General features: G+C 72.9%; 51 protein-coding genes and 1 tRNA gene (1 of these 52 cut by a window edge). 22 read left to right on the top strand and 30 right to left on the bottom strand.

Annotated elements, in window-relative coordinates:
• From ACIBK9_RS21335 to ACIBK9_RS21345, 3 genes are all read left to right on the top strand, one after another.
• On the top strand, nt 1-123 hold the 3' end of the coding sequence (locus ACIBK9_RS21335; protein ID WP_397160498.1) for a cytochrome P450. It extends 1,167 nt beyond the left edge of the window; 123 of the gene's 1,290 nt are visible here — the last part of the coding sequence; its start codon lies off the left edge, out of view; the stop codon is at nt 121-123.
• A 56-nt stretch (nt 124-179) separates the two neighbouring features.
• The gene (locus ACIBK9_RS21340) at nt 180-872 is read left to right on the top strand and encodes a TetR/AcrR family transcriptional regulator (protein WP_397160500.1); all 693 of its coding nucleotides are present in this window, start codon (nt 180-182) and stop codon (nt 870-872) included.
• A gap of 161 nt (nt 873-1,033) precedes the next feature.
• Nucleotides 1,034-1,522: a S26 family signal peptidase gene (locus ACIBK9_RS21345; RefSeq protein WP_397160502.1), complete on the top strand. Its 489-nt coding sequence runs from the start codon at nt 1,034-1,036 to the stop codon at nt 1,520-1,522.
• On the opposite strand, the gene ACIBK9_RS21350 is transcribed toward ACIBK9_RS21345, so the two are convergent.
• From ACIBK9_RS21350 to ACIBK9_RS21375, 6 genes are all read right to left on the bottom strand, one after another.
• Nucleotides 1,438-3,330, bottom strand: coding sequence for an ABC transporter ATP-binding protein (locus ACIBK9_RS21350; RefSeq protein ID WP_397160504.1), 1,893 nt, complete (start codon nt 3,328-3,330; stop codon nt 1,438-1,440). The genes ACIBK9_RS21345 and ACIBK9_RS21350 overlap by 85 nt on opposite strands.
• Nucleotides 3,327-3,854, bottom strand: a complete 528-nt coding sequence (locus ACIBK9_RS21355) for a TlpA disulfide reductase family protein (RefSeq protein WP_358292282.1) — start codon at nt 3,852-3,854, stop codon at nt 3,327-3,329. The genes ACIBK9_RS21350 and ACIBK9_RS21355 overlap by 4 nt, the downstream gene beginning before the upstream one ends.
• A gap of 9 nt (nt 3,855-3,863) precedes the next feature.
• Nucleotides 3,864-4,388: a MauE/DoxX family redox-associated membrane protein gene (locus ACIBK9_RS21360; protein WP_397160507.1), complete on the bottom strand. Its 525-nt coding sequence runs from the start codon at nt 4,386-4,388 to the stop codon at nt 3,864-3,866.
• Between the two features lie 28 nt (nt 4,389-4,416).
• On the bottom strand, nt 4,417-4,590 hold the full coding sequence (locus ACIBK9_RS21365; protein ID WP_352318817.1) for a hypothetical protein: 174 nt from the start codon (nt 4,588-4,590) through the stop codon (nt 4,417-4,419).
• Nucleotides 4,591-4,748: 158 nt separating this feature from the next.
• Complete coding sequence (locus ACIBK9_RS21370) at nt 4,749-6,521, bottom strand: protein kinase (protein ID WP_397160509.1); 1,773 nt, start codon at nt 6,519-6,521, stop codon at nt 4,749-4,751.
• A gap of 964 nt (nt 6,522-7,485) precedes the next feature.
• Nucleotides 7,486-7,806, bottom strand: coding sequence for a hypothetical protein (locus tag ACIBK9_RS21375; protein WP_358292272.1), 321 nt, complete (start codon nt 7,804-7,806; stop codon nt 7,486-7,488).
• 195 nt (nt 7,807-8,001) lie between these two features.
• Between ACIBK9_RS21375 and ACIBK9_RS21380 the strand changes: the two genes are divergently transcribed.
• Nucleotides 8,002-8,562 (top strand): GNAT family N-acetyltransferase, encoded by a 561-nt coding sequence (locus ACIBK9_RS21380; RefSeq protein WP_397160511.1) that lies wholly within the window; start codon nt 8,002-8,004, stop codon nt 8,560-8,562.
• Between the two features lie 64 nt (nt 8,563-8,626).
• On the opposite strand, the gene ACIBK9_RS21385 is transcribed toward ACIBK9_RS21380, so the two are convergent.
• A complete protein-coding gene (locus ACIBK9_RS21385) occupies nt 8,627-9,760 on the bottom strand; it encodes an acyl-CoA dehydrogenase family protein (protein WP_352352574.1) in 1,134 nt (377 codons plus the stop codon).
• Nucleotides 9,757-13,239 (bottom strand): indolepyruvate ferredoxin oxidoreductase family protein, encoded by a 3,483-nt coding sequence (locus ACIBK9_RS21390; protein ID WP_397160514.1) that lies wholly within the window; start codon nt 13,237-13,239, stop codon nt 9,757-9,759. The genes ACIBK9_RS21385 and ACIBK9_RS21390 overlap by 4 nt, the downstream gene beginning before the upstream one ends.
• A 93-nt stretch (nt 13,240-13,332) precedes the next feature.
• Here ACIBK9_RS21390 and ACIBK9_RS21395 point away from each other — a divergent pair, with 93 nt between their 5' ends.
• Nucleotides 13,333-13,779, top strand: a complete 447-nt coding sequence (locus ACIBK9_RS21395; RefSeq protein WP_357979480.1) for an Lrp/AsnC family transcriptional regulator — start codon at nt 13,333-13,335, stop codon at nt 13,777-13,779.
• A gap of 39 nt (nt 13,780-13,818) precedes the next feature.
• Here ACIBK9_RS21395 and ACIBK9_RS21400 read toward each other — a convergent pair whose 3' ends face one another.
• Complete coding sequence (locus ACIBK9_RS21400; RefSeq protein ID WP_397160516.1) at nt 13,819-14,277, bottom strand: GNAT family N-acetyltransferase; 459 nt, start codon at nt 14,275-14,277, stop codon at nt 13,819-13,821.
• Between the two features lie 72 nt (nt 14,278-14,349).
• On the bottom strand, nt 14,350-15,336 hold the full coding sequence (locus ACIBK9_RS21405; protein ID WP_397160518.1) for a polysaccharide deacetylase family protein: 987 nt from the start codon (nt 15,334-15,336) through the stop codon (nt 14,350-14,352).
• 254 nt (nt 15,337-15,590) lie between these two features.
• On the opposite strand from ACIBK9_RS21405, the gene ACIBK9_RS21410 reads away from it, so the two are divergent.
• Complete coding sequence (locus ACIBK9_RS21410; RefSeq protein ID WP_397160520.1) at nt 15,591-16,865, top strand: C39 family peptidase; 1,275 nt, start codon at nt 15,591-15,593, stop codon at nt 16,863-16,865.
• On the opposite strand, the gene ACIBK9_RS21415 is transcribed toward ACIBK9_RS21410, so the two are convergent.
• Nucleotides 16,866-18,188, bottom strand: a complete 1,323-nt coding sequence (locus ACIBK9_RS21415; RefSeq protein WP_397160522.1) for an FAD-binding oxidoreductase — start codon at nt 18,186-18,188, stop codon at nt 16,866-16,868.
• 204 nt (nt 18,189-18,392) lie between these two features.
• On the opposite strand from ACIBK9_RS21415, the gene ACIBK9_RS21420 reads away from it, so the two are divergent.
• Nucleotides 18,393-19,295: a sigma-70 family RNA polymerase sigma factor gene (locus ACIBK9_RS21420; RefSeq protein ID WP_397160524.1), complete on the top strand. Its 903-nt coding sequence runs from the start codon at nt 18,393-18,395 to the stop codon at nt 19,293-19,295.
• Between the two features lie 4 nt (nt 19,296-19,299).
• On the opposite strand, the gene ACIBK9_RS21425 is transcribed toward ACIBK9_RS21420, so the two are convergent.
• The 5 genes from ACIBK9_RS21425 to ACIBK9_RS21445 all read right to left on the bottom strand — a co-directional run bounded on the left by ACIBK9_RS21425 (nt 19,300) and on the right by ACIBK9_RS21445 (nt 26,307).
• Complete coding sequence (locus tag ACIBK9_RS21425; protein WP_397160526.1) at nt 19,300-20,361, bottom strand: amidohydrolase family protein; 1,062 nt, start codon at nt 20,359-20,361, stop codon at nt 19,300-19,302.
• On the bottom strand, nt 20,358-21,650 hold the full coding sequence (gene melA / locus ACIBK9_RS21430) for an alpha-galactosidase (protein WP_358292236.1): 1,293 nt from the start codon (nt 21,648-21,650) through the stop codon (nt 20,358-20,360). The genes ACIBK9_RS21425 and melA overlap by 4 nt, the downstream gene beginning before the upstream one ends.
• Before the next feature lie 3 nt (nt 21,651-21,653).
• On the bottom strand, nt 21,654-22,598 hold the full coding sequence (locus ACIBK9_RS21435; RefSeq protein ID WP_397160528.1) for an alcohol dehydrogenase catalytic domain-containing protein: 945 nt from the start codon (nt 22,596-22,598) through the stop codon (nt 21,654-21,656).
• A 245-nt stretch (nt 22,599-22,843) separates the two neighbouring features.
• Nucleotides 22,844-24,058: a cytochrome P450 gene (locus tag ACIBK9_RS21440; protein WP_397160530.1), complete on the bottom strand. Its 1,215-nt coding sequence runs from the start codon at nt 24,056-24,058 to the stop codon at nt 22,844-22,846.
• Between the two features lie 131 nt (nt 24,059-24,189).
• On the bottom strand, nt 24,190-26,307 hold the full coding sequence (locus tag ACIBK9_RS21445) for an ATP-binding protein (protein WP_397160532.1): 2,118 nt from the start codon (nt 26,305-26,307) through the stop codon (nt 24,190-24,192).
• Between the two features lie 126 nt (nt 26,308-26,433).
• Here ACIBK9_RS21445 and ACIBK9_RS21450 point away from each other — a divergent pair, with 126 nt between their 5' ends.
• Nucleotides 26,434-27,405 (top strand): PP2C family protein-serine/threonine phosphatase, encoded by a 972-nt coding sequence (locus ACIBK9_RS21450; protein WP_397160534.1) that lies wholly within the window; start codon nt 26,434-26,436, stop codon nt 27,403-27,405.
• 82 nt (nt 27,406-27,487) lie between these two features.
• Nucleotides 27,488-29,470, top strand: coding sequence for an amino acid transporter (locus ACIBK9_RS21455; protein ID WP_397160536.1), 1,983 nt, complete (start codon nt 27,488-27,490; stop codon nt 29,468-29,470).
• A gap of 61 nt (nt 29,471-29,531) precedes the next feature.
• Here ACIBK9_RS21455 and ACIBK9_RS21460 read toward each other — a convergent pair whose 3' ends face one another.
• From ACIBK9_RS21460 to ACIBK9_RS21475, 4 genes are read right to left on the bottom strand one after another with little or no spacing between them, the layout of a single operon-like run.
• Nucleotides 29,532-30,542, bottom strand: coding sequence for a phosphotransferase (locus ACIBK9_RS21460; protein ID WP_397160538.1), 1,011 nt, complete (start codon nt 30,540-30,542; stop codon nt 29,532-29,534).
• The gene (locus tag ACIBK9_RS21465; RefSeq protein ID WP_397160540.1) at nt 30,529-30,675 is read right to left on the bottom strand and encodes a hypothetical protein; all 147 of its coding nucleotides are present in this window, start codon (nt 30,673-30,675) and stop codon (nt 30,529-30,531) included. The genes ACIBK9_RS21460 and ACIBK9_RS21465 overlap by 14 nt, the downstream gene beginning before the upstream one ends.
• Before the next feature lie 49 nt (nt 30,676-30,724).
• Nucleotides 30,725-33,202, bottom strand: a complete 2,478-nt coding sequence (locus ACIBK9_RS21470) for a PEP/pyruvate-binding domain-containing protein (RefSeq protein ID WP_397160542.1) — start codon at nt 33,200-33,202, stop codon at nt 30,725-30,727.
• Nucleotides 33,199-33,930, bottom strand: coding sequence for a TetR/AcrR family transcriptional regulator (locus ACIBK9_RS21475; RefSeq protein ID WP_397160544.1), 732 nt, complete (start codon nt 33,928-33,930; stop codon nt 33,199-33,201). The genes ACIBK9_RS21470 and ACIBK9_RS21475 overlap by 4 nt, the downstream gene beginning before the upstream one ends.
• A gap of 114 nt (nt 33,931-34,044) precedes the next feature.
• On the opposite strand from ACIBK9_RS21475, the gene ACIBK9_RS21480 reads away from it, so the two are divergent.
• From ACIBK9_RS21480 to ACIBK9_RS21490, 3 genes are all read left to right on the top strand, one after another.
• Nucleotides 34,045-34,590 (top strand): hypothetical protein, encoded by a 546-nt coding sequence (locus tag ACIBK9_RS21480; protein ID WP_357979448.1) that lies wholly within the window; start codon nt 34,045-34,047, stop codon nt 34,588-34,590.
• A gap of 46 nt (nt 34,591-34,636) precedes the next feature.
• Nucleotides 34,637-35,017 (top strand): hypothetical protein, encoded by a 381-nt coding sequence (locus tag ACIBK9_RS21485; RefSeq protein ID WP_397160546.1) that lies wholly within the window; start codon nt 34,637-34,639, stop codon nt 35,015-35,017.
• A gap of 79 nt (nt 35,018-35,096) precedes the next feature.
• On the top strand, nt 35,097-35,768 hold the full coding sequence (locus ACIBK9_RS21490; protein ID WP_397160548.1) for a DUF6766 family protein: 672 nt from the start codon (nt 35,097-35,099) through the stop codon (nt 35,766-35,768).
• Here the strand turns inward: ACIBK9_RS21490 and ACIBK9_RS21495 are convergent.
• Entirely contained in the window at nt 35,702-36,538 is an 837-nt protein-coding gene (locus ACIBK9_RS21495; protein WP_397160550.1) for a 1-aminocyclopropane-1-carboxylate deaminase/D-cysteine desulfhydrase, read from the bottom strand. The two genes, ACIBK9_RS21490 and ACIBK9_RS21495, sit on opposite strands and share 67 nt — an antisense overlap.
• Before the next feature lie 43 nt (nt 36,539-36,581).
• Between ACIBK9_RS21495 and galK the strand changes: the two genes are divergently transcribed.
• Nucleotides 36,582-37,694: a galactokinase gene (gene galK / locus ACIBK9_RS21500; protein WP_397160552.1), complete on the top strand. Its 1,113-nt coding sequence runs from the start codon at nt 36,582-36,584 to the stop codon at nt 37,692-37,694.
• A gap of 5 nt (nt 37,695-37,699) precedes the next feature.
• On the opposite strand, the gene ACIBK9_RS21505 is transcribed toward galK, so the two are convergent.
• The 4 genes from ACIBK9_RS21505 to ACIBK9_RS21520 all read right to left on the bottom strand — a co-directional run bounded on the left by ACIBK9_RS21505 (nt 37,700) and on the right by ACIBK9_RS21520 (nt 42,706).
• Entirely contained in the window at nt 37,700-39,529 is a 1,830-nt protein-coding gene (locus tag ACIBK9_RS21505; protein WP_397160553.1) for a glycoside hydrolase family 15 protein, read from the bottom strand.
• 24 nt (nt 39,530-39,553) lie between these two features.
• The gene (locus tag ACIBK9_RS21510; protein ID WP_397160555.1) at nt 39,554-40,591 is read right to left on the bottom strand and encodes an NAD(P)-dependent alcohol dehydrogenase; all 1,038 of its coding nucleotides are present in this window, start codon (nt 40,589-40,591) and stop codon (nt 39,554-39,556) included.
• Between the two features lie 157 nt (nt 40,592-40,748).
• Nucleotides 40,749-41,522, bottom strand: coding sequence for an enoyl-CoA hydratase-related protein (locus ACIBK9_RS21515; RefSeq protein WP_397160557.1), 774 nt, complete (start codon nt 41,520-41,522; stop codon nt 40,749-40,751).
• Nucleotides 41,523-41,563: 41 nt separating this feature from the next.
• Entirely contained in the window at nt 41,564-42,706 is a 1,143-nt protein-coding gene (locus tag ACIBK9_RS21520; protein ID WP_397160559.1) for a nitric oxide synthase oxygenase, read from the bottom strand.
• Between the two features lie 400 nt (nt 42,707-43,106).
• On the opposite strand from ACIBK9_RS21520, the gene ACIBK9_RS21525 reads away from it, so the two are divergent.
• Complete coding sequence (locus tag ACIBK9_RS21525; protein ID WP_397160561.1) at nt 43,107-43,640, top strand: hypothetical protein; 534 nt, start codon at nt 43,107-43,109, stop codon at nt 43,638-43,640.
• 478 nt (nt 43,641-44,118) lie between these two features.
• Here the strand turns inward: ACIBK9_RS21525 and ACIBK9_RS21530 are convergent.
• Nucleotides 44,119-44,190 (bottom strand) — tRNA-Asn (locus tag ACIBK9_RS21530).
• A gap of 126 nt (nt 44,191-44,316) precedes the next feature.
• On the opposite strand from ACIBK9_RS21530, the gene ACIBK9_RS21535 reads away from it, so the two are divergent.
• On the top strand, nt 44,317-44,634 hold the full coding sequence (locus tag ACIBK9_RS21535; RefSeq protein WP_352318894.1) for a YtxH domain-containing protein: 318 nt from the start codon (nt 44,317-44,319) through the stop codon (nt 44,632-44,634).
• Nucleotides 44,635-44,689: 55 nt separating this feature from the next.
• Here ACIBK9_RS21535 and ACIBK9_RS21540 read toward each other — a convergent pair whose 3' ends face one another.
• Genes ACIBK9_RS21540 through ACIBK9_RS21550 form a run of 3 tightly spaced genes read right to left on the bottom strand, consistent with a single transcriptional unit; the run spans nt 44,690 to nt 46,625 of the window.
• Nucleotides 44,690-45,163, bottom strand: a complete 474-nt coding sequence (locus ACIBK9_RS21540) for a hypothetical protein (protein ID WP_387672656.1) — start codon at nt 45,161-45,163, stop codon at nt 44,690-44,692.
• The gene (locus ACIBK9_RS21545; protein WP_387672653.1) at nt 45,160-46,434 is read right to left on the bottom strand and encodes an amylo-alpha-1,6-glucosidase; all 1,275 of its coding nucleotides are present in this window, start codon (nt 46,432-46,434) and stop codon (nt 45,160-45,162) included. Before ACIBK9_RS21545 ends, ACIBK9_RS21540 begins: the two co-directional genes overlap by 4 nt.
• A 32-nt stretch (nt 46,435-46,466) precedes the next feature.
• The gene (locus ACIBK9_RS21550) at nt 46,467-46,625 is read right to left on the bottom strand and encodes a hypothetical protein (RefSeq protein WP_352318900.1); all 159 of its coding nucleotides are present in this window, start codon (nt 46,623-46,625) and stop codon (nt 46,467-46,469) included.
• 176 nt (nt 46,626-46,801) lie between these two features.
• Here ACIBK9_RS21550 and ACIBK9_RS21555 point away from each other — a divergent pair, with 176 nt between their 5' ends.
• The 7 genes from ACIBK9_RS21555 to ACIBK9_RS21585 are packed head-to-tail and all read left to right on the top strand — an operon-like array spanning nt 46,802 to nt 55,089.
• Nucleotides 46,802-47,968 (top strand): hypothetical protein, encoded by a 1,167-nt coding sequence (locus ACIBK9_RS21555; protein WP_397160564.1) that lies wholly within the window; start codon nt 46,802-46,804, stop codon nt 47,966-47,968.
• Nucleotides 47,965-50,148: a tetratricopeptide repeat protein gene (locus ACIBK9_RS21560; protein ID WP_397160566.1), complete on the top strand. Its 2,184-nt coding sequence runs from the start codon at nt 47,965-47,967 to the stop codon at nt 50,146-50,148. The genes ACIBK9_RS21555 and ACIBK9_RS21560 overlap by 4 nt, the downstream gene beginning before the upstream one ends.
• The gene (locus tag ACIBK9_RS21565) at nt 50,145-50,996 is read left to right on the top strand and encodes a PP2C family serine/threonine-protein phosphatase (protein ID WP_397160568.1); all 852 of its coding nucleotides are present in this window, start codon (nt 50,145-50,147) and stop codon (nt 50,994-50,996) included. The genes ACIBK9_RS21560 and ACIBK9_RS21565 overlap by 4 nt, the downstream gene beginning before the upstream one ends.
• Nucleotides 50,989-52,275 (top strand): VWA domain-containing protein, encoded by a 1,287-nt coding sequence (locus tag ACIBK9_RS21570; RefSeq protein WP_397160569.1) that lies wholly within the window; start codon nt 50,989-50,991, stop codon nt 52,273-52,275. Before ACIBK9_RS21565 ends, ACIBK9_RS21570 begins: the two co-directional genes overlap by 8 nt.
• A complete protein-coding gene (locus ACIBK9_RS21575) occupies nt 52,275-52,910 on the top strand; it encodes an FHA domain-containing protein (protein WP_387672638.1) in 636 nt (211 codons plus the stop codon). Before ACIBK9_RS21570 ends, ACIBK9_RS21575 begins: the two co-directional genes overlap by 1 nt.
• A complete protein-coding gene (locus ACIBK9_RS21580; RefSeq protein WP_397160571.1) occupies nt 52,907-54,286 on the top strand; it encodes a hypothetical protein in 1,380 nt (459 codons plus the stop codon). Before ACIBK9_RS21575 ends, ACIBK9_RS21580 begins: the two co-directional genes overlap by 4 nt.
• Nucleotides 54,283-55,089 carry a transporter substrate-binding domain-containing protein gene (locus ACIBK9_RS21585; RefSeq protein ID WP_397160573.1) on the top strand — a complete coding sequence of 269 codons (807 nt, stop codon included), beginning with the start codon at nt 54,283-54,285 and terminating at the stop codon, nt 55,087-55,089. The genes ACIBK9_RS21580 and ACIBK9_RS21585 overlap by 4 nt, the downstream gene beginning before the upstream one ends.
• A 100-nt stretch (nt 55,090-55,189) precedes the next feature.
• Here ACIBK9_RS21585 and rpoD read toward each other — a convergent pair whose 3' ends face one another.
• Nucleotides 55,190-56,293 (bottom strand): RNA polymerase sigma factor RpoD, encoded by a 1,104-nt coding sequence (gene rpoD / locus ACIBK9_RS21590; RefSeq protein ID WP_241563834.1) that lies wholly within the window; start codon nt 56,291-56,293, stop codon nt 55,190-55,192.
• Nucleotides 56,294-56,325 lie beyond the last annotated feature (32 nt).

Below are 56,325 nucleotides of genomic sequence, written 5' to 3' on the forward strand. Positions count from 1 at the left end.
GGCCTGACGGAGCTGATCACCCGCCTGCCGGACCTGCGGCTGGCCGTGCCGGCCGGCCAGGTGCCGGTGCGCGACGAGATGCTCATCTTCGGCGTGCACTCCCTGCCCGTCGCCTGGTCCTGACCGGGCGCAGTGCCCGCCGGCGCCCCGTCGCCCTGCCGGAGCCCATAATGAGGACCGTGGCAGAGGAGGCCGGGGTGGTTCAGCTCGCATCGGGCGGCGGGGAGCCCGCGTCGCCCGGCCGCCGCGAACGCAAGAAGCAGGCCACCCGCGCCGCCCTCCGTGCGGCGGCGCTCCGGCTGGCCCTGCGCCACGGCGTCGAGAACGTGACCGTCGAGCAGATCGCCGGCGAGGCCGACATCGCGCTGCGCACGTTCTTCAACTACTTCTCCAGCAAGGAGGAGGCGGTCGTGGCCTCGCTGGCCGCCGCCGCGCAGGAGCTCGTCGCCCGGTTCAGGGCCCGGCCGCGCACCGAGCCGGTCCTGCGGGCCTTCCGCGAGGCCGTGCTGACGGTCATGAACGAGAGCGACGCCGCCGGCCGCGACCACGTCCGGGCGTTGCAGCTCGTCCGGTCGGCGCCGACGCTGGTGCCGCAGCAACTGGCCGTGCTCGCCGCGCAGGAGCAGGCCCTGGCCGAGGCGATCGCCGAGCACATCGGCCACCCCGCCCCCGGGCGTCCCGGCGACACCGGCTATCCCCTGCTGTGCGCGGCCGCGGCCCTGACGGCGCTGCGCGTCGTCCTCGACCAGTGGCTCCGGCAGACCGCGGCCTCCGCAGGGCCGCCGGACACCGCCCTGCTCGGACGGCGCATCGACACGGCGATCGACCAGCTCACCGCCGGCCTCGACCACCCCGGCCGGCCCGGGCCGTGAGGTGAGCGGCCCCTTCGGCGGGCCGCACGGGCTGTCCGGGCTGTCCGGGCTGTCCGGGCTGTCCGGGCTGTCCGGGCTGTCCGGGCTGTCCGGGCTGTCCGGCGAGGAGATCCGCCGCTAGTGTCGGCAGTCTCCGGTGATGATCGACTTTGGAGGGCGTCGTGCGGCGTGTCCTGATCCTGCTGGCCCCGATCGCGGCTCTGGCCGCCGGGCTGGCCGTCGCCCGGCGGCGCCTGGTCGTCGTCCGGATCAGCGGGGCGAGCATGCTGCCGACCTACCGCACCGGCGACCGGGTGCTCGTCCGCAGGACGACGGGGGCGGGCATCGGACGCGGTCAGGTCGTGGTGCTGCAGACGTTGCCGCCCGGTGGCGAGTGGCGCACCGGGCCGCTGCCGGCGCCGGGGGCGGCCATGTGGTTCATCAAGCGGGCGGTGGCCGTGCCGGGCGACCCGGTTCCGCCCGAGGTCGCGGGCCGGGTGGGGGCGTCGCCGGGCGACACGGTCCCGGCCGGCCGGCTGGTCGTCCTGGGGGACGGGCCGGTCAGCGAGGACTCGCGGGTGTGGGGTTACGTGCCGTTCGACCGGGTGCTCGGCGTCGTCGTCCGGTCGATGTCGCCCGTCCGCGGGTCCGGTGGGGTGGCCGGTTCGTAGCCCTGGGCCTGGAGGGTGAACAGGCTCGCGTACTCCCCGCCGAGCGCCATCAGCTCGGCGTGCGAACCCTGCTCGGCGATCCGGCCCTCGGCGAGCACGACGATCGCGTCCGCGTCCCGGACCGCGCCCAGCCGGTGGGAGATCAGCAGGCTGGTGCGTCCGGCGCGGTGGCGGCGCAGGCTCTGGTGGATGGCGTGCTCGGCCTGCGCGTCCAGGCCGGAGCTCGGCTCGTCCAGCACGAGCAGGTCGCGTCCCTTCCGCATCAGGGCGCGGGCCAGCGCCAGGCGCTGCCACTGACCGCCGGACAGCACCACTCCGGCCTGGGGGTCGTCCCGGTCGCCGAAGAAGATCCGGCTCAGCAGCGTGTCGTAGCCCCGCGGCAGCCCGGCGACCGTCTCGTGGACGCCGGCCAGCCGGGCGGCGGCCTCGACCCGCTCCCGGTCGCCGATCGCCGCGACGTCGCCGAGGCCGATGTTCTCGGCCGCGGTCAGGTCGTAGGACATGTAGTCCTGGAAGACCGCGCCGATGCGGCCGCGCAGCTCGGCGGGGTCCGTCTCGCGCAGGTCGACGCCGTCCCAGAGGATGGACCCGCGCACCGGGTCGTACAGCCGGCAGATCAGCTTGACCAGGGTGCTCTTGCCCGCGCCGTTCAGGCCGACGAGGGCGAGCGAGCCGCCGCGGGGGACGAAGAGGTCGACCCCGCGCAGCACCCACGGATGGGCGTCGTCGTACCGGAACCAGACGTCGCGCACCTCGATGCCCTCGCGCAACGCCGGGACGGGCCGCGGCCGCCGCGGCACGGGCAGGTCGGGCGGGTCGGCCACCACGTCGAGGTAGTGCCCGAACATCAGCAGCGCGTTGTGCGCGTCCGCCGACTGGCCGACGATCGACGCCAGCGCCGACTGCACCCCGGCCACGGCCGCGACGAACACGGCGACGTCGCCGACGCTCAGCGCGCCCGACGCGGCGGCGATGATCGCCCAGAGCAGGCCGACCGCCGCGACGGCCGCCCCCACCAGCGACAACGCGCCCTGAGTACGCAGGGTCCGGCGGGCCAGCCCCTGCTCGGCGGCGTTGACCGCGCGCAGCTCGGCCAGCATCCGGCCGCGCAGCAGATCGCCCAGGCCGAACAGGCGGATCTCCTTGGCCGCGTCGGGGCTGGTGAGCAGGCCGGCGAAGAAGATCTGCCGCCGGGCCCTGGAGCTGACGCCCCACATCATGCCCGCGCGACGCCTCGACAGGTCGAGCTGGGCGCGGACCGACGGGATCGCGGAGAGCGCCACGACGACGATCATCCCCGGCGCGAGCACGGCCAGCGCCGCGGTGAACCCGGCGAGGGTGACGGCTCCCTGGGCGATCCCCAGGGTCGAGCGGACGATCCGCTGCGGCGCGTTCTGCCCGGCCTCCTGCGCCAGCCGCATGCGGTCGTGGAAGGCCGGGTTCTCGAACCGGCTCAGCCCCGGATGGGCGTTGACCGCCTGGAACAGCCGGTCCTGGATCAGCACCTGGAGGGCGCGGCGGAGCTGCTCCTGGGCGTACTCCGCGACCGCGGGCAGGGCCGCGCCGGCCAGGCCGGTCACGCCGAGGGCCACGCCCGGCGGCAGCAGTTCGGCGGGCCCCGCCCCGGCGGCCAGGCCGTCCAGGACGAGCTTGGTCAGCCACGCGGCGGCCACCGGGACCAGCCCCATGAGCAGCACCGCGATCCCCGACCCCAGGACGGCGGCCGGATGCGCCCGCCAGGCGAGCGCCACGGCCGCGCGCGCACGCCGTCCCCGGGCGGCGCCGCCGGGCCCGGCAGGAGGGGTCATCGGCGGGTGACCGCCGGCAGCCTGCCCGGGGCGGTGTCGGCCGCCACGACCACCGCGTCACCGTCGACCAGGAAGAAGCTGGGGAACTGCGAGACCTGCAACGCCCTGCTCACCGGGCCGCCCATCGGCTCCACGACGACGGTGGCCGACGTCAGCTCGCGGGTGAACCGCCGGGCCTCGTCCGGGTCGCCCGTGACGACGGCCAGCACCCGCTCGGGACGCGTGTCGGCGAGGTAGGACGTGAACTCCGGCAGCAGCTCGTGGCAGGACGCGCACTCGGTGGAGAACACCGCCACCACGGAGACCCCCGAGAAGAACGCGCGCGACACGGTCCCGCCGTCGGCGGTCGTCGCGCTGAACTCGCCGATCGTCGTGCCCGGCTGCACCGTCGGGGGACGCGTCGGCCCCAGCTCCGACAGCCGCAGCGTGTGCGCGCGCAGGCGGCGGATCACCGCCAGCGTCAGCACCAGATTCACCAGGCACAACAGTCCGACGATGACGACGGCGGCGACGAGATAGGGCATGCGGGCTCCTCAGGGGTGACGCGGTTGTGCGGCGAACAGGTCGGCGAGGTCGTCGAAGAAGATCACGATGACGGCGAGGACGCCGCCGGCCAGCACGCTCAGGGCGACGCCCGCCGGATGCGGTGCGGCGTGCCCCGGCACGAGCCCGGCGGCGACCAGCGCGAGCAGCCCGGCGTTACGGACGAGGTGGCGGCCACCGAGCGGCGTCCCGGCGGCGCCGAAGCACCGGCACGGCGTCGTGGCGCCCGAGCGCATCGCCCTGACGATCCCGGCGCAGAAACCCACCAGGACGGTGCCGGCCAGCAGCAGGCCGGCCCGCACTGTCCCGGGGATCGCCAGCAGCACGACGACGCACCCTTCGGCCAGGACGACGGCGCCGCTCAGCGCCGTGACGGCCCGCGGCCCCAGCGGGACCAGGCCGCGCACGGACCCGCGGAACCCGGCGAAGGCGGACCTGCCGCGCACCTTGCCGGCCACCGCGACCAGGAAGACGACGCCCAGCGCCACCCGGCAGGCCGGCGCGACGTACTGCATGGCTGTCATGGGAGATCGGGAGGAGGCGTCAGCAGTAGTCGAAGCTGCCGCAGCTGACCGTGCCGCTGGAGTCGTGGTAGCAGCAGGTCCGGCAGAACTTGCCCTGACAGCACCAGTCGGTCCAGCACGCGGCCGAGGCGTTCGCCGAGGGGAGGAGTTTGTCGAGGAGGCGGTCTCCCAGCTGGTTGAGTGCGCGGATCATGGCAGCTCCTTGCGTGGGGATCTTTACGCGATCAACGTCGCCCAGCAAGAGACCGGAGTTAACGGAGAGATCGGCTGATACTGGAGATGGCTTTGAGCAGCAAGTGATCTTGACATTTCCGGACTGACCGTTATCCGCACGTAGGCCGTCGGTGTCGTTCACTGCCCGTTCTGGTGGACCAGGGGGCCCGAGTTCTTGAACGCCGCGCGCGAGGCGTCCTTGAGCCACTTGGCCGCGGCGGCGGCTCTGGTGAGGTTCGTGTGGACGGCGAGGGTGCGGATCACGTACCGGCCGCGCTGCCCGGTCCACGAGGACAGCTGCACGTCCCACCAGTTCGACGTGTAGCAGATTCCGGTCGACCCCGGACCGGTCTGAGGGCACCGGATGCCCCACTCCTGCGCGTAGGCGTCCTTGAGCCTCGCGTACGCGGCGCGGGCCCGGCCCGAGTCCTTCAGCGGGACGACCCAGACGGTCACCATGACGCGTCCCTTCGGGGCCCCCGAGCCGACGTAGACGCCCACGGCCATGTCGTCGCAGCGCGCCTTGCGCAGGGCGGACTTGACCCTGGCGACGGGCCACGGGCTCGGGCAGTCCTCCACCCCGGCCGCCTTACGGCTGAAACGCATCCCCATGGCACTCGTGAAGGACTGCGGGAGCAGGGCTTCGGCGGTGATCGGGGTCGGGTCCGTGCTCTCCTTGTCGAGGTCGGCGGGGGTGAACGGGTCCTCGCGCGGCTTTTCCGAGGGCGTCTGGGAAGGCGTCTGCGATGGTGTCTGGGAGGGCTCCGGCGTCTCTGAGGGGTTTGGCTGGGAGGAGGCGGCGGTGGAGGGGCGGCCGGTCGGCAGCGCTCCCCGTACCGCGTTCTTGACCACGGCTCGCACGCCCACCACGACCAGCACCAGAGCGACCGCTCCGGCGCCGACTGCCAGGCCGACCCTCTTCGACCGGCCCCCGTCGCCGCCGGTTGGAGGCGTCGAAGGGACGTCCTGGCCAGGCGGCCCGTGCGGGTCCGCCGGGCCGGGAGGAAGGTTCTCCCGCGTCGGCGGATATACCCGGAGGGTGAGCCGCTCGGCCTCCGGGATGCCCGTCGTGGCGTGCGCCGCGGGAGGGGCAGGAGGGACGGGAACGGCCGGCGGAGACTCGTCGCCGGTCAGGCGGCGTACCAGGGCGGCGGCGCCTGGCCGGGCGGCGGGCTCCTTGGCCAGGCAGGCCGCCAGCACCGGCCGCAGCTCCGGCGGCACGGACGACAGGTCGGGTTCGCGGGTCAGAATGGCGTGCATGATGGCGGGAAGGGCGTCTCCACGGAAGGCCTGCTGCCCGGTGGCCGCGTAGACCATGGTGGCCGCCCAGCTGAACAGGTCGGCCGCCGGGGTGATCGGCGCTCCGCCGAACTGCTCCGGCGCCATGTAGACGGGGGTGCCCACCACGCTGTGCGTGGCCGTCTGGGTGGTCACCCTGGCGATCCCGAAGTCGATCACCACGGGCCCCTCAGGGCCCATGATCACATTGTGCGGCTTGAAGTCGCGGTGGACGATCCCCGCCCGGTGGATGGCCGCCAGCGCGGTGAGCGTGGCCACCGCGAGCCGCTCCAGCCCGCTGCCCGATCGCGGCCCCTCTGTCCTGACCAGCAGATCGAGCGACGGCCCCGGAATGTGCTCGCTGACGATGTACGGCCTGCCGGCCACCAGGCCCGTGTCCAGCACCCGCGCCGTACAGAACGCGGCCACCCGGCGGGCCGCCTCCGCCTCGCGCAGGAACCGGCGGCGTGCGTTCTCGTCCGCCGCGGCATCGGCGTGCAACACCTTGACCGCGACCTGCTCGCCGGACGGCCCCTGCCCCAGGAGAACCGTCCCCTGACCGCCTCGCCCCAGCACCCCGACCAGCCGATAGGGGCCGATTCGGGCTAAGTCTTCCGGCGTGAGCGGCTGCACGAGATCTCACCCTAGCGTTCGCCGGCAAGATCTCCTCAAAGTCCCACACAGCGGGTCAAGTCACTGCGGAGCACCCCATCAAGCGTTGCGTCGCCACCGGGCTGCGCGGACGACGTCGGAGCAGCTTCTCGGCGGCGCCGGGCCTACGCGGGGAAGACGATGTTGGGCCGGTCGGAGCCGGTGACGTCGTCGCCGAGGTGGGTGGGGATGAAGGCGCGGTCGGGCCAGCGTGCGGCCAGGGCCTCGACGTCGTCCAAGCCCATGGATGGCGTAGCCCAGCGCGATCGGCGTGGCGTGCTGCACCGGCGGGGCCCGTACCAGGTAGTCGCGCCCCTGGCCGGGGCCCTCCCATCGACCGCCGGCGGGGCCGAACTCGTTCCTCCAGCCCGGTGGGGCCGAGCAGGACGAGTTCACCGTCGCGTTCGCGCAGCAGCCCCTGCTCCATGAGCAGGAAGACGATGTCGAAGAAGTGCTCGGCGTGGAAGTGCGTGATCAGGCAGAGGTCGATGGCCGTCAGGTCGATCCCGCCGCGGCGCATCGCCTTGACCGAGCCGTTGGGTGTGTCGACGAGGAGCGTGCCGTCGATGAGCGCACTCGCGCTCATCCGGTCGGTGAAGATCGATCCGGTGCCGATGAGATGCAACCGCATGCGGGTTCTTTCCGTCACGGGGATGCGGGCACGGAGAGGTGCTCTGCGTCAGGTTGCCGGGCGCCCGCCCGGGGCACCCCGCAAGGCGCGGGCGGAGGACCGGCGGGAACGCTCGGCGCCGCCTGGCGGATCGGCCCGCCGGGTGAGCGGCCCTCCGGCCGCTCCCGGCCGCCGCCGGACCGGCGGCGCTCACGATGCAGTCACCAGTCCCGGCGTTTCGCGGACTTTCCGGACGGACTCCCCCACGCGCCCACGACGGTTCGGGCCACCGGTCTGAGCTGCCGGTCTGAGCTGCCGGTCTGAACCGTCGGCCGCTCAGGAGGTCTGGAGCCGCCGGCATCCTTGGCCCCGGACCCACAGGCTGCCTTCGGCCCAGCCAGTGACGCAGCGGTAGACGGCCCGGTCTCTGGAATTGATGACGAAGTCGGACAGAGGCCCCCAATGGTCGGTGTCGCAGGCACGGGCGAAGATGTCCGGCAGTTGCGCGTCCACCTCCTGACACGTGATGACCTCGCCCGCCCGCGCCACCGGCGCGTTGAGCGAAACAGCGGTGGCTGCCTGGGCTGTGGCGAGCGGGGCCATCGCCACGGCGCCGGCGGCGGCGAGGGCGGCCAGGGCGATCGGGATACGTCGCATGATCGATTTCCCTTCGGGACGGGAGCGGCGGATGCCACCCAATCCCAACCCTAAACATAGAGTGATTAATCAACTACTATCCGTTACGCCAGTAACCAGGGGCCTAGCACCCAGCGCCTTGCTGCTCCTACGGTGAGCACCGAAACCGGCCAAAAACTCGTGGACGTCTGTCGAACACCTTGCGACCATCACACCGTGACAGATGAAGCCGATCGCCAGACGTCATTCCCCACCAGTCCGAAGCAGGTGCGCTTCGTCGAGTTGTCGAGCACCGCGATGTCCGCTCTGCTCGACGGGGATCTGGCCACAGCCAGCGATGCGGCCGGGGTCGCTCTGACCGATTACTTCGTGACAGACAGAGCACGGTGGCTGTGGCGGATCCGGATCGACCAGATGGCCGCCGACCCGGACCAAGCACCGTGGATGGCGCGGCAGGCGGTGACCGGGCCCGAAGGCGTCGTCATCGGCCATGCCGGCTTTCACGGACCGCCCGACGAGGCCGGCATGGTGGAGATCGGCTACGCGGTCGCTCCAGAGTTCCGTCGCCAGGGGTACGGCCGCGCCATCCTGATCGAGTTGCTGCACCGGGCCGCGGCCGAACCGACGATCAAGACCGTACGGGCGACGATCAGCCCCGACAACGCGGCGTCCCTGGCCACGATCGCCGGCTTCGGCTTCGTCAAGGTCGGAGAGGACTGGGACGAAGAGGACGGCCACGGCCTCATCTTCGAAGCCCCCGCCAACCACAGCCGCTAGATGCGAACCGTCCTCCGCCCTCATTCCGTTGCTACAGCGCCCGACGGGGTTGCGGCGCCAGCGGCTACTTCGCCAGCTGGCGAGCGATGACCAGGCGCTGGATCTGGTTGGTGCCCTCGAAGATCTGCATGATTTTGGCTTCGCGCATGTAGCGCTCCACCCGGAACTCCCTGGTGTAGCCGTAGCCGCCGAACACCTGGACCGCGTCCGTCGTGACCTTCATGGCGGTGTCCGTGGCGACCAGTTTGGCCACGCTGGCCTGCCGGCTGTAGTCGAGGCCGGCGTCGCGGCGGCGGGCGGCGTCCAGGTACGTCGCCCGCGCGCTGTCCACCCCCGCCGCCATGTCGGCCAGCAGGAAGCCGAGGCCCTGGTGGTCGATGATGCGCTTGCCGAAGGTCTGCCGCTCCTTGGCGTAGGCGACGGCCTCGTCGAGGGCCGCCTGGGCCAGGCCGACGGCGCAGGCCGCGATGCCGAGCCGGCCGGAGTCGAGGGCGCTGAAGGCGATCTGCAGGCCCTGGCCCTCCTCGCCGATCAGCCGATCGCCGTCGATGACGGCGCCGTCCCAGTGGGCGCTGGTGGTCGGCACGGCGTGCAGGCCCATCTTCTCCTCGGGGCGGCCGAACGTCAGCCCTTCGGCCGCGCCGGGCGCGAGGAAGCAGGAGATGCGCTCGCCGGTGCGGGCGAACAGGGCGTAGAAGTCGGCGATGCCGCCATGGGTGATCCAGGCCTTGTTGCCGGTGATGCGGTAGTCGCCGCTCTCGGTGCGCTCGGCCCGGCAGGTCAGCGCGCCCGCGTCCGAGCCCGCCTGCGGCTCCGACAGGCTGTAGCCGCCGACGATCCGTCCGGCCAGCATGTCGGGCAGCCAGCGTTCGCGCTGCTCGGGGGTGCCGTACGCGGCCACGGGGAAGCAGGCCAGCGTGTGCACGCTCGTCGCCACCGCGACCGCCGCCCAGCGGGCCGCCAACTCCTCGATCACCTGGAGGTACACCTCGTACGGCTGTCCGCCCCCGCCGAACTCCTCGGGGTAGGGCAGCCCGAGCAGTCCGGCGGCGCCGAGGGTGGCGAACAGCCCCTCCGGGTACGTCTCCGCGCGCTCGTGCTCGTCGACCCGGCGCGCGAGCTCCTTGTCGGCGATGTCGCGGGTCAGCTCGATCAGGTCTTTGGCGTCCTGGTCGGGGAGCAGGCGGTCAACGGTCACGACGACTCCTTGGGTGCGGCTTCGGCGAGGCGGGCCAGGGCGGCCGCGGCCCGCTCACGGAACTCGGCGACGCGGGCGAGCTTGATGTCCTCGTACCCGCGGATCGACTCGGGAAGGCCGGCGATCTCGGCGACGGCGTCGATCGTGCCGGGGGTCAGCCGGGCGAGGGCGGCACGCATGAGATCACGATATTCGGTGATCAGTTCCCTTTCGACCCGGCGGACCTCGGCCTGGCCGAACACGTCGAGGGCGGTCCCGCGCAGCACGCGCGCGGCCCGCAGGCCGCGGAACAGCACCGGCGCGGAGCGGCGCAGCCGGATCTTGCGCTTCATGCCCATCGCGCGCAGCAGCGGCGGGTGCAGCATCACGGACACGACCGCGTCGGCGCCGTACTCGCGCTCGCGCCTGGCCTGCTCCTCGGGGTCGAGGTGCAGGCGGGCGACCTCGTACTCGTCCTTGTAGGCCATGAGCTTGTGCAGGGAGCGGGCGTAGGCGAGCCCGACGCGCGCGCCGGCCTCCTCCCCCGCGCGCCCGGCCGCCTCGGCGACCACGCGCCTGACGTCGCTCTCGTACGTACGGGCGTAGGTCTGGTTCTGGTAGCCGGTCAGGTCCGCCACCCGCAGGGCCAGCGTCTCCTCCAGGCCGGGCGCGGGCCGCTCGGCGGGCTCGGCGAGCGCGGCCCGGCGTACCGCCTCACGGTCGGCGACGGCGGCCCGGCCCCAGCGGAAGGCCGCGAGGTTCTTCTCGACGGCGGCCTTGTTGAGCCTGATCGCCGCCTCGATCGAGGCGGCCGAGACGGGCAGGCAGCCGTGCTGGTACGCCGCGCCGACCAGCAGCATGTTGGCCGGCATGTGGTCGCCGAACAGCGCCTCGGACAGCTCGTGGGCGTCGAGGTACAGGTTGTCCGCGCCCTCCGTGGCGGACTCCAGCCTGACCACCGCGTCGGCCGAGGAGCCGGGCACGGTCGCCCGTCCGGTGACCATGGCGGCGGTGGGCACGATGGAGGTGTTCACCACGGCGACCGTCCGGCCGGGCGCGGCGACGGCGAGGTTGGCGTCGGCGGCGACCCCGAGCAGGTCGAACCCGATCAGCACGTCGGCCGTGCCGCGCGAGGCGCGCACCGAGCCGTCCACCGGCCGCTTGGCGATGCGCACGTCGCTGACGACCGGGCCGCCCTTCTGCGCGAGGCCGGTCTGCTCGATGCCGGCGGCGTGCAGGCCGTCGAGGTGGGCGGCCATCTGCAGGATCTGCGAGACCGTGACGACGCCGGTGCCGCCGATGCCGGGCATCCGGATCAGCGTCTCGGCGTCGCCGTCGAGCCTGACGACCGGCTCCGGCAGCCGCACGGGCAGCGGCGGCAGCTCGCGCGGCGCCCTGGTGCCGGGCTCGACCAGCAGGAACGACGGGCAGTCGCCCTTGAGGCAGCTCAGGTCGGAGTTGCAGGACGGCTGGTGGATGCGCGTCTTGCGGCCGTACTCGGTCTCGACGGGCTGGACGGACAGGCACGTCGAGACGTCGCCGCAGTCGCCGCAGCCCTCGCAGACGCGCTCGTTGACCACGACCTTCGCCGTCGGGGTGGGCAGCTTGCCGCGCTTGCGCAGCCGCCGCTCCTCGGCCGCGCACTTGTCGTCGTGCAGCAGGACGGTCACGCCGTCGAGGGCGGCCAGCTCGCGCTCGACGTCGGCGAGGTCGTCGCGGTGCCGCACGGAGGCGATCGGCGCCAGCCGCACCCCGCGGTACGTCTCCGGCTCAGGCGTGGTGATGACGATCCTGCGCACGCCCTCCTCGGCCAGCGAGCGCGTGAGCGCGGGCACGTCGAGCCGCCCTTCGGCGCGCTGGCCGCCGGTCATGGCGACGGCGTCGTTGTAGAGCAGTTTGTAGGTCATCGTCACCCCGGCCGCCACCGCGGCCCGCACGGCCAGGGAGCCGGAGTGGTGGAAGGTGCCGTCGCCGAGGTTCTGCACGAAGTGCCGGTCCCGGGTGAACGGCGCGAGCCCGATCCACTGGGCGCCCTCGCCGCCCATCTGGGTGATGCCGATCTGGGTGCCGCGGCCGTGCCCGTCGAGGGCGATCATGGCGTGGCAGCCGATGCCGACGCCGACCAGCGTGTCGTCGGACGTGCGGGTGGAGGAGTTGTGCGGGCAGCCCGAGCAGAAGTACGGCGTGCGCGCGGCGACCATCGGCAGCAGGCGGCGCGCGGCGGACGCGGGCCGGGACAGGTGGACCGTCCCGCGCGGGAGCCGGTCGGGGCCGAGGCAGGCGGCCAGCGCCTTGGCGACGTCCTCGGCGCCGAGGGTGCCGCGGGCGGTCAGCAGGTCCCGGCCCGACACGACGGGGGCGCGTTCGCCGCCGTAGAGGGCCTGCTTGAGCTGCCCTTCCAGGAACGGCACCTTGTCCTCGACCACCAGCACCCGGTCGAGGTCGGAGGTCATGGCGGCCAGGTCGGCCTCGGCCAGCGGGAAGGGCATGCCGAGCCGGATCAGGCGCAGCCCGAGGTCCTCGGTGGCGCTCTCGTCCAGGCCGAGGTCGGCCAGGGCGCGCAGGACCACGGCGTACGTGGTGCCGGAGGCCAGGATGCCGAGCGTGGCGCGGGGGGCGTCGCGCATGACGCGGTTGAGCCCGTGCCTGCGGCCGTAGTCGCGGGCCAGCTCCAGCCTGCGGGTGAGCAGGTCGTACTCGGCGTCCAGGGCGGAGGGGCCGACCAGGATCGGTGACTTGCCGCGGTCGGCGTGGTCAGGGGTGGGGATGTCGTACGGCGCGCCCAGCTCGACGGTGGCCGAGGCGTCGGCGATGTCGGCGACGATCTTCAGGCCCGTCCACAGGCCGGTGGCGCGGGACAGGGCGACCGCGTGCAGGCCGAACTCGATGATCTCGGCGACCGAGCCGGGGGCGAGCAGCGGCATCGACAGGCTCTGGCACATCGGCTCGCACGAGCTGGGCACTGTGGAGGACTTGCAGCCGGGGTCGTCGCCGATCCAGGCCACCGCGCCGCCCAGCGCGGCGGTGCCGGCCATGTTGCCGTGCCTGATGGCGTCGGCGGCGCGGTCGAGGCCGGGGTTCTTGCCGTACCAGAAGGCGGTGACGCCGTCGTGGCTGCGGCCGGGGACCTGGCCGAGGAGCTGCGTGCCGGCCACGGCCGTCGCGGCCAGCTCCTCGTTGAGTCCGGGCTGGAAGACGACGCCGGCCTCGTCCAGGAAGCGGGCCGCGCGGCCCATCTCCAGGTCCAGGCCGCCCAGCGGGGAGCCCTGGTAGCCGGAGACGAAGGCCCTGGTGTTCAGGCCGCGGTCCCGGTCCAGGCGCCGCTGTTCGAGGGTCAGCCGGACGAGGGCCTGGATGCCGGAGATCAGCACCCGGCCGTCCGGCGCGGCGTACTTGTCGTCGAGCGACACGGTCGCGCTGTTCACGCTCACGCGAACCTCCTGGCGGGCAATGCGTATGTGGGGTTTCCCAGCACAGCAACGGAGAGCTACTGTGCGCAAGTATCAGACGTGAAACCACAACGAAGACGCAAATAATGTGAGCTGGGCGATTCTGGCGCAGAAGAACTTTGCGTCCCCAAGGAGGATTCTCACATGCCGGACATCGACGACATCGACCATCAGGTGCTCCGGCTGCTGCGCGAGGACGGCCGCCGCACCTTCTCCGAGATGGCCGAGCAGGTCGGGCTGTCGGTGGCGGCGGTCAAGCGGCGGGTCGACCGGCTCAGGGAGATCGGGGTGATCACCGGGTTCACCGTGCAGATTGACTACGCCAAGCTGGGCTGGGGCATCGAGGCGTTCACCGAGCTGCGGTACCCGGGGACCACGCCGGTGGGCGAGATCGTCCGCACGGCGACGGACGTGCCCGAGGTGCAGGCCGTCTTCACCATCGCCGGCGACCCCGACGCCCTCATCCACGTACGGGTGCGCGACCTCGGACACCTCCAGCAGGTCATCGACCGGCTGCGCCGGGCCGGCAACGTCACCGGCACCAAATCCCTGCTGGTCCTGGGCTCCTGGACGCGCGACGCCCTCACCTGACGACCCGGCCGTCCGCTCGCGGCGCGCGTCGCCGGAGGGTCAGTTCACCCAGGCGTACTCCAGCTCGGGCAGCTCGAACCCCTGCTGGAAACGGCACATCCGCTCGTCGGTGCGGCGTGCGCCGTGCCGTTCGTAGAAGCCGATGGCCCGGGTGTTCGCCCTGAGCACCTCCAGGTAGACCTCCCGGCCGGGATGCTCGTCCGCCGCCCAGGCCAGTCCGTGCCGCAGCAGGCGCGATCCGGCGCCCGAGCCCGTGCTCCCGGGCCGCACGTGCAGGTTGTCGAGCAGGATCCGGCCGTCCGGGGACGGCAGCAGGTAGGCGAAGCCGAGCAGCTTCCCGTCGTCGTCGTGGCCGACGAACAGGCCCGCCCCCCGGACGGGCGGGTCCAGCCGCTCCCGCCAGAGCGCGAGCCGGTCGTCGTCCAGGGGGCCGTTCAGGAAACCGTCGGGCATGATGCCCGCGTAGGCCGTGCGCCAGCTCTCCACATGCAACGCCACGATCGGGGAAATGTCGTCAATTGTCCCGTTCCTTATCAGCATGGCGGAGAGCATTCCATACCGGGACGGGCCTCACCCCACCCGGCAGGAGACCGCGGGCCAGGTCCAGTCGCCGTTGTGCTGGACGGTGAACCCGAAGGTGTTGCCGTTGCCGTTCGGCCGCATCGTCATGACGTTGCCGGTGCCGTCCCAGGCCGGGGTGCCGTTCCAGGTGGCGATGATCTTCTGCGGGCTGCGCACGGTGACGGTGACGATCCAGGAGTTCGTGCCGGAGACCGCGACCGACAGGTTGAAGCGGTCGGCCCACTGCTGGCCCGCGGACACGGTCGCCGTGCAGGCGCCGCCACCGGGCGGCGGGGACGAGGGCGGGGTGGTCGGGCCGCTCCCGTCGGGCGCGACGGCCCGGCCGGTCACCGGCGAGATCATGCCCGCGCACATGTTGCGGGCGCGCAGGTTCGCGGCGATCTGCGGGATCGCGGCGATGGTCGTCGCGTAGTTGTCGTGCATGAGGATGACCTGGCCGTTCTGCAGCCGGCCGGCGGCCTGGACGATCTGGGCGGTGCTCGCGCCGTTCCAGTCCTGGGAGTCGACGTCCCAGATGATCTCGGTGAGGCCGAGTTGCTGCTCGACCGACCGGAGGGTGGCGTTGGTCTCCCCGTACGGCGGCCGGAACAGCCTCGGCGCGGCGCCGGTGGCCTGCTGGATCGCCTGCTGGGTGCGTTGCAGCTCGGACTGGATCTGGGCGGCGCTCAGCTGCGTCAGGTGCGGGTGGGTCCAGCTGTGGTTGCCGATCCACATGCCCGCGTTCTGCTGGGCGCGGACCAGGGCCTGGTTGTTCTGCGCGTTCTGGCCGACGTTGAACATCGTGGCCCGCAGGCCGTTGGAGGTCAGCGCGTTGAGCAGGCTGGAGGTGGTGGCGGGGTTGGGGCCGTCGTCGTAGGTGAGGCCGACGTAGCCGCCACTGCAGTCGGCGGCGTTCGAGGGGGTGGTGGCCCAGGTCAGCGCGAGGCCCGCGGCGAGCGTGCACGCGGCGCCGAGGATGAGCAACTTCCTGATCATGGTCTGCCTCCAAGGCGGGCGGCGGGTACGGGAAGCTCGATCGCGAGTGTGATGACCATGCCGAAACATGTCAATCCATCACAGAAACTTTCGCCACCGCCCGGATGACAACACCAGGACGAGCTGCGGCGACCGGGAGAGAAAGTTTCGGCGCACGGAAAGCTTCATGGCCCATACGTAGATTTCCCGATGTTTTGCCCGCCGGATGTCCCTACTGTCGGGCCCATCCGAAGCCTTCCGAGCAAGGTGGGTTCATGCGCGCGCTGACCGTCCTCCTGTCCGGACTCCTGCTGGCCACCACCCTCCAACCGCCCGCCGTCGCCGCCGCCGACGGGAAGGACGTCGCCGGGACGAAGCCGGGCCCCGTCGTGCCCGACGTCGTCTACCAGCGGGCCGACTTCGCCACCGGCACCGGCGAGGGCACGTCCGCCGCCGACGGGCTGTCGTTCGCCTCGGCCGCCGGCACCACCTCCTACACCGACGCCCTGGGCACCAGGACGTGGGAGTACGCCCGCTGGACCGGCCCCGAGCGCACGGTCGGCTTCCCCGCCACCCAGCTGATCGCCTCCTGGACGGCCGACGTGCCCCAGGGAAGCTGGCTTCAGGTCGAGGCCAGGGCCAGGAACACCGCCGGGCTGAGCAAGTGGTACGTCCTCGGCCGCTGGTCCTACGCCGAGGGCGACATCCTGCGCACCTCCGTGGCCGGCCAGGGCGACGCCGACGGGTCCGTCGCCGTGGACACGCTGGTGGCGGCGTCCGGGCGGCAGCTGTCGGCGTACCAGCTCCGCCTGACCCTCTACCGCAGTCCGGGCTCGGCCGTGACGCCCCGGGTGCGCACGTTCGGCGCGATGGCCTCGAACGTGCCCGACCGCAAGACCGTCCCGGTCAGCCCCGGCGGCGGGGCGTGGGGCGTCGAGCTGAACGTCCCGCGCCGCTCCCAGAACGTGCACGCGGGCCACTACCCCGAGTGGGACGGCGGCGGCGAGGCGTGGTGCAGCCCGACCTCGACCACGATGGTGCTCGGCTACTGGGACAAGTGGCCGAGCGCGCAGGACACCTCCTGGGTGGACCCGTCCGACCCGAACCCCGAGGTGGACCACGCGGCCCGCTACACCTACGACCACGCCTACCAGGGCGCCGGCAACTGGCCGTTCAACACCGCCTACGCCGGCCGCTACGGCCTGGACGGCTTCGTCACCCGCCTGCGCACCCTGACCGAGCTGGAGCGGCTGATCAAGGCGGGCATCCCGGTGATCACCTCGCAGTCGTTCAAGAAGGGCGAGCTGCCCGGCGCCGGTTACGGCACCGACGGCCACCTCATGGTGATCGTCGGCTTCACCGCGACGGGCGACGTGATCGCCAACGACCCGGCCTCCGCCGGCAACGACGCCGTCCGCCACGTCTATCCGCGCGCCGACTTCGAGAACGTGTGGCTGCGCAGTTCGAGCAGCGGCGGCGTCGCCTACGTCATCCGCCCGCCCGGCCACGCCCTGCCCGCCACGACGCCGGGCCTGCCCGCCAACTGGTGATCAGTCCAGCACCGGGTAGTTGGCGCGGAACACGCCCTGCGGGTCGCGCGACCGCTTGATCTCGCGCAGCCGGGCGAGCGCCGGCTCGGGGAACGCCTGAGCCGCCCGCTCGCCCGGCGACAGGAACGTGTACGGCTTGCGCCCGCTCACCCGGTCGCCCAGGGCGGCGACGACCGCGTCCTGCTTGGCCCGTACGGCCTGGCCCAGCTCGGGGCTGATCCCGGCCCCGAGCAGGTAGAGCAGGTACGGCTCGGCCAGCGCTCCCCCGGCGCCGCCGCCCGGCCGGGTCAGCGCCCCGCCCAGGTGCCTGACCTGCATGGCGACCAGCGGCCCGACCGGCTCGGCCAGCATGATCTCCACGGCGCCGGCGTCCAGCCCGGTCAGCAGCTCGGTGCGGGCCACCGCGGGCGCCGGGTCGGTCGGCTCGGCGGTGATCGCGCCGAGATCGGCCGTGGCCATGGCGGACCGGGTGTCGCTCAGCACGCCGTCGATCTTGGCGAGCCGGCCCAGCAGGCTCTCGGCCTCGGCCGCCTCGCCCAGGTAGGCCAGGTCCACGGTCACCATCGGAGGCGCCTTGGGGAACTGGACCCGGTTCACCCACAACGACAGCTCGGGCGGCGCGTCGGCGGTCAGTTCGCGGAAGGCCGCGAACACCTCGGCCTCCTGCCGGCCGGGCCACATGAGGCGGCCGCCGTACAGGGCGCGCTCGGCGTACAGGTCGAACTCGACGGCGGTGACCAGCGCGAAGTCGCCGCCGCCGCCGCGCAGCGCCCAGAACAGGTCGGGGTCGCTCTCCCCCGTCACCCGCGCGGGCCGCCCCTCGGCGTCCACGACGTCGAAGGCGCGCACGCTGTCGGCCGCCCAGCCGTACCTGCGGCCGAACCAGCTCAGGCCGCCGCCGAGGGTGTAGCCGGTGACGGTGACGGCGGGGTTGCTGCCGGCCAGCCCGGTCAGGCCGTGCCTGCCCGCCTCGGCCTGCACCGCGCCCCAGGTCACGCCTGCCCCCGCGCGGGCGCGCCGCTCGGCCGGGTCGATCTCCAGCTCGTCCAGCCGGTTGGTGCGCAGCAGGATCACGCCGTCGGCGGTGCCGCTCGCGCCGTGGCCGCGCGGCTGGGCGGAGACGGTCAGCCCCTCCTCGCGGGCATGGCGGACCAGGGCGGCCACGTCGGCGGCGTCGGCCGCCTCGACCACGGCGGCCACCGGCTGGGCCACGGTGAGGTTCCACGCCCTGGCCGCCGCCTCGAAACCCTCGTCGCCGGGCAGCCACACGCGTCCCTCGACCGCGGTGCGCAGCTTGTCGTACGTCATCGTCCACTCCTTCATGAAGACTCACCTCCTTGACGACGCGAGCCCGGGAAAGGTGACCGACCGCCGGAAAGATCGCCCCGGGGACATGCCGACGGGCCCCGGCGCGCTCGTGCGCCGGGGCCCCTCACCATGTCCTGACGGGCTTAGGATGCCGCCATGGTCGCCCCCCGTCGTCGCCCAGCCGCCTGTATGACGACCCGGCGCGACGAAAGGTGACCGATGAACGCGCAAGCCGACCTGGCCGGCCACTTCGACCTGACCAGGAGCCACCTGCGGGCGGTGGCGCACCGCATGCTCGGCTCGGCCGACGAGGCCGACGACGCCGTCCAGGAGACCTGGCTGCGGGCCGCCCGCGCCGGCACGGACGGGGTCGCGAACGTGCCCGGCTGGCTGACCACGATCGTCGGCCGGGTCTGCCTCGACATGCTGCGCGCCCGCGGACGCAGGGACGAGCAGCTCGTCGAGGGCGAGCGGTTCGACCAGGTGAGCGTCCATGACGGCGATCCGGCCGACGCGGCGGTGCTGGCCGACTCGGTCGGGCTGGCCCTGCTGGTGGTTCTCGACACGCTGAGCCCGGCCGAGCGGGTCGCGTTCGTGCTGCACGACCTGTTCGCGATGCCGTTCGGGGAGATCGCGCAGATCGTGGCGCGCTCCCCCGCCACGGCCAAGAAGCTGGCCAGCCGGGCGCGGCAGCGGGTGCACGGCACGCCCGTCCTGCCCGCCGCCGACCACGCCAGGCAGCGCAGGCTCGTGGCCGCCTTCCTCGCCGCGGCCCGCGCCGGCGACCTGGACGCCCTGCTCGCGGTCCTCGACCCCGACGTGCTGCACCGGTCGGACGTGCCGGGGTCGGGCGGCGAGCGGCGCGGCGCCCGTCCGGTGGCCCAGGGCACGCTCACCGACTCCGGCCGCGCGCGCTTCGCCGACCTCCTGCTCGTCGACGGCAGGCCGGGCATCGGCGTGCTGCGCGGCGGCCGGCTGTTCCTGGTGCTGCGCGTCACGACGGACGGCGAGCGCATCACGGAGATCGACATCGTCTCCGACCCGGCCCGCCTGGCCGCCCTCGACCTCGCCCTCGACCCCGAGTCCAGCCCCGCCCCGGACGACGGCGTGGCCGCGCCCTGACCGGTCAGGCCAGCCGCGGCACGAGCCGCAGCGCGTTGCCCGCGTACACCTGCTCCAGGACGTCGTCGGGCAGGTCGAGCCCGGAGATCGTCCACCGGCCCATCAGCGGCGGGTCGTCGAGGGAGTGCGCGAACGCCTCGTCGTCGGTCTCCATGAACCGGAAGTGGATCCGGTAGACGTCCGGGTGCGGCGGGATCTCGTCGGTGCCGAACAGCACCCGGCCGGGGTGGCGGAGCATGAGCGCCCGCGTGGCGCGCGGCTGGCGTCCCAGCTCGGCGACGCGCGCCGCGATGTCGATGTGGAAGTTCGGGTACGCGTCCAGCATCCGGCCGGCGAACCCCAGGTTCTCCGGCCAGCACCCGGCGTGCACCCCGATCACGGTCGTGGCCGGATGCCGGGCCACCATCGACTCCATGGCCTCCATGAGCCGCTCGAACGGCGGGAACCCCGGCCCGGAGAAGTTCCAGTCGGGCCGGGCGGCCAGCAGTTCGAGGCGTTCGTTGCGCTCGTCCACGGGCTGGAAGAAGGCGACCGGGTCGGCGGTGTGCAGGGCGATGGGCACGCCCGCCTCCCCCACGGCGGCCCACAGCGGGTCCAGGCGGGGGTCGTCGAGCATGACCAGCTCGCCCCGGTGGTCGCGTACCCGCAGCCCGACGTCCTTCCACACCTTCAGCCCGGCCGCGCCCTCGGCGACCGAGCGGCGCAGCTGGGCGGCCAGCCGCTCGCCGAAGCCGGGCGTCGCGGTCTCGGACCAGTCGACGTGGCAGAACGTGGCGAACCGGCCCGGATGGGCGGCGTCGTAGCGTTCGAGGTTCTCGGCCAGCTCCCGGCCCCAGCGGCCGTCGAGGTTGACCATGCCGCGCAGGTTGAGCTCGTCCATCATGCCGATCAGGGCGGGGACGTCCTCGACCATCCAGCCGCCGTCCTCGGACAGCCAGCGGCCGAGGTGGATGTGGCCGTCCACGACGGGCAGCCGGGCCCGGTCGACCTCGTGCACGGCCACCCGGAGCTGCGACACCGGACGGTAGCGGGACAGCGGCAGGCCGGCGTCGGACGACGGGGTCACTTCCTGATGCCTTCGGGCAGCAGGTCGCCGTGGGCCTCGATGAGGGCGTCCACCAGCTCGCGGACCTTGCGGACCGGCAGGGTGGCGGCGGTGTTGGGGTCGAGCAGCGCGGCCTGGTAGACGTGGTCGCGCCGCCCTTCCAGGGCCGCCTTGACGGTCAGCTCGCCGACGCTGAGGAAGGCCCGGTTGAGTGCGGCGACCTGGGCGGGCAGCTCGCCGACGGGCAGCGGCCGCACGCCGGACCGGTCGACGTGGCAGGGCACCTCGACCGTGGCCTCCGGCGGCAGGTTGGAGATCAGGCCGCCGTTGCGCACGTTGCCGTGGATCAGCCTGCGGGTGCCGGTCTCCATCGAGTGGATGGCCAGCGAGGCCAGCTCGTCGCCGCGTTCGATCGGCACGCCCCGGCCGGCCTCCAGCGAGCTCTTGTACTGCTCGTACTCCTCGTAGCCCTCGGCCAGCCACTCCAGGTAGACGTTGATCGGGATGCGGTACCGCTCGACCTCCTCGGCGTGCGGCAGGAACCACGGCAGGTACTCCGAGCCGTGCTCGGAGGACTCGGTCGGGAAGTAGCCGAAGTTGCGGTAGACCTCCACGCGCACCCGCCGCCGCAGCTCGGGGTCCCGGTCGATCAGCTCGTCGAGCCGCCGGTAGAGGTTCTCGCCGTCGCGCTCGAAGCGCAGCACGAACGCCTGGTGGTTGACGCCCGCGGTGAGGAAGGAGATCTCCTCCTCCGGCACGCCGACCATGGCGGCCAGCGTGCTCTGCGTGTCGCGGGCGGCGTGGCAGACGCCCACGACGTTCTTGAACGGGGTGCCGGCGTAGACCGACCAGGGGATCATCGACATCGGGTTGGTGTAGCTGAACAGCACCGAGTCGGGGGCGAGCTCGGCCAGGTCGTCGCCGATGCCGACCATGACGGGGATCGTGCGCAGGGCGCGGAAGATGCCGCCGATGCCCAGGGTGTCGCCGATCGTCTGGCGCACGCCGTACGCGGCGGGGATCTCCAGGTCGCGCCTGACCGCCTCCAGGCCGCCCACCGCGATCTCGTTGATCACGTAGTCGGCGCCCTCGACGGCGGGGCGGCGGTCGGCGTACGCCTCGATCCGGGCGCCGATGCCCAGCTCGGCGACCATCCAGCGGGCCATCGCCGCGGCGGTGTCGAGCCGGGCCTGGTCGATGTCGTGGAGCACGATCGTGGACTCCGACAATTCCGGAAATGTCAGGATGTCGGAGAGAAGGTTCTTGGCGAACGTGATGCTGCCGGCGCCCACCAGGACGATGCGGGCCATGGGTTACCTCGATTCCGGGGTCAGCAGGGCTTTGACGGGGGTGGCCTGGCCGTTCATCAGCCGGGTGAAGACCTCGGCGCCCTCTTCCAGGGGGAAGGTCCGGACCCAGCTCAGGTCCCAGCGGCCGACCAGGCCGACGGCAGCGGCGAAGTCGGCCGCGTCGTAGGCGAACGAGCCCAGCACGCGCTTCTCGCCGCGCACCAGGTCGGCGGCGTCGTACCCGGCGACGTGGTCGGCCAGGCCGAGCCAGACGGCCACGCCGCCGGGGCGCAGCCGGGACAGGGACTGCTCGTGGGTGGCGGCGGCGCCGACCGCGTCGAAGATCACGTCGTACTCGCCGGTCAGCTCGGCGCCCGCCGCCACGCCGCCGAGCGCCGCGGCGACGGCCAGCCGCTCGGGCGAGCGGTCGGCCACGTCCACGCCGGCCGCGCCACCGGACAGGGCGGTGAGCAGGCAGGTCAGGCCGATGGCCCCGGCGCCGAGCACGCCCACGCGCGCCCCGGCCGGCCGCCCGGCCAGCCCCCAGGCGTGCACGGCGTTCGCGGCCGGCTCCACCACGCCGGCGGCGGTCCAGCCGAGCCCGTCGGGCAGCGGCACCACAGCCCCGGCCGGCACCGCGACGCGCTCGGCGAAGGCGCCCGGCCGGTGCACGCCGATGATCTGCCGCTTCCTGCACACGTTGGGCCGGCCGATCAGGCACACGTCGCACGCGCCGCACGACAGGATCGGGTTGACCGTGACCGGCCGCCCGTCGTCGGTGCGCCCGGCGAACTCGTGCCCCATGACCAGCGGCGGCACCCGGAACCCGGGGGTCCGCACGCCGTGCAGCTCACTGCCGCAGATGCCGGAGGCGACCACGTGCACCAGCACCTCGTCCGGCCCGGCCACGGGCTCGGGCACGTCCCGCTGCTCCACGACGCCGGGGGCGGTGAAGACGAGAGCCCTCACGAGGGCCGGCCGGCGGTCGAATGCGCGCGTTCCATGGAGATCCCGTCCTGTTCGTGTTCCGCCATAAGGAATGCTATTCCGAACTGGCGCTAGGAGACCATTGCGGCGAAGATCATGTCAAGAGGCCGAGGGGAAGTGGGGCGGCGTCGCCGCACCCGGTAAGCCAGGAGCGGCCGGGTCGAGGACGTCATCCTCGACCCGGCCGCCCTGTTCCGAATCACGGAAAGCCGGTTTGACAGGCAGAATCAGCGCAGCAGTACGGGCACCGCCAGCGGCCCCTCGGTGATGATCGACGCCGTGTAGGCGATCTCCTCGGGACGGACCGCCAGCCGCAGCCCCGGGAACCTGCCGAACAGCGACGACAGCGCGATCCTGGCCTCCAGCCGGGCCAGCGGCGCCCCCAGGCAGAAGTGCGGGCCCCGGCCGAAGCCGAGATGCCCCTCCTTGGCCTTGCCCAGGTCGAAGCGGCCGGCGTCCGGGCCGTAGCGGGCCGGGTCGGTGCCCGCGCCGGTGAGCCCGACGACGATGGGCCGACCCGCCGGGATGGTGGTGCCGGCGACCGTGACGTCCTTGAGCGCGTAGCGGAAGACCAGGCCGACGACCGAGTTGCGGCTGCGCAGCGCCTCCTCCACCACCTGCTCCCACGCGTCCTCGGTACGGGCGCGGTCGAGCTGGGCGGGGTCGGCGCACAGGGCCACGACCGCCTTGGCGATCAGGTGCACGGTCGTCTCGTGGCCGGCGACGAGCACGACCCACAGGATCCACAGCAGCTCGTTGTCGGACAGGCGGCCGCCGTCGTCCTCGTTGGCGCGGATCAGGCCGGTGGTCAGGTCGTCGGCCGGCTCGCGGCGGCGGCGCGCGATGAAGGCCGCCAGGTAGCCGAGCAGCGACCCGGCCGCCGCGTTCACCTCGTCGGGGGCGGCGGCGTGCGACAACATCACCCCCGTCCACGCGCGGATCTGCGCCCGCTCCTCCTGCGGGACGCCGAACAGCTCGCAGATCACGGCGACCGGCAGGGGCTCGCTGAAGGCATGCACGAGATCGACCTCGCCGTCCCGCTCGGCCATGCGGTCGAGCAGCTCGTCGGTCATCTCCTGGACGCGCGGCGCGAGGGCGGCCACCCGGGCCGGGGTGAAGGCGCGGTTGATGAGGCTGCGCAGCCGCCGGTGGTCGGCGCCGTCCTTGGTCAGCAGGTGGTCGCCCTCGATGACCTGGCGCAGCGGCCAGTCGGCGGGGACGGTGCCGTCATGAAGGCCGGTGAAGTTCCTGGCGTCCTTGCTGTAGAGCGCCTCGTCGTTGGCCAGCACCTCGTCCGTCGCCTCGTAGGAGGTCACCAGCCAGCCGTTCACCTCCCCCGGCAGCAGGACGGGCAGGACCGGTCCGTGCTCGTCCCGCAGGCGGCGGATCGTGTCGGACGTCCGCTCGCCGGGAACCGGGAACGGAAGTGGCGCGGTGTCCAATGCAGCCTCCCATGTACGGATGTCTCCCTACTCTCCGTGGTAACGCCGATGGATCCAAGGGGTGAGGTTGTCACCGCCAGGCAGGCAACATCTGCCTCCTCCGCCACGTCGGAGCCCCAGGATCGGCGGTCTCACACGTTCGGCAGGCCCTCCCCCTCGGGTTCCAGCGCGTACGCGATCCCGGCGTCGACCTCGCCGTCGTACCCGGCGCGGAACGCCGACCCGTACGCGTCGTCGCCCAGGGCCTCGCGCGCCTGCCGCTCGCACTCCTGCCGGGCCGCCACCCAGGCCGGGACGCTGGCCTGCGCCTGACCATGGCTGCTCCAGATCCGCTGCGCCAGCCCCAGCAGCCGGGCCGCCCGCTCGGGCCGGCCCGCGGCCCCCGCGCCGAGCGCCAGCAGGTCGACGGTCAGCCCGATGCCGAAGTCGTCGTGCAGCCTCCGCTTGGTGCGCAACGCCGCCTGCCCGTAGGCGACGGCCGCCGCCACCCGCCCCCGGGCCAGCTCGGCCTGGCCGCGCAGCAGGTCGCCGTGGGAGCGCATGGCCTGCTCGCCCTGCTGGTCGCACAGGGCGCGCAGATCCTCCAGCACCGAGATCGCCTCCTCGATCCGGCCGGCGACGGTGTGCGCGACCGCCCGGCACATCAGCGCCAGCAGCCCGGCGATCGTCAGGTCGTCGCCGCTCCAGCGCATCGCGTACGCCGGCTCCGACTCCGCCATGGCCTGCTCCAGGTCGCCGCGGATCACGCCGGCCGACGAGCGCAGCGCCTTGACGCACAGCGCGGCGAAGGCGTCGTCGTCGGCCGCGGCGGCCTCGCACTCATCGGCCCGCGCCTCGACCGCGGCGGCGTCCCCCTGGGTGGCGGCGAGCAGGCCGTCGGCCCACAGGGCGCGGGCGCGGACCGGGCCGGGGGCCGGGTCGAGCGCCAGGGCCTGGCCCAGGTAGTGGCGGCCCTCCTTGGCGTAGCCGCAGCCGTACCAGAAGAAGGCCAGCGTGCCGGCCAGGTCGAGGGCGGCCGCGCCGTCCCGCTCGCCGAGCGCGGTCTCCAGCGCGGCGCGCAGGTTGTCGTGCTCGCCGACCATCCGGTCGTACCAGGCGGGCTGGCCGGCGCCGAGCCAGCCGGCCGCGCCGCGCACGGCCAGGTCCTGGTAGTGGGCCCGGTGCCGGCGGCGCAGCTCCTCCTCCTCGCCGAGGCCGCGCAGCCAGCCCGCGCCGTACTCGCGCAGCGTGTCCAGCATGCGGTAGCGCTCGCCCGAGCCGGTCGGCAGCCAGGTCAGGATCGACTCGTCGGCCAGGGCGTCGAGCAGCAGCCCGATGTCGGCCTCGGGCAGCCGCTCGTCGGCGCACACCCGGCGCGCCGCCTCGGCGTCGAAGTCGCCGGCGAACACCGACACCCGCGCCCACAGCAGCCGCTCGGCGGGCTCGCACAGCTCGTGGCTCCACCCGACGGCGGTGCGCAGCGCCTGGTGCCAGGGCGGGTCGGCCTCCTGGGTGAGCGCGAGGTCGTCCTCCAGGGTGGCGAAGCGGTCCTCCAGCCGGTCGGCCAGATGGCCCAGGGGCAGGTCGCGCAGCCGGGCCGCGGCCAGCTCGATCGCCAGCGGGATGCCTTCGAGCCTGCGGCACAGCCGGACGACGTCGTCGCGGTTGGTGTCGGTGATCTCGAAGGTCGGCATCGTCGCCGCGGCGCGCTCGACGAGCAGGGTCACGGCGTCGTGGCCGAGCGGCGCGGTGGCGCCCGCGGCCGGCACCGGCAGCGGGTCGACCACGATCACCAGCTCGGGGTCCACCTCCAGCGGACGGCGGCTGGTGGCCAGGACGTGCAGCCCGGGCACCGCCGCGAGCAGCCCCTCGACGGTCGCCGCGCACGCCCCGACCAGGTGCTCGCAGGTGTCGAGCACGAGCAGCAGCTCGCGCCCGAACAGGTGCTCGGCCAGCACCTCGGACATGGGCCTGGTGGTCTGGTCGGTGAGCCGGAGCGCCTCGGCGATGGCGTGCGGCAGCAGGGTCCCGTCGTCCAGCGGCGACAGCTCCACCAGCCAGCAGCCGCCGGCGAAGTCGGGCCGCAGGTCGGCGGCGGCGCGCAGGGCCAGGCGGGTCTTGCCGACGCCGCCCACCCCGGTCAGGGTCACCAGCCGCGACCGCCGGCACGCCCTGCGCACCTGCTCCAGCTCCGCGCCGCGGCCGATCAGGCTCGTGAGTTCCGCTGGAAGGTTGCCCGCCTGCCACTTACCTGCCATCGTGATCGCCACCTATCGGATGAAGTTGTGACAGCAGCTTGCCGGAACCTGATGCACTGCGTGACTAAAAGTGAGAAAGTAGCTACTCACCCTGTTCGCCGCGTCCGGAAAGAAGAAGCCGATAACCGGAGACACACCATGCGTTCACAGCGAGGCTGGTTCCTGCTGTTCCTGCTGGTCGAAGGGGTTGTCGCGCTCTATGTCACCTTCGGGCGCGCCGGTTTCGACCCGCTGACGGGGCTGCTCGTCCTCGCCCCTGCCATGGGGCTGGCATCCGTGGCCTACCGGTTCCAGTGCGACCAGGAGCGCGAGTTGTCCCGGGTGCGGCAGATCGCCGAGCTGGCCCAGCAGGCGATCGTCCGGCCGCTGCCGCCCCGGCTCGGCGGCATGAGCCTGGCCGTCCACACCCGTTCTGCCACCGACCAGGCGCTGATCGGCGGCGACCTGCACGACGCGCTGGTCGCGCACTCGGGGGTGCGGCTGATCGTCGGCGACGTCAAGGGCAAGGGCATGGAGGCCGTCCGCCTGAGCGCCGTCGTGCTGGCCTCCTTCCGGCGGCACGCGCCCGACGCGCCCGACCTGGTGACGCTGGCCACGGCGCTCGACGCCGACCTCGTCCCGCACCTGGGCGAGGAGGACTTCGTGACCGTCCTGCTGGCCGAGTTCGTGCCCGGCGAGGTGCGGCTGGTCAACTGCGGCCATCCTGCTCCCCTGCGCATCGGCCACCGTCTGGAGGCGCTGGAGCCGCCCGAGCCCTCGCCGCCGCTCGGCCTGGGCCCCGAGCCGCGGATGCGGCGCGCCGGGCTCGGCCTGTCCCAGCGGCTGCTGCTCTACACCGACGGCCTGAGCGAGGCCAGGGACGCCGACGGCGTGGAGTTCCCGCTCGACCGGCACGTCCGGCACGCCCTGGCCGCGCCCGGCCTCGACCACGCGCTGCCCAACCTGCTCGACCTGCTGGACGAGCACGCCGGCGACCTGCGCGACGACCTGACGCTGGTGCTGGTGCAGCCGGTGCCCGCGCCGGACCCGGCCGAGCGCGCGGCCGGTCCCGCGCCGGACGGCCCGGCCGCCGCCACCCTTCCGGCCGACTCCCGCAAGGACGGCTTCTGAGGGAGGACCGCGGCGGGGCCGCCGGGATCGGACCCCCTAAGGTGGGGACGTTCGTTGGCGGCGTCCCCGAGAGGAAGTTCCGGTGAGTGGTACCGGTGAGCTTGCCATACCCGAGTCGGTCGAGAGCGCGGGCCGTACCGGGCCGCCTTCGAGCCGGCCGGCGCGATGGTTGCTGCGGCACCAGGTCCAGCCCGTCGGCCCGGAGTCGGCCGAGGGTCACGGCGAGCCGCAGCCCTGGTGGAAGGTCATGTGCCTGACCGGCGTCGACTACTTCTCCACCCTGGCCTACCTGCCCGGCATCGCCGCGCTCGCGGCCGGCGCGCTGTCGCCGCTGGCCACGCTGCTCATCGTGGCGCTGACGCTGCTGGGCATGCTGCCGATGTACCGGCGGGTGGCCAAGGAGAGCCCGCACGGGCAGGGGTCGGTCGCCATGCTCGAACGCCTGCTGCCGTTCTGGCGGGGCAAGCTGTTCGTGCTGGTCCTGCTGGGCTTCGTGGCCACGTCGTGGATCATCACGATCACGCTGTCGGCCGCCGACGCCTCGGTGCACATCCTGGAGAACCCGTACTTCCCGAGCTTCCTGCACGGGCACGCGGTGATCATCACCGTGGTGCTGCTGGTGGTGCTCGGCGGGGTGTTCCTGATGGGCTTCACCGAGGCGGTCGGCGTCGCGATCCCGCTGGTGGCGCTGTTCCTGCTGCTCAACGCGGTCGTCGTGGCCGTCGGGTTCGCCGACGTGGCGGCCGAGCCGGAGACCCTGTCGCGCTGGACGGACGCGCTGCTCAACGGGCGCGGCGGCTTCACCGGGCTGGTCGGCCCGGCGGTGCTGGCCTTCCCGCTGCTGGTGCTGGGCCTGTCCGGGTTCGAGACGGGCGTCAGCATGATGCCGCTCGTGGCCGCCCAGGGCGACGACCCCGAGCAGCGGCTGCGCTCGCGCATCGGCAACACCCGCAAGCTGCTGACCGTGGCCGCGCTCATCATGAGCGTCTACCTGATCGCCACCAGCTTCGTCACGACCGTGCTCATCCCGGCCGAGCAGTTCGCGCCGGGCGGGCAGGCCAACGGCCGGGCGCTGGCGTACCTGGCGCACGAACGGCTCGGCGAGGGCTTCGGCACGGTCTACGACGTCAGCACCATCCTCATCCTCTGGTTCGCCGGCGCCTCGGCCATGGCGGGCCTGATCAACATCGTGCCGCGCTACCTGCCCTCGTACGGCATGGCGCCCGAGTGGGGCAAGGCCGTCCGGCCCGTCGTGCTGGTCTACACGGCCATCTGCGTCCTGCTCACGCTGGCCTTCAACGCCGACGTCGACGCCCAGGCCGGCGCGTACGCCACCGGCATCCTGGCCATGATGGTCTCCGGCGCGGTGGCGGTGACCATCTCGGCCGTCCGCCATCGCCAGACCCCGGCCGTCGTGGGCTTCGCCGTGCTGACCCTGGTGCTGGTCTACGCGCTGGTGGAGAACATCAGGGAGAAGCCCGACGGCATCACCATCTCGGCGTTCTTCATCCTCGGCATCGTCGCGATCTCGCTGATCTCGCGGGTGTCGCGCACGACCGAGCTGCGGGCCGACCGGATCGAGTTCGACGAAGCGGCCCGCCGGTTCGTCACCGACTCGCTGAACCACGACGGCGCGCTCAACATCATCGCCAACCGGCGCGGTCCCGGCGACGCGGCCGAATACCTGGCCAAGGAGAGCGAGCAGCGGTCCATGAACCCGGTGCCGGGCCGGGCCGACGTGCTGTTCCTGGAGATCGACGTCATCGACCCGTCCAGCTTCAGCGACGTGCTGCGGGTGCGCGGCGTCGAGGTCGACGGCCACCGCGTGCTGCGCGCGGAGAGCCCGGCCGCGCCCAACGCGATCGCGGCCGTGCTGCTGGCGCTGCGCGACGGCACCGGGGTGCGGCCCCACTGCTACTTCGAGTGGGCCGAGGGCTCGCCGATGGTGCACCTGCTGCGTTACCTCATCCTGGGCCGCGGCGACACCGCGCCGGTCGTCCGCGAGATCATCCGCAAGGTCGAGCCCGAGCCGCAGCGGCGGCCCGGCATCCACGTCGGCGGCTGACCCGTCCAGAGGCGCTCAGGGGCCGGTCCAGGGCCGTGTCAGGGGCCGGTTCGACGGCGCGTCAGGGCCAGCGGGTGCGCAGCCAGGCGAGGGTGGCGCGGCGGGAGCGTTCGCGACGGTCGCGCAGCGCCGGCGGCGCGGGCGCGGTGGCCGAGCGCGTCCAGTAGCCGAGGAGGGCGACCAGGAGGGCGTCCACCTGGTCGGCGGGCGCCCGGCGGCCGAGCGGGTGCGTGGTGAGCAGGCGCTCGGGGTCGCGCGGCCCGAGGTCCGACTGCAGCAGCAGGCAGACCAGGTCGGCCCAGGCCGGGCCGGTGCAGGCGCGTCCCCAGTCCACCAGGCGGGCGGTCCCGTCGCGGTCGATGAGGATGTTGTCGAAGCGCGGGTCGAAGTGCAGCAGCGTGCCGCCGGTGACCAGGGCGGTCCAGCGGCGTTCGACCGCGGCCAGGCGGGGCAGGCGGGCGCGTTCCCAGGCTCCGGCGCGGGCGGGGTCGAGGGTGTTCCACAGCTCGCAGCGTCCCGACATGCGCCCGGCCAGCGTGGGCAGGCCCTCCAGCGGGGACGGGGTCAGCTCGCGGGCGCACGCGGTGAGCAGGGCGAGCGCGGCGGCCAGCTCGTCGTCGTGCCAGGGCTCGTGCGGGATCCGGCCGGGCGCGACCTCCGAGCAGAGCAGGACCCACCCCGCCGCCTCGCAGGAGAACAGGAACCGGGGGGCGGGCACGCCCGGCGGCAGGGCCGCGCCCACCACGGCCTCCGCCCGGTAGTCGGCCGCGTGCGGCGAACCGGCGGGCACGGCCTTGACGAACACCCGCCCGCCGCCGGCGAGCGTGAGCACGCCGCGCACGCCGCCGGTGAAACCGCCGTGCCGCTCCGCGAAGCCGGCCGCCGCCCGCCCGAGCCGCCGCTCGACCTCCCGGACGAGCGCACCGGGCAGGTCATCCCACCCGGGCGACCCGCTCCAGGGGCCGGGCGGGTCGTGCCGTTCGGGCGGAGTCGCCCGGTTGCCGGGTGGGTCGTGCTGTTCAGGTGGTGTCGTCCGATTGCCGGGTGGGTCGTGCTGTTCAGGTGGGGTCATCCGGTTGCCGGGCCTCCTGGAGGTCGGGCTGGGCGGCGTCGCGGTCGAGGCCCAGCAGGGCGAGGCGGAAGCGGGCGCAGCGCGCTTCGAGCTCGCGCTCGTCTTCGAGGATCCACTGTTCGATCATGGTCATCCAGTGAACACACCGGCCGCCGGGGGACGGCCGACTTGGCGCAGTCTTTTCACTGGAGCAACTCGACCGTGCCGCGCTCGCCGTCCACGCGGACGCGGTCGCCGTCGCGCAGCCGCATGGTGGCGTTGCCGGTGCCGACCACGGCCGGGATGCCCAGCTCGCGGGCCACGATCGAGGCGTGCGACAGCGGCGCGCCCATGTCGGTGACGACGGCGGCCGCGCGCGGGAACATGGGGGTCCAGCCGACGTTCGTCAGGGTCGTCACCAGGATCTCGCCGGGCGCCAGCCGGTCGCCGTCCTCCGGGCCGGCGATGACCCTGGCCACGCCCTCGACCACGCCCGGCGCGCCGGGGAACCCGGTCACGGTGTCGCTGACCGGGACGTCGAAGCCGCGGGCGTCGAAGACGTCGGCCCGGCGGCCCGGGTCGGCGGCCCACCGGACGGGGTCGAACCGGCCGACGATCACCGTCGGGTACGGCGGCAGCGCGGCGTACCGGTCGTGGGTCGCCCGCCGGACCGGGACCCGGGCCAGCGCCGAGGCGTCGCCGCGCAGCACGTCGAGGATCTCCTCCAGGTAGAGGTGGAACAGGTCGTCGCCGTGCCCGGTCAGCTCCCCGGCGCGCACCACGAACGCCCGCAGCACCCAGAAGGCCCGGATGTTCTCCGAGCGGGCGCTCTCCCGGTCGCGGACGACCGCGTTCCACCGCCGTACCCGGGCGCTCATCCGGGCCTCCTTGCCGGGGTACCGGGCGGCGAACCGGGCCCACGCCTCCTGCCTGGCCTTCTCCTGCCGGGCCAGCAGCGCCTCGGTGCCGGCCCGCAGGTCGCGCAGGCCGGCGAGCTGGGCGTCGATCCAGGCCGGGTCCTCGCCGGGCCGGGGCCTTGAGACCTCGAACTCGTGCGGGCCGCGGTGCCCGTAGGCCAGCGCGAACTCCTCCCTGCTGATCTCGCCCCTGGCCAGCCGGCCCAGGCCCAGGACCGGCCCGAGGCTGGCCAGCTCGCCGTCGGCGTTGACGCCGGTGAGCATGGCCTCGGCGTCCGCCTCGCCCATCAGCCTGCGCAGCCGGTCGCGGGTCCAGACCAGCGTGGCGCCGCCCTGGCGGCCGGCGGCCTCCAGCATGCGGCTGGAGGTGACCAGGTGGGGCTCGATGGCGGACGTCCACAGGTCGGCCAGCTCGGGGCCGGAGGACGTGGCGGCGACGCGTTCGCGCAGTTCCTCGCAGCGCTGCCGGGAGGTGGCGAGGAAGGCCGGCAGCTCCTTGATGTTCCGGCGCACCCGCCGCTGGAGGGTGACGGCCATCGGCAGGACGCGCCGGACGATCTCCCAGCGGGACAGCCGCACCAGCGGCACCTCCAGGCCGGCCGGCAGCCTGCCGAAGACCTGCTCGACCGCGCCCAGCCTGCTCCGCATGCCCAGGGCCGCGGCGATGGAGTGGACGACGCTGAGGTTCATGTAGAAGCGGCCGCCGATGTTGCCCACCAGGTCGAACCCGGGCAGCGCCGAGGCCGACATGGCCTCGTGGATGAAGATCCGGACGAACGACCAGGTCGCCGGCGTCATCACGTCGGGGATGGCCTCGCCCAGGTTGCCCGCGGTCCACAGGTAGTCGCCCTTGAGGCTGTCGTTCCACTCCTCGACCTGCGGTTTCAGGCCGGTGATCGGGCGGGCCTGGAGGATCGCGAACGTGCCGTCGCGCCTGGCCCACTCGACGTCCATGGGCATGCCGTACAGGGCCTGGACGCGTTCGCCGAGCGCGGCCAGCTCCACCGCCTGCGCCGCGTCGAGCACGGGAGCGCGGCGCAGCTCCTCGGGCACGGGCTCCTCGCGGGTGCCGCTCGCGGTGCGCACGGTCATGACGGTCTTGTCGGCGACCCGCGAGCCGGTGACCCGGCCGCCGGACAGGGTGATCGTGTCCGGCGTGACCTGCCCGCCGACGACGGCCTCGCCGAGCCCCCAGGACGCGTTGACCACGATCTCGTCGCGCGCGCCGGTGACCGGGTCGGCGGTGAACATGATCCCGGCCGCGTCGGCGTCCACCAGCTCCTGGACGACCACCGCCAGGGCCACGTCGTCGTGCGGGACGCCGTTGCGCTCGCGGTAGGCGACGGCGCGCGGGTTCCACAGCGAGGCCCAGCAGCGGCGGACCGCCTCCAGCAGGCCGTCGGCCCTGACGTTGAGAAAGGTGTCCTGCTGCCCGGCGAACGACAGCTCGGGCAGGTCCTCGGCGGTGGCCGAGGAGCGCACGGCCACCGCGACGTCGTCGCCGAGCGCGGCGTGCGCGGCCCGGATCGCCTCGGCCAGGGCGGCCGGGATCTCGTGCGCGGCGAACAGCGCGCCGGGGTCGCCGCTGGAGGCGATCTCGTCGCCGAACGCCGCCACGAACGACCGGTACGCCCGGGTCGTGACGACGAACCCGCCGGGCACCGGCAGCCCCGCCCTGACCAGCCGGGCCAGCGAGGCGCCCTTGCCGCCCGCGGTGCCGAGGTCGGCGGCGGCTTCGTCGTCGAGGGGGATGACTGCTTTCATTGCACGCGCTCCTTGGCCGGGCTCATGGATGTCGCCAGTTTGCGCCGGGCGACGTCGGCGAGGGCGTCGAGGAGGTCGAGCGTGGCCCGCGCGACGGCGGCGGCGTCGCCGGGCGGCAGCGCGCGTCCGGTGCCCACCGCGCGTTCGACGGTCTCGGCCAGCAGCTCGGCGACGCGGTCGTCGGGCAGCCGCTCGGACTCCGGGCGCGCGCCGGGCAGGAACATGAAGCCGTAGAAGATCGAGCCGATCACCGTGACGTGCTCGGCCGGCTCCGCGCGCACGGCGCCCAGCCGGACCAGCTCGCGCAGGTAGGCGTCGAAGGGGCCGCCGAGTTCGAGGCCGCCGGCCGCCGGGCCCTGCCGCTTGAGCCGGGTGAGCTTGCCGAGCACCTCGGAGTCGTCGAGCAGCACCGCGTGCAGCAGCGGCCGGTGCAGCAGCGCCGAGGCCAGGCTCCCGAACAGCTCGCCGAGGGTGGCGGGCGCACTGTCGCGCACCCGGTCCATCATGAGCACCCGCTCGCGCCGCAGCAGCGCGGCGAACAGCTCCTCACGCGTCTTCCAGTGCAGGTAGATCGTGCCCTTGGCGACCCCGGCGCGCCTGGCGACGTCGTCGACGGTGGTCTTGTCGTAGCCCCAGCGCAGGATCAGCTCGGCGGCGGCGTCGAGGATCCGGTGGGCGCGCTCGGCCTGCCGCGCGGGGTCCTGCGGCGGCCTGCCCGCTCTGGCCATACGTCGTCCTCCAATTGTTTGACCGGATGAGCTTAATCGGTCAGGTAATTGATGGCAAGGCCGGATCTCCCGTACGCCGCCGGGAAGGCGTCGCCGGGCCGTAGCGTAGGGGGCATGGGCAAGGCGTTCTGGATCGACCAGGAGTTCGACAGGGACCGTGACGGGCGCTACGCCGTGCACGTGCGCAAGAACCTCGACGAGTTCGAGTGGGGCGACATCGCGCCGGTCAGGTTCGCCTGCGCGGCCTGGCGGCTGGCCACCCCGCCCGCCCTCACCCCCGGCTACGTGCGCTGGGACCGCCGCGTCCTGGAGGCCACCTGCCACCGCAACACCTGGGACGGCACCCTGTTCGCGCGCGTCCGGATCGTCTCGCCGCCGCCCGCCGAGCTGACCAGGTCGCGCGCCTGGTGGCGCGACCGCGGCTGGCTGGGCTGGCAGGAGACCTTCGGCCAGTACGTCGAGCCGAGCCAGCAGGACCTCGCCCGCATCCCGTTCCTGCGCGCCACGCTGCTCGTCGAGGCGCCCGTGCCGCTCGGCGACCTCCCGCCGGAGCCCGAGGGGCCGCACGACGAGGTCGAGCAGCGCGCCCACCGGGCCGTGCTCGTGCTGGTCCGCGAGCTCAACGCGCTGGTCGCCCCGGTGCTCGACCAGCTCGGGTAGCCCGCCGGCCAGCATGCCCGCTGCCCCCGTGGGTAGCGGGAGGCTCATGAGATTTCCGTTCGTCGTGGCGGCGCTCCTCCTGGCGGCCGTCGGCTGCGCCGTGGACACGACGTCCCCCGCCCGCGCGGCCGAGCGTTTCCACGCGGCCCTGGAGGCTCACCACGAGGACGCCGCGTGCGGGCTGCTGGCCCGGACCACCGCCGAGAAGCTGCCCGACCCCGGCCAGACCTGCGCCCAGGCGCTGGGCGACCTCAAGCTGGGGCCCGGCGGCGCGGTCACCGAGGTGAGCGTGTGGGGCAAGGAGGCCCAGGTGCGGCTGGCCGGCGACACCCTGTTCCTGCACCGCTTCGACGACGGCTGGCGGGTCAAGGCCGCGGGCTGCCGGCCCGTGCACGACCTGCCCTACGCATGCGAGGTGGAGGACTGATGCGGGTGATGTTCACGCTGACCCTGCTCATCATCGCGGCGGGGCTGGCCTGGTTCCTGGCCATAGGGTGGGCGCGGTTGTGAAGTGGTTGAAGGAGAACTCCCTCTCGCTGGCCTTCCTGGTCATGTTCCTGCTGGCGCTCGGCGGGCAGGCGGTGGCGGGCATGCTGCAGTTCAACGACGTGCAGCTGGTTCAGGGCGGCGACCCGGTGTCGTTCGCCGAGTACGTCACCTCCTCCGACTTCGCCGTGGACGTGGCCGAGAACTGGCAGTCGGAGTACCTGCAGTTCTTCCTGTACATCATGCTGACCGTCTGGCTCGTCCAGAAGGGCTCCCCCGAGTCCAAGAAGGTGGAGGACGCCGGGGCCGAGTCGGACGAGGAGCAGCAGGTCGGCGCGCACGCCACCAGCTACTCCCCCGCCTGGGCCAAGGCCCGCGGCGCCCGGCTGTGGCTGTTCAGCAACTCGCTCGGGCTGGTGATGGGGGCCATCTTCGTGCTGTCGTGGCTGGCCCAGTCGGTGGCGGGCCAGGCGGCCTACAACTCCGGACGGCTCGGCGACCTGCGCGACCCCGTCTCGTGGGGCCAGTACGCGACCTCCGCCGAGTTCTGGAACCGCAGCCTGCAGAACTGGCAGTCGGAGCTGCTGGCCGTGTTGTCGATGGTGGTGCTGTCGGTCTACCTGCGTCAGCGCGGCTCGCCCGAGTCGAAGCCGGTCGGCGCCCCGCACGCGGCCACGGACGTCGAGGGCTGACCGGTCAGCACGGCCACGACGCGGGTGCCCGGCGCGAACGCCCCCCGCCGGGCCAGGTCGAGGACGCCGTAGAGCATCTTGGCCACGTAGACGCCCTCGACCCGGTGCTTGGCGGCGAACCGGTCGAGGGCGGGGGTCGTACGGGCGTAGCCGCCGAAGTGGTGGTCGAGGTCGAGCGACCAGTTCGTCCAGGTGCGGCCGTAGGCCTCGCGCTGGAGCCGGGCCACCTCGCCGGCCAGGAAGCCGGCCCCCTTGAGCACCGCGAAGCCCAGCGCCCGCCGGCCCTCGGGCAGCCCGGCCGAGATGCCGGCCAGCGTGCCGCCGGTGCCGACCGGGCAGCAGACGACGTCGTAGTCGACGTCGATCTCGGGCGGCAGTTCGGCGCAGCCGCGCACGGCCGCGGCGTTGCTGCCGCCCTCGGGCAGGATGGTGACGTCGCCCCACCGCTCCCGCAGCCGGGCCTGCACCTCGGGCGTGTGCTTGAGCCGGTAGGCGGCGCGGTCGAGGTAGGTGAGGGTCATCCCGCAGGAGGCGGCGAAGGCGAGCGTGGGGTTGAGCGGCAGGTGCTCCTCGCCCCTGATCACCCCGATCGTCTCGATCCCGTGCAGCCTTCCCGCCTGGGCCACGGCCCTGATGTGATGGGAGTACGCCCCGCCGAAGGTGAGCAGCCGCCGATGGCCCAGGTTGTACTTGAGCTTGCGCCGCTTGTTGTCGTCGTGCATCAGGAACACCCGGACCTGGCCGAGCGCTGGATCCAGGAGCTCCTCCATGGCGCTAGTCTACGGTCGGGCCTTTGTTGAGGAGTGTTGGATTATGCGCGTTGCTGAAGCTTTTCGTGCCGCCTTCGGTGCCGATCCCCGGACGGTCTGGCGCGCGCCCGGCCGGGTCAACCTGATCGGCGAGCACACCGACTACAACGACGGTTTCGTCCTGCCCTTCGCGGTGCCGTGGGGGGTGAGCGCCGCCGTCACCCCGCGCGCCGACCAGACCGTCCGGCTGCTGTCCCTCCAGTCCTCCGGCGGCCCGATCGAGCTTTCGGCCAGGGAGGAGGCGACCGGCTGGGCCCGCTACGCCGTGGGCGTCCTGGCCATGCTCGGCGACCGGGTCGCCGGCGCGGACATCGCGATCGACGGCGACGTGCCCCAGGGCGCGGGGCTCAGCTCCAGCGCCGCGCTGGAGGTGGCCGTCGCCTCCGCGCTGAACGACGTCCACGGGCTTGGCCTGACGCCGATGGAGATCGCGCTGCTCAGCCAGCGGGCCGAGAACGACTTCGTCGGCATGCCGTGCGGGATCATGGACCAGGCCGCCTCGGCGCTGTGCGAGGAGGGCCACGCGCTGTTCCTCGACTGCCGCTCGCTCGGCTCCAGGAAGATCCCCCTCGACCTGGCCGCCGAGGGCCTGAGCATCCTCATCATCGACACCCAGGTCCACCACGAGCACGCCGGCGGCGAGTACGCCAAGCGCCGCGCCGAGTGCGAGTCCGCCGCCCGCAAGCTGGGGGTGGAGTCACTGCGCGACGTCACCGACCTGGCCGCGGCCCTCGACCGGCTCCAGGGCGACGAGCGCAAGCGCGTCATGCACGTCGTCACCGAGAACCACCGCGTCGAGGCCCTGGTCGGCCTGCTGCGCGCGGGCAAGGTCACCGAGATCGGCGCCCTGCTCAACGCCTCCCACCTGTCGCTGCGCGACCAGTACGAGGTCTCCTCGCCGGAGCTCGACGTGGCCGTGGAGGCCGCCTTCCGCGGCGGGGCCCGCGGCGCCAGGATGACGGGCGGCGGCTTCGGCGGCTCGGCCATCGCCCTGGTCCCGGACGACCGCCTGGACGGCGTGCGCGAGTCGGTCTCGGCCGCCTACGCCGAGCGCGGCTTCCAGGCCCCGCGCTTCCTGGCCGCCACCGCCGCCGAGGGCGCCCACCGCCTGGCCTGAGCCGGTCAGGGCGTGCGGGCCGCTCCCGCCCGTGCCAGGTTGACCCCGCTGGCGATCACCCCGATGTGGCTGAACGCCTGCGGGTAGTTGCCCGCGAACGCGCCCGTGGCCGGGTCGATCTGCTCCGGGAGCAGGCCGAGCGGGCCGGCGCGGGCGCACAGGGAGGCGTACAGCTCCTCGGCGCGGGCCCGATGGCCCTGCAGGATGAGGTTGTCCACCAGCCAGAAGCTGCACAGCAGGAAGGCGCCCTCGTCGCCGGGCAGGCCGTCCGGCGACTGGTCGTGCAGGTAGCGGTAGAGCAGGCCGTCACCGGCGGACAGGCGTTCGGCGACGGCGGCGGTGGTCGCCGCCATCCGCGGGTCGTCGGCCGGCACGACCTTGCGCAGCGGCAGCGCGAGCAGGCTGGCGTCCAGGCCGCCGCCGCCGTCGAGGTGCTCGCTCAGGCACTGCGCCTCCTCGTCCCACGCCTGCTCCAGGATCAGCCGGCGCAGCTCCTCGGCGGTGGCGCGCCATCGGGCGATCGGACCGGCCAGGCCCAGCCGTTCGCCGATGGCCGCGGCCCGGTCGAGCGCCACCTGGCACATGCCCGCCGAGTAGGTGAAGACCCGGCCCTGGCTGCGTACCTCCCAGATGCCCTGGTCGGGCTGCCGCCAGCTGTGCGCGGCGGCCTCGGCCAGCACCGACAGCCCCGACCACAGCGCGGGCTGCAGGTCGCGGCCGGGCAGCAGCCACTGGTCGGCGCAGTCCAGCACCTCGCCGTAGACGTCGTGCTGGCGCTGGTCGGCCGCGCCGTTGCCCCACCGCACCGGCGCCGAGCGCCGGTAGCCCTCCAGGTCGGCGTCGACGACCTCCTCGGGTACGGGGTCGCCGCGCAGCGTGTACATGATCCGCGGCCGGCCGCTCTGCTCGAAGGCGTCGAGGACCCAGCCGAGGAAGCCGTCGGCCTCCTCCGCGAAGCCGACGCGGCGCAGCGCGAAGACGGCGTAGGCGGCGTCACGGATCCAGGTGTAGCGGTAGTCCCAGTTGCGCACCCCGCCGACGGGCGCCGGCAACGAGGACGTCGGCGCCGCGACCAGCGAGCCGTTCACCCAGTCGTCGCACAGCTTCAGCGTGATCACCGAACGCCGGACCAGCGCCTCCTGCGGCCCCTGGTAGGTGCACGCGGCCATCCAGCGCCGCCAGGCGTCGGCGGTCTGCCGCACCATCGCCTCGGGGTCGAACCGGTGGTGACGGTGGATGCGTCCCCACGACAGCACCAGGTCCAGGCGCTCGCCCTCCTGGAGGTCGTGCACGGTGCGCAGGCCGTCCAACGGCCGATTGGAGCGCAGATGCAGCCGCAGGTCGGGCCGGCGGGAGACGCGCACCTCCAGGCCGCTGCCGAGCATCCGGGCCTGCCCGCCGCCGCGCGGCGCCAGCTCCGCCCGCAGGCGCACGTCCCCCGCCAGGACGACCGCGGACCTGACCAGCTCGCCCCGCCCGCCGCCCGCGTCGTCGCTGAGATCGGCTCCGGCGCGCAGGACCAGCGCGTCGGTGATCCGGACCACGCCGGACGGGCCGCGCAGCTCGGTGACCAGCACGGCGGTGTCCGGCTCGTAGTACTGCCTGGCCTCGCGCAGGTCGTCGGCCGTCAGCGTGAAGCAGCCGCCGCGCTCGCGGTCGAGCAGGCCGCACAGCAGCGGGTCGCTGTCGAAGCGCGGCAGGCACAACCACGGGATCGAACCGTCGAGGGCGACCAGCGCCGCCGTCGTGCCGTCGCCGATGAGCCCGAGGTCCTCCAGCGCCGGGTAGCCCTCCCGGTGGCGCACCGGGCGGAAGGGTGGATCGAGATCGAGCATGACCGGCGTTCTCCTCCGAGGTCGTCACCGGAAGGTGATCATCACCTTCACCACGTCGTCGAGCTTCTTGTCCGAGACCTCGAAGGCGCGTTCCATCTCGGCGAAGGGGAACGTGTGGGTGGTCAGCGGTGTGGGATCGACCCGGCCGCCCTCCAGGACGCGCAGCAGGCGTTCCATGCGCAGCCGCCCGCCCGGGCACAGGCCGGTCGTGATCTTCTTCTCGGCCATGCCGACGCCCCACTCGACGCGCGGGATGCGGACGAACTCGCCCTGGCCGTAGTAGCCGGTGTTGGAGACCGTCCCGCCCGGCTTGACGATTTTGATCGCGGTCTGGAAGGTGGCGTCCGCGCCGAGCGCCTCGATGGCGGTGTCCACGCCCTGTCCGCCGGTCAGGCGGAGCACGCCCTCGACGACGTCCTCGGCGCTGAAGTCGACGACCTCGTCGGCGCCGAAGTCGCGGGCCAGCTGCTTGCGGCGGGGCACCGACTCGACCCCGATGACCAGGCCGGCGCCGCGCAGCCGGGCGCCCGCGGTGGCCATGAGGCCCACCGGCCCCTGGGCCAGCACGGCGACCGCCCCGCCGATGGGGATGTCGCCGTTCTCGGCGCCCATGAACCCGGTCGAGAGCATGTCCGCGCAGTAGACGGCAGTCTCGTCCGGCACCCCGTCGGGGATCTTCGCCATGTTGGCGTCGGCCTCGTTGACGTGGAAGAACTCGGCGAAGACGCCGTCCTTGGAGTTGGCGAACTTGAACCCGCCGAGCGGGCCGCCCGACTGCGACGGATGGCCGTTCTGGCAGGCGAGATCACCCCAGTCAGGGGTGATGGCCCCCACCAGGACGCGGTCGCCCGGCCGGAAGTCGCGCACCTCCTCGCCCACCTCGTGCACCACGCCGACGCCCTCGTGCCCGAGCGTGAGATCGGTGCGCGGCCCGATGCCGCCCTGGACGGTGTGGGAGTCGGAGGTGCAGATGAGGGCCGTGGTGGTGCGGACGACGGCGTCGCGCGGACCCGGCCGCGGCACCGGTTTGTCCATGAAGCCGACCCGGCCGATCTCCTTCATGACGAAAGCCTGCACCGCGCCCCCCGAACGTGCCCCCGCTGGACGTCCCCCACGCCCCGGCCTGGCCGCGGACCCTTCGGACACGCCCAGCCCTACCCGGCGGGGATCGCCGTCTAACCTCGGCGCGCGCCGCTCGTACCCCCTCCGGCCTGCGGTTTCACAGCGCCGGGAAGTCCGGCGGGCGGCGCTCCAGGAAGCTGGCGACGCCCTCGGCGAAGTCGGGCCGCCCGAAGGAGGCCAGCATCTCGTGGACGGCCTTCCTGGCCGACTCCTCCAGGGTGACGTCCCAGTCCCGCCACACCTGCCGCTTGATCACCGCCATGGACGCCGGCGAGCTGTGCACGGCCAGCTCCCTGGCGTACTCCTGGGCCTGCGCCAGCAGCGACTCCCCCGGCACCGCGCGGTTGGCCAGCCCCAGCTCGTACGCCTCCCGCCCGCTGAACACCCGGCCCGACAGCAGGACGTCCATGGCCCGCTGCTGGCCCATGACCCGGGGCAGCACCCAGGACAGGCCGTACTCGGCGACCAGGCCGCGGCGCGGGAAGGCGGTCGTCCACTTGGCCTCCTCGGCCGTGAAGACCAGGTCGCAGACGAGCGCGTGCACCATGCCGAGCCCGGCGCAGGCGCCGTTGACCGCGGCGATGATCGGCTTGCCGATGGTCGTGGGGAAGGTGTTGGGACGGGGGTCGGGGGTCTCGTCGTAGGAGCCGGTCTGGATGGCGGCGAGCGTCCTGAAGTCGGCGCCGGCGCAGAAGCCCTTGCCCGCGCCGGTCACCACGATCGCCCGGACGTCGGGGTCCTTCTCGGCCTCGGCCAGCAGGTCGAAGTAGCGCCGGCCCATGGCGTCCGTCCAGGCGTTGAGCGTGTCGGGACGGTTGAAGGTCAGCGTGAGCACGCCGCGGTCCGACGATGAGAGCACGAGTTCCGCCATGCGCTAACCGAACCATGTTCTGGGCGGGGCTGGCAAGCACGTCAGCGGGCGGGGTGGCGGTGCACGTACGCGGGGGTCAGCTCGCAGGTGTCGTAGTAGCGGTGGAAGACCGGGGTCGCGCCGCCCGACAGCGGCGGCACGATCCACGACCAGTCGGCCGGGCAGCGCCGTCCGGCGCGCTCCTCGCGTTCCAGGTGGGTCAGGAAGCGCCGGGACTCGGTGTGGTGGTCGGTGATCGTCACCCCCGCCCGTTCGAACGAGTGCAGCACCGCCACGTTGAGCTCGACCAGCGCGTGGTCGCGCCAGAGCGAGCGCTCGGTGGAGGTGTCCAGGCCGAGGTGCTTGGCCACCTCGGGGAGCAGGTCGTACCGGTCGGAGTCGGCCAGGTTGCGCGCCCCGATCTCGGTGCCCATGTACCAGCCGTTGAACGGCGCGCACGGGTAGCAGACGCCTCCGATCTCCAGGCACATGTCCGAGATGACCGGCACGGCGTGCCAGCGCAGCCCCAGCTCCGCGAACCACGCGTACTCCGGATGCAGCAGCGGCACCTCCAGCACGGCGTCGCCCGGCAGGTTGCACACCAGCGGGTCGCCGAGCCCGGCCCGCACGACCAGCGGCAGCACGTCGAACCGGCCCGGCCCGGCGCGCCAGCCCAGTTCCTTGGCCAGGTCGGTGAGCTCGGCGTTGCGCGGGTCGCCGAGGACGCCGCCGCCGTTCAGCCGGTGCCCGGCGTAGCGGACGAGCTGGTCGTTGAGCACCCTTGGGCCCGGCATGGCCGGGGTGTCCGGGGCGAAGACGGTGACGGTGGGCCTGATGCGCCCCTCCCCCGTCGCCTCGCGCAGGTGCGCCACGCACTCCACCGCCACGCCCTCGGCCGTCGTCACCTCCCGCCGGTCGCGCACCTTCAGCGAACGCCAGTACAGGCGTCCGATGCACCGGCCGCTGTTGCGCCAGGCGACCCGGGCGCCGAACTCCAGCTCCTCGAAGGTGTGGACGTAGGTGCCGTGGCGGGCGACGTCTCTGGCGACGTCGCGCAGCCGGGCGGCCAGGCCGCCGGCGGAGGGGTTCTCGGCGTGGAAGAGCCTGATGAATCGCTCCGCCTCGCGGAGGTCCGTGGTGCGCTCGAACAGCGCGTGCACGGCATGCACATCGAAGGGACGCAGTGACCTGATCCAGGTACGCACGCGGCAACCAACATTTCGCTCAGCGGAGCGCCCCGCCGATTCCGGGTCGGCGGCACGTCCTGCCGGCGGCGCCCTCTCCACGCCCCCGTCACGACTTCCCGCGGCTGCCGGCCACACCCGACCGGCTCCCCCATCTTGCCGCCGCGAACGCCCGTTGTCCCGCGTAACGCCAAAATCGGTAACTCACCCACTACAACGCGTGAATCCCTCTCTATTCAGGACATGCCCGCGTCGGCCTCGCGGCGATGCGCCCTGATCGCTCAGGGCTTCGTATCCTCGGCGATCCGCGACTCCTCGAGCGCGCCGGAAATCCGCTGCGTCAGTTCCGCACTTCCTCGCCCGAGAGGCCGCGCGGATTCGTCTCCGGCCCCATGGGTGGCGGCGTCTACGCTCCCTGTTCATGAACAACGATGAGACCTGCACTGTACGGCTGACCGTCGATGTCTCTGACTGCGGCATCGCCGGTCTGCAGGACAGGGACCTCGAAGGATATGCAGACACACCAGCCCAGTCCGTTGGTTTCATCGAGGTCGAGCAGGGCTGGGTCACCCTTCACATCACCCATCAGTGCGGGCCCGCCGACTTCACCGTGACCATCGCCGACCAGGACCCCGGGGCTGATCTTGCCACCTATGAGGACATCGTAGAGATCGGCTATGTGTCCATGTCAGGCGAGGCAGAGATGAGCGGATTCACCCACGACAACGCTGTGATGCATCCGCTCCCTCCGCTTCCGGCCGGGCCTGGGACCTACCGCCTTCGATACCACGTCAAGAACATGGATTGGGAAGGCGCGAGGGCTGACGGCGTCGATGACCACTACCTTCAGATATGGCCCGCCCCCCTTCAGGAACCCGTTGTCGTCAAGGCCACGAGTGAAGCGTCTGAGTACTTTCTGAATCGAGAGAAGTTCGAACGCGATCGTGGATTGTAGGCATGCGCCAGGCACATCCTCCTGGCCTGCCCGTCCGCCGTCACTCACCCGTAGGGGTAGCAGGCCGGCCCGACACCGGGCCGATGGTCAGGGTGAAGGGGCGGAGGTCTGCGCCACGACACCGGCAGGATCGCCCCGCCGGTAAGCAGCGTGCACAGGCCGCCAGAGTGCTTCCCGAAGGCGGGCAGCGGCGACCGCTGGAAGGTGCGGAAACTCCGGAATTCCTTTGTGACGATCCGGAGCGACGGGACGTCTCCGTGGAACGTATCGCCGAGCTCGCCGGTCACCACCACACAGACCGTCTATCGGCACCAGATCGAACCCGTCATCGTCCACGGGGCGGAAACCATGGACGCGGTCTTCGGGACCGACGAGCCGACCAGGCAGTGGCTCCCCTACTGGCTCCCGAAACGACTCAGGCCCTCTCATCTGTCTCCAGAGAGAGGGCCTGAGCTTTGCGATCCTTGGCTGAGCCAAGCTCCCGCGATAGGACTCGAACCTATAACCTGCCGGTTAACAGCCGGCTGCTCTGCCGTTGAGCTACGCGGGATCGAACGTTCGCCCTGCTGGTCGGGCTTGTTGGGCCCTTCCGTCGTGCGCAGGAATAGATTAGCGCACTCTTGGAGTGCGTGTCGCATCGCAACTGGGGTAGGCCGGGAGACAGCGGAGGTGCAAGATGCGTTATCGGATGACATTCGCGGTCGGTCTGGCTGTCGGTTACGTGCTCGGCAGCAGGGCGGGCCGCGAGCGCTACGAACAGATCAAGCGGGCGGCCCAGCGGGTGGCCGACAGCCCGAGGGTCCAGGAGGCCGCGGGGGTGGTCGGCGCGCAGGCGTCGAGGCTGGCCGGGGCGGCCAGGGAGAAGGTGGGCGGGACGCTTCAGGAGAAGATCCCGTTCCTCGGCTCCGACGGCCACCACAGGTCCGGCAGCGGCTGGCCCGAGGAGGAGGATCTCGCGGAACGGAAGTCCCGCGAGACCGGCATTCCCTACTGACGGCCCGGTCCGAGATCCGGCCCCGAGATCCGGCGCGGCACGGACGTGTGATCCCTCACACGCCCATGCTGCGCCGGACGCCTTCCAGAGCCTGTTCGGCCTGCGCGCGCAGGCCCGGGTCCGTCGGATCGAGCCCGTCGTCGAAGACGAGCGTCCAGCCCAGCACCTCGCCGCCCGGCGGACGCCTGGCCACCAGCCGGACGCCGCCGCGCCCCGGCAGGCTGACGCGCTTGTTGACCACGATGGTGGAGTTCACCCGCTCGCGCACGGTCTCGGGCACCATCCGCGGTTCGGCGACGCGCTCGAAGTGACGGACGCCGCCGGTGGTGACGACCCGCAGCCCCTCGTCGTCCCAGGACGCCTTGTCGATCTCCTCGTACGGCACCCGCGTCCCGTCCGACAGGAACAGGGCGAGGTTGGTGGCCACCAGGTGACCGTCGGCGGTCTCGGTGAACGTCAGCACCCGCTCCCCCGGCCGGGTGTCCAGGGATCGGCGCACGTCGGCGGGCAGGCGGCGAAGAATGCTCATATCTCCACGGTATCGGCGAGCAGGTCGAGGGTGAGCGCCGCGCTCCAGGAGAAGTCCCTGCACCCGCGCCCGCTGCCGTCGAAGGGGTCGAAGCACTCGCGGAACCCGGCCTGCCGGACCAGCCGCAGGGTGCCGTTGGCGAGCTGCCGGCCGAGCTGGTCGAGCGAGTGGACGGCGGCGGCCCGGCGTAACAGCCAGTTGGTGTTCACCCAGGACGGCCCGCGCCAGTAGCGTGTGCGGTCGAACTGGGCGGCGCGGATCTCGCAGCTCGGCACCGGGTAGCCGGTCGCGCCCATGAACCGGGCCGACTCCAGCACCTCGACGCAGGCGTGCAGGTGGTCGCTGGGCAGCCCGGGATCGAGCAGCGGCCCGAACGCGCCCACCGTGCAGACCTTGATCAGCCGGCCGGAGCGCAGGTCAAGGGGGTAGAAGCAGCCGTCCCAGAGGCGGTCGAGCATGGCCTGCCTGATGCGTTCGGCCTGTTCGGCGTGGGGTGCGGGGTCGGCCCCGGCCACCGGCGCCAGCTCGGCCAGCGCCTGGCAGGAGGCGAGCCAGATGCCGTTGAACATCGGGTCCTCGACCGCGAAGGGGTGCTCGTCGCGCAGGTACTCGGGCCGGTAGCCGGCGTCGCGGTACCGCATGGCCAGCCAGACGTAGCGGTCGTGGTCGCTGTCGGGGTGGCGGTCGGCCAGCTGCACGTTGCGGTAGCCGTAGCCGATGGCGGGCAGCGCGGCGAGCGGCTGGTCCCAGGCCGGGCTGTCGTCCATGCCCGACTCCCAGGGATGGACGATCGCCGCCAGTCCGGCGCCGCCGAGGTCGCGGGCCGAGGCCAGGTAGTGGTGCTGGGCGACGAGCAGCGGGAACGTCCGCCGGACGAACGCGACGTCGCCGGTGTGCCGGTAGAGCCACCGCAGCGCCAGCGCCTGCAGCGGCGGGGAGGTGAGTCCGGAGGTGTAGACCCGGGGCGCGGAGGCGTGCTCCTGCGAGCGCCAGACCGACGGCCCGGGGAAGTACGCCTCGCGGGTGTGGAAGACGATGTGGGGCACCATGCCGGTCGCCCACTGGCCGCTCAGCAGGCTGAGCAGCTCCTCCCGGGCGCGCTCCGGACGGTGCCTGGCCAGGCCGATGACGACGAACGCGGAGTCCCAGCTCCACTGGTGCGGGTAGAGACCCGGCGCGGGCACGGTGCCGCTGCCCGTCCAGTTCGCCTCGAGCACGGCCAGGGCCTCGCGCCCGAGCGCGGCATCGTCAACCGCCGGCCGCGCCTCCATTCACTCACTATGCCTTGGGAAGCGGGCGGAAGCTACGGCCTCTTGGCCCACTTCGCGACGAACGTGACACCGAGGACGACGGCGCCGATGATGAGAGCCCACTTGAGAAGCGTGAAGACGAAACCCACGAGCGGGCCGACGAGAAGCAGTGCGACGATGATCGCGGCGATGATCAGAAGGATGCGTGCCATGTCTCCACCGTAGGAGATCCGTTAAGCCGTTTGCAGGTGACCGAGGGTTGAATCAGGGACAAGTCAGGGTCACCCCTACCCTTTGGAACCAACCGGTCAAGACTCCCGTTGAGCCGGTAGGACACGGGGCATCGGGGGCCCTCTTCACGGGGAGCGTGATGAGTCTGGGACCACCCATGAGCAGGGAAGGCGCCGAGTACGCGCTGCGCGCTCGGGCCGACGAACGCGACCGGATCTCCGGCGACCTGCTCGATCTCGAATCCCACACCACGTACCAGCTGCTCAAGGGCGCGACGCTGGACGGGGTGACGCGGCAGCGCTGGGCCGCCGTCCAGGCCGCGCTGACCCGGCTGTGGCTGCTGAACGACGCCTACCGGGCCGTGCTGCGCGACGCCGAGCAGGTCAGGGCCGCGCGCGCGAAACTCGGGGCCGAGCAGCTCGACGAGCTGACCCGGCTGCTGTCGGGCACGTCCGTCGTGCTGCGGGCCGCGGCCAAGCCCGTCGAGCAGCGCTCGCTGCTGCCCGAGGCCGACGAGCGGCTGACCCTCGACGAGACCGTCGCCCGCATGGACGGTGCCTTCCGCGAGGTCACCTCGGCGCTCAACGACATCGACGCCGTGTGGAACGCCGTCCTGCCCCGGCTCGACGACGCCGACCGCGTCCTGCGCGAGATCCGCGACCTGGAGCGGGAGCTGGGCGAGAGCGCCGGCCTGGAGGCGCAGGAGGCGGAGCTGCGGCGGATGCGCGCGGCCCTGCTCGCCGACCCGCTCGGCGCGGGCGTCGGCCCCGACCTCGGCGGGGTCGCCCGCGTGCTGGCCGAGGCCCGCGCGGAGATCGACCAGGCGATCGTGGTCAAACGCGAGTACGCCAGGCGCCGCGAGGACCTGGTGGCCGCCCTCGACCGGGTACGCGCGGCCGAGAGCGAGGCCAGGCTGGCCCACGGCGCGGTCGTGGTCAAGATCGCCCTGCCGCCGCAGGCCCGCCCGCGCAGCCGGGTCGAGGAGCTGACCGGCGAGCTGGCCGCGCTCGACGCCTCGGCCGACACCTGGGTGGTGCGGGCCAGGCGGCTGGCGAGCGTGGAGAGCGAGGCGGAGAAGGCCGCCGACCGGGCGCGGGCCACCGCCAAGGCCCTGTACGGCCTGGTCGGCAGGCGCGACGAGTTACGCGGCCGGCTCGGCGCCTGCCAGGCCATGGCGGTGCGCAAGGGCATGGCCGAGGACCCCGACGCCACCGCGTGCTTCGAGCGGGCACGATCCCTGCTGTGGAGCGCTCCCTGCGACCTGACCGAGGCGGCGGCCGCGGTCGACACCTACCAGCGCGCGATACACGGAGGTAAGCCATGACCCGCTGCGCGCAGCCGGGCTGCACCGGCACCATCGAGGACGGCTACTGCGACCTGTGCGGCAACGCGGCGGCCGCGCCGCCCCCGGCGGCGGTGTCCGTCCCCCGGCAGGCGTCGGCCCCGGCCTCGGGGACGCCTTCCGGGCCGCTCTCGGGGCCGCTCTCGGGGCCGGTGAACACCCAGCCGGTGAGCCGGTCGCTGACCTCGCCGGTGAGCAGCAGCGGCAGGTCGCGGGCCGGGGTGCTGGGCGGCATCGCCGACCTGCCGTCCGTGCCGTACCGGGATCCGGCGACGGCCGTGATGGCCGATCCGCAGGTGCCGGAGGAGAAGCGGTTCTGCGCCAACCCGGCCTGTGGCGAGCCGGTGGGCCGGTCCCGGCAGGGCCGTCCGGGGCTGACGGAGGGGTTCTGCCCGCACTGCCGCACGCCGTACTCCTTCACCCCGAAGCTGGCCAAGGACGACATGGTGGCCGGGCAGTACCGGGTGCTCGGCTGCCTGGCGCACGGCGGCCTCGGCTGGATCTACCTGGCCGCCGACGAGGCCCTGGACGGCCGCTGGGTCGTGCTCAAGGGCCTGCTCAACACCAACGACGCCGAGGCGCTGGCGGCGGCCGAGGCCGAGCGCAAGTTCCTCACCACGGTCGACCACCCGAACATCGTCAAGATCCTCAACTTCCAGCTCTCCGGCGGCCTCGGCTACATCGTCATGGAGTACGTCGGCGGCCAGTCCCTGCACGAGCTGCGCCGCCAGGGCCCGCTGCCGCTGCGCGAGGCCCTGATCTACGGCCGCGAGATCCTGCACGCGTTCGGCTACCTGCACGAGAACGGCCTGGTCTACTGCGACCTCAAGCCGGCCAACGTGATCCGGGTCGGCCGGCGGCTCAAGCTGATCGACCTGGGCGCCGTCCAGCCGGTCGGCTCGCCGCCCGGCACGTCCTGGGCGACGGTCGGCTACCACGCGCCCGAGCTGGACACCCATCCCTCGTCCGTGGCCTCCGACCTCTACACGGTGGCCAGGACCCTGGCGGTGCTGACGATCCCGTCCTGGAGCCCGGCCAAGGGCGGCGTGGCCAGCCCGCTGCCGCAGGACTGCGGGCACGAGTCGTTCGCGCGGCTGCTGCGCAAGGCCACCGCGCCCAACCCCGCCGACCGGTTCCAGAGCGCGTGGGAGATGGAGGAGCAGCTCGTCGGGGTGCTGCGGGAGATCAGCGCGGCCGAGGAGGGCGTGCCGTTCCCGGCGCCCTCGACCCTGTTCGGGCCCGAGCGCTCGGCCGTGTGGACGGCGCTGTCGGACTCCCGCCAGGAGGTGTTCGGGCCGCTCGACCCGGCCGCGGTCGCGGTCGAGCTGCCGGTGCCGCACGTCGATCCGCTCGACCCGGCGGCGGGCGCGCTGGCGGGCCTGCTCGGGTTCGACGGCAAGGAGCTGTTCGACCAGCTCTCGGCCATGCCGCCGACGCCCGAGACCCGGCTCATGCGCGCCAGGCTGCTGGCCGAGGCGGGCGCCGCCGAGACGCCGGTGGCGCTGTCGGAGCTGGAACAGCAGCTCCCCGGCGACTGGCGGACGACCTGGTACCGCGGCGTGCTCGCACTGGCCACGCGCCAGACGGACACCGCGGTGACGATGTTCGACGCCTGCGTGTCGGCGCTGCCCGGCGAGCTCGCGCCCAAGCTGGCGCTGGCGTTCGCGCTGGAGTGCGCCGGCAGGCAGTCGGCCCACTGGTACAACGCCGTCTGGCGGACCGACCACTCCTACGTCAGCGCCGCGTTCGGGCTGGCCAGGACGGGCCGCGTCAACGTGCTGGACGAGGTGCCGCCCACCTCCAGCTACCGGGTGGCGGCGCAGGTGGCGCTGGCCGCCTCGGTGTTCCGCCGGGCCGACCTGAGCACGGTGTCCGCCCCCGACCTGGTCGGCGCGGCCGGACGGCTGGCCAACCTGGCCGACCTCGACCCGCGCCGCCGCGACCTGCTCACCGCCGAGCTGCTGCGCTGCGCGCTGGCCTGGCTGGACAACAACCCCGCGCCGCCCGGGACGAAGCTGGCCGAGGCCGACTTCACCGAACCGGGGCTGCGCAGGCGGCTGGAGTCGATCTACCGGAAGCTCGCGGTGGCGGCCGGCTCCCGCCATGAACGCCACGCGCTCATCGACGAGGCGAACGCCGTACGACCGAGGACGTGGCTGTGACCGGACCCACCCCCCAGAACTGCCCGATGTGCGCGTCCCCCGTCGTCCAGGGGGACGTCTACTGCGAGCGGTGCGGGCACGCGCTCGGCGCGCCGGTCTGCACCTCCTGCGGCGCGGCCGCGGTGGACGCGGAGGGCTACTGCGAACGTTGCGGCGCCCGCCAGCCCACCGGCCGCGACCACGCCGAGACCGTCCTGGACGGCGGGGCCGCCGCCGTGACCGACAAGGGCCTGCGGCGCGCCCGCAACGAGGACGCCATGGCCCTGCTGACCACCGGCGACGCCGTGATCACGGTCGTGTGCGACGGCGTGGGCAGCTCGCCGCGGGCCGACCAGGCCTCGGCCGCGGCGGTGGAGACCGCGGGCGCCGCCCTGGCCAGGGGGGCCTCTGCGCAGGAGGCGTTCGAGCTGGCCGGGAAGGCGGTGACCGCCCTGGCGACCTCCGTGGACGACGCCCCCGCCTGCACCTACGTCGCCGCGGTCGCCGGCCCCGGCGGGATCACGCTGAGCTGGGCGGGCGACACGCGGGCGTACTGGCTGCCCGGCGAGGCCCCCGGGCAGGGCGTCCTGCTGACCGAGGACGACGTGGTCCCGACCGGCGAGATCACCGCGTGGCTCGGCGCGGATTCCGGCGAGGTGTCGCTGCATGTGCGCACGCTCGCCCCGGGGGCGCCCGGCCTGCTGCTGGTGTGCAGCGACGGGCTGTGGCGCTACCTGGACGGCTACCGGTTCCCGCAGACGGGAACCCCTCTCGACATGGCCCGCGAGATGCTGCGCCACGCACTGGCCTCCGGCGGCCAGGACAACGTGACGATCGTTCTCATCCCCCTAGGAGAAACGCATGGGTGACCAGCCCACGTTCACGCTGAACATCGACCAGAACAAGTACCTGTCCACCGACGCCCGGGAGGTGCACGCGATCCTCACCGTGGCCTCCTCCGGCGGCGGCTTCGCCCAGGCCGCGCCCACCGAGGCGGCCGAGGTCATCATCGTCGACACCTCCGGCTCGATGAGCGGCGGCAAGATCCGCGAGGCCCGGCAGGCCGCGGCGGCGGCCGTGCACGCGCTGCGCGACGGCGTGCACTTCGCGGTGATCGCCGGGACCGAGCGGGCCAAGGTCGTCTACCCCGGCGGCAACGCCAACCTGGTCAGGGCCACGCCCGCCACCCGCGCCGAGGCCGAGCGGGCGATCAGCAGGCTGCTCGCGCACGGCGGCACGGCCATCGGCGAGTGGCTGAAGCTGGCCGGGCACCTGCTGAGCGGGTACCCGAACGCGATCAGGCACGCGCTGCTGATGACCGACGGGCAGAACAACGAGCGCCCCGAGGTGTTCGGGGCCGTGCTGCAGGGGTGGAGCGGCAAGTTCGTCTGCGACAGCCTGGGCGTGGGCGACGACTGGGTGCCCGCCGAGCTGCGGAAGGTCGCCGAGGCGATGCTCGGCTCGTTCGAGTTCGTACGGAACCAGAGCGATCTGGCCGAGTTCTTCCGCCGGGTGACGCAGACGTCGATGAGCAAGACCGTGGCGGACCTGTCGCTGCGGGTGTGGGTGCCGCAGACCGCCAAGCTGAAGTTCGTCAAGCAGGTCTCTCCCACGCTGCTCGACCTGACCGGCAAGCGCACCGACGTCAACCCGCTGACCGGCGACTACCCGACCGGCTCGTGGGGCCAGGAGGAACGCGAGTACCACCTGTGCGTCGAGGTGCCGCCGGGCCAGATCGGCCAGGAGATCAGGGCGGGCTGGGTGAAGCTGGTGCGCCCCGACACCCAGGACGTCGTGGCCAGCGGCAACGTGCTGGCCCAGTGGACCGACGACCTGGCGCAGTCCACCCAGATCAACCGGAAGGTCGCCCACTACACCGGCCAGGCCGAGCTGCACGAGCTCATCCAGGACGGCCTCAGCGCCCGCGCCGCCGGGGACGTGGAGGCCGCCACCGCGCGCCTGGCCAAGGCCAGGGAGCTGGCCGCGGCGTCGGGCCGCGAGGACACCGCCCGGCTGCTGGAGAAGGTCGTGGAGGTCGATCCCGCGACCGGCACGGCACGGTTGCGCAGGAACGTGGACAAGGCCGACGAGATCGAGCTGGACACCGGTTCCGTCCGCACCAGCCGGCTGCGTAAGGGCGAGGGCTGATGGCGACCTGTCCCCAGGGGCACGCCTCCGGCTCCGACGACTACTGCGACGTCTGCGGCGCGCAGATGGCCGGGACGCCCGCCGCGTCCCAGCCCCAGCCGGCGGCGGCCGCCGGCGGGGGTGACGACGCCTGCCCGGTCTGCCAGACGCCGCGCGCCGGGCAGTTCTGCGAGGTGTGCGGCCACGACTTCACCGGCGGCGGGGGCGGCGTCCCGCTCCCGGTGCGAGGGGCGCGGTGGGAGGCGGTCGCCGCCGCCGACCGCACCTACTACGAGAAGGTGGTCGCCGAGGGCGGTCCCGACGCGGCGCGCATGGCCTTCCCGCCGTACTGTCCCGAGCGCTCGTTCGGGCTGGTCGGCGAGCAGGTGCGCATCGGACGGCGCAGCAAGGCCAGGAACCTGGCGCCGGAGATCGACCTGACCGGCCCGCCCGAGGACCCGGGCGTGTCGCACCTGCACGCCGTGCTGCTGGCCCAGCCCGACGGCACCTGGACGCTGGTGGACCCGGGCTCGGCCAACGGCACCCAGGTCAACGGCAGGACCGTGGAGATCAACACGCCCGTCCGGGTCGGTCCGGGCGACCGGATCCACCTGGGCGCCTGGACCGTCATCACCATCAGGGAGGGCACACCGTGACCCTGGTGCAGAACCCGGGCGCCGTCGTCCCGGCGGGCGCCCCCGCCCCCCTGCCGCGCCGCAGCGTGCCCGGCCGCATCCGCGTCATCTCCGGCGTCACCGTGGCGGCGCTCGCGCTGCTGTTCGCGGCGCTCGGGGTGGGCAGCCTGACCGCCGGCGACGGGCTGCAGGTCATCGGCCGCGACGCCGGGCCGCAGGTCGTCGCCACCGCCGGGCTCTACCTGGCGCTCAGCGACATGGACGCCCAGGTCGCCAACGCGCTGGTCATGGGCGACCAGTACGGCCAGCAGCGCCGCCAGGCCGTCGACCGGTACGAGCGGCGGCGCACGGAGGCCAACCAGGCGCTGCTGAAGGCGTTCGAGCTGGCCGGCGACAACGCCGCCGAGCGGCGGACCGTGCAGTCGGTGCTCGACGGCCTCGGCCGCTACGAACGGCTCGCCGGGCAGGCGCTGCTGCTGAACGAGCAGTCCCGGCACGCGCCCGGCGCGCCGCCGGACACCGTCGTGGGCACCTACCGGCAGGCCACCGACCTGATGCGGCTGGTGCTGCTGCCGCAGGCCTACAACCTGACCCTGGAGAGCGGCACGATCGTCCGCCGCACCTACGACGACAAGAACGCCATGGTCCCGCTGCTGCGGTCCGCGGTGCTGCTGGCCGGGCTGCTCGCGCTGGGCTGCCTGATCTGGCTCCAGATCTTCCTGGCCCGGCGGTTCCGCCGGGTGTTCGGCCCGGCGCTGCTGGTCGCCACGCTGGCCACCGTGGTCTCGCTGATCCTCGGCGTGAACGTGCTCGGCCAGGACCAGACGGACCTGCGCACGGCCAAGACACAGGGCTTCGACTCGGTCCTGACGCTGGCCAAGGCCCGCGCGATCAGCAACAGCATGCAGGGCGACCAGAGCCGGTACCTGCTCGACAAGGACCGCGCCGACACCTACGAGCACACGTTCCTGGACAAGTCGCAGACGGTCGTCTACTTCGAGTCGGGCAACCTCACCCAGTACCACGCGAAGGTGGCCGCCGACGCCGGGGCGGCCCGCGGCATGCTGGGGCCCGAGCTGACCGGTCCGGAGGGCACGCGGGTGCTGGACGCGTACCGGGCCTTCCAGCAGGCCGACACCTCCTTCCGGGCGCTGGCGCTGGACGGCAGGACCGCCGAGGCCGTGACCGCCAAGCTCGGGCCGGTCACCGCCGCGTTCGACGCCTACGACCAGGCCCTGGTGGCCCTGGCCGAACGGCACGAGCGCACCTTCGACCAGGCCATCGACGCCGGCGAGAACGCGCTGGACAACCTGTGGCGGCTGCTGCCGTTCGCGATCGCCGGGATCGGGCTGCTGATGATCGCCGGGGTGTGGCCGAGACTCAAGGAGTACCGTTGAAGCGGGCACTGGTAGCGGCCCTGGCCCTGACCGCGGTGGCCGCCGCGGCCTGCGGGACCGGCGGCCGGGAGTCGATCCTCGACAAGGACTCCATCGTCATCGCCGTCCGCCCCGACCTGCCGTCGGTGGGCTTCCGCAAGCCGGACGGCACCTTCGAGGGCTTCGACGTCGACGTCGCGCGGTACGTGGCCAAGCGGCTGGGCAAGGACTTCAAGCTGATCCCCGTGCTGGCAGGCGACCGGGACAAGGTGCTGGTCCAGGGGCGGGCCGACATGGTGGTGGCGACGTACACGATCAGCATGGACCGCAAGGCGAAGGTGCTGTTCGCGGGGCCGTACCACATCTCCTACCAGGACATCCTGACGCGGCCGGACGACAAGGTGGACAACGTCCGGCAGCTGAAGGGCCGCCGGATCTGCGCGGTGGAGGGCTCGAACGCCGCCGAGCGGGTCGTGGAGGAACGCAGCGTGGCGGCCAAGCTGGTGCCGTTCAAGGACTACGCGTCGTGCCTGAGCGCGCTGAAGAACCGGCAGGTGGACGCGGTCACCACCAACGACGTGATCCTGGCCGGCCTGGCCAACCAGGACGGGTCGGGGCTGCGGCTGGCCAACGCCCAGTTCAACGAGCAGCGAAGCGGGGTGGGCCTGCACAAGGACGACGTGCCGGGCTGCGAGGCGGTGAACCGGGCGATCACCGACATGTACCAGGACGGGACCGCGGGCAAGCTGCTGCACAAGTGGTTCGGCAAGGCGGGCCTGGACCTGACCAACATCGCCGTGCCGCAGTTCGAGGGCTGCTCCTGAGCCCGCCGCCCGGCATGCGTTCGAGGGCTGCTCCTGAGCCCGCCGCCCGGCATGCGGACGGGCCCGGCGCGCTCGCCGGGCCCGTCGCGGGGTCGAAGGGTCAGTCCAGGTAGTCTCTGAGCATCTGCGCGCGCGTCGGGTGGCGGAGCTTGGCCAGGGTCTTCGACTCGATCTGCCGGATGCGCTCGCGCGTCACGCCGAACTCCCTGCCCACCTCCTCCAGCGTGCGCGGATGCCCGTCGGCCAGGCCGAAGCGGAGCTGGATGATGCGCTGCTCGCGGTCGGACAGCGTGGCCAGGATGTCGTCGAGCTGGTCCTGCAGCATGATGAAGGCGGCGGCCTCCATGGGCACGACGGCGTCGGCGTCCTCGATGAAGTCACCGAGGTCGGAGTCCTCCTCGCCGATCGGCGACTGCAGGGACACCGGCTCCTGGGCGATGCGCTGGATCTCCACCACGCGGTCGACCGGGAGGTCCATCTCCTTGGCGATCTCCTCGGGGATGGGCTCGCGGCCGAGGTCCTGGTGGAGCTGACGCTGCACTCTGACGAGCTTGTTGATGGTCTCCACCATGTGCACCGGAATGCGGATGGTGCGCGCCTGGTCGGCGATCGCCCGGGTGATCGCCTGCCTGATCCACCAGGTGGCGTAGGTGGAGAACTTGTAGCCCTTCGTGTAGTCGAACTTCTCGACCGCCCGGATGAGCCCGAGGTTGCCTTCCTGGATCAGGTCGAGGAACAGCATGCCGCGGCCCACGTACCGCTTGGCGATCGACACCACGAGCCTGAGGTTGGCCTCGATCAGCCGCTGCTTGGCCCTGGTGCCCTGCCAGACGAGCTCCCTGAACTCCGGGAAGGCCAGACGCGAGACCCCGTTGGCCAGCTTGTCCTCGGCGAACAGGCCGGCTTCGATCGACTTGGCGAGCTCCACCTCCTCCTCGGCGGTCAGCAGGGGGACGCGGCCGATCTCCCGCAGATAGATACGGACGAGATCGCTGGTCGGCGCCCGCTTGCCTACGTCCTCCTCATCGGCGCGGGTGGACTCCTCGTCGCCCTGGGGCTCGAGGACCTCCACGCCGTTCTCTGCGAGCATCCGCACGACGCGTTCCAGCGCGTCGGACGGCAGCTCGGATCGGTCAAGCGCGGCGGCGACGTCATCGACGGTTACGCTTCCGCGCTCCCTTCCCTTCGCGACGAGGTCCGCCACCTGATCTACCGATGGCGGCCCGCTTGGCAGCA

The sequence above is a fragment of the Nonomuraea sp. NPDC050227 genome (assembly GCF_044459705.1).
Taxonomy (GTDB): domain Bacteria; phylum Actinomycetota; class Actinomycetes; order Streptosporangiales; family Streptosporangiaceae; genus Nonomuraea.

Coding starts and splice junctions, on each gene's coding strand:
- ACIBK9_RS21475 (WP_397160544.1), bottom strand. CDS start 33,930: ATGGCCAGAGCGGGCAGGCCGCCGCAGGACCCCGCGCGGCAGGCCGAG.
- ACIBK9_RS21570 (WP_397160569.1), top strand. CDS start 50,989: ATGGGTGACCAGCCCACGTTCACGCTGAACATCGACCAGAACAAGTAC.
- ACIBK9_RS21505 (WP_397160553.1), bottom strand. CDS start 39,529: ATGCTCGATCTCGATCCACCCTTCCGCCCGGTGCGCCACCGGGAGGGC.
- ACIBK9_RS21495 (WP_397160550.1), bottom strand. CDS start 36,538: ATGGAGGAGCTCCTGGATCCAGCGCTCGGCCAGGTCCGGGTGTTCCTG.
- ACIBK9_RS21395 (WP_357979480.1), top strand. CDS start 13,333: ATGCCGGACATCGACGACATCGACCATCAGGTGCTCCGGCTGCTGCGC.
- ACIBK9_RS21525 (WP_397160561.1), top strand. CDS start 43,107: ATGAACAACGATGAGACCTGCACTGTACGGCTGACCGTCGATGTCTCT.
- ACIBK9_RS21365 (WP_352318817.1), bottom strand. CDS start 4,590: ATGATCCGCGCACTCAACCAGCTGGGAGACCGCCTCCTCGACAAACTC.
- ACIBK9_RS21350 (WP_397160504.1), bottom strand. CDS start 3,330: ATGACCCCTCCTGCCGGGCCCGGCGGCGCCGCCCGGGGACGGCGTGCG.
- ACIBK9_RS21375 (WP_358292272.1), bottom strand. CDS start 7,806: ATGCGACGTATCCCGATCGCCCTGGCCGCCCTCGCCGCCGCCGGCGCC.
- ACIBK9_RS21510 (WP_397160555.1), bottom strand. CDS start 40,591: ATGAAGGAGATCGGCCGGGTCGGCTTCATGGACAAACCGGTGCCGCGG.
- ACIBK9_RS21420 (WP_397160524.1), top strand. CDS start 18,393: ATGAACGCGCAAGCCGACCTGGCCGGCCACTTCGACCTGACCAGGAGC.
- ACIBK9_RS21415 (WP_397160522.1), bottom strand. CDS start 18,188: ATGAAGGAGTGGACGATGACGTACGACAAGCTGCGCACCGCGGTCGAG.
- ACIBK9_RS21450 (WP_397160534.1), top strand. CDS start 26,434: ATGCGTTCACAGCGAGGCTGGTTCCTGCTGTTCCTGCTGGTCGAAGGG.
- ACIBK9_RS21470 (WP_397160542.1), bottom strand. CDS start 33,202: ATGAAAGCAGTCATCCCCCTCGACGACGAAGCCGCCGCCGACCTCGGC.
- ACIBK9_RS21575 (WP_387672638.1), top strand. CDS start 52,275: ATGGCGACCTGTCCCCAGGGGCACGCCTCCGGCTCCGACGACTACTGC.
- ACIBK9_RS21540 (WP_387672656.1), bottom strand. CDS start 45,163: ATGAGCATTCTTCGCCGCCTGCCCGCCGACGTGCGCCGATCCCTGGAC.
- ACIBK9_RS21460 (WP_397160538.1), bottom strand. CDS start 30,542: ATGACCCCACCTGAACAGCACGACCCACCCGGCAATCGGACGACACCA.
- ACIBK9_RS21560 (WP_397160566.1), top strand. CDS start 47,965: ATGACCCGCTGCGCGCAGCCGGGCTGCACCGGCACCATCGAGGACGGC.
- ACIBK9_RS21535 (WP_352318894.1), top strand. CDS start 44,317: ATGCGTTATCGGATGACATTCGCGGTCGGTCTGGCTGTCGGTTACGTG.
- ACIBK9_RS21360 (WP_397160507.1), bottom strand. CDS start 4,388: ATGCAGTACGTCGCGCCGGCCTGCCGGGTGGCGCTGGGCGTCGTCTTC.
- ACIBK9_RS21465 (WP_397160540.1), bottom strand. CDS start 30,675: ATGACCATGATCGAACAGTGGATCCTCGAAGACGAGCGCGAGCTCGAA.
- ACIBK9_RS21355 (WP_358292282.1), bottom strand. CDS start 3,854: ATGCCCTATCTCGTCGCCGCCGTCGTCATCGTCGGACTGTTGTGCCTG.
- ACIBK9_RS21515 (WP_397160557.1), bottom strand. CDS start 41,522: ATGGCGGAACTCGTGCTCTCATCGTCGGACCGCGGCGTGCTCACGCTG.
- melA (WP_358292236.1), bottom strand. CDS start 21,650: ATGGCCCGCATCGTCCTGGTGGGCGCCGGCAGCATCACGTTCGCCAAG.
- ACIBK9_RS21485 (WP_397160546.1), top strand. CDS start 34,637: ATGAGATTTCCGTTCGTCGTGGCGGCGCTCCTCCTGGCGGCCGTCGGC.
- ACIBK9_RS21555 (WP_397160564.1), top strand. CDS start 46,802: ATGAGCAGGGAAGGCGCCGAGTACGCGCTGCGCGCTCGGGCCGACGAA.
- galK (WP_397160552.1), top strand. CDS start 36,582: ATGCGCGTTGCTGAAGCTTTTCGTGCCGCCTTCGGTGCCGATCCCCGG.
- ACIBK9_RS21545 (WP_387672653.1), bottom strand. CDS start 46,434: ATGGAGGCGCGGCCGGCGGTTGACGATGCCGCGCTCGGGCGCGAGGCC.
- ACIBK9_RS21405 (WP_397160518.1), bottom strand. CDS start 15,336: ATGATCAGGAAGTTGCTCATCCTCGGCGCCGCGTGCACGCTCGCCGCG.
- ACIBK9_RS21550 (WP_352318900.1), bottom strand. CDS start 46,625: ATGGCACGCATCCTTCTGATCATCGCCGCGATCATCGTCGCACTGCTT.
- ACIBK9_RS21480 (WP_357979448.1), top strand. CDS start 34,045: ATGGGCAAGGCGTTCTGGATCGACCAGGAGTTCGACAGGGACCGTGAC.
- ACIBK9_RS21410 (WP_397160520.1), top strand. CDS start 15,591: ATGCGCGCGCTGACCGTCCTCCTGTCCGGACTCCTGCTGGCCACCACC.